48 protein-coding genes, 1 tRNA gene and 1 pseudogene (1 of these 50 cut by a window edge) are annotated in these 57,671 nt (G+C 41.3%); 27 read left to right on the top strand and 23 right to left on the bottom strand.

The genetic code is table 11. The features are described 5' to 3' along the window. Nucleotides 1-150: the 3' portion of a restriction endonuclease subunit R gene (locus tag IQ244_RS09310; RefSeq protein WP_193892547.1), read on the top strand. 486 nt of this gene lie to the left of the window's left edge; 150 of the gene's 636 nt are visible here — the last part of the coding sequence; its start codon lies off the left edge, out of view; its stop codon occupies nucleotides 148-150. A gap of 2 nt (nucleotides 151-152) precedes the next feature. Here IQ244_RS09310 and IQ244_RS09305 read toward each other — a convergent pair whose 3' ends face one another. Then, nucleotides 153-1,706 (bottom strand): phytoene desaturase family protein, encoded by a 1,554-nt coding sequence (locus IQ244_RS09305; protein WP_193892545.1) that lies wholly within the window; start codon nucleotides 1,704-1,706, stop codon nucleotides 153-155. Nucleotides 1,707-1,745: 39 nt separating this feature from the next. Between IQ244_RS09305 and IQ244_RS09300 the strand changes: the two genes are divergently transcribed. From IQ244_RS09300 to IQ244_RS09290, 3 genes are all read left to right on the top strand, one after another. Continuing rightward, on the top strand, nucleotides 1,746-2,528 hold the full coding sequence (locus IQ244_RS09300) for an ABC transporter ATP-binding protein (protein ID WP_193892542.1): 783 nt from the start codon (nucleotides 1,746-1,748) through the stop codon (nucleotides 2,526-2,528). 16 nt (nucleotides 2,529-2,544) lie between these two features. Continuing rightward, entirely contained in the window at nucleotides 2,545-3,981 is a 1,437-nt protein-coding gene (locus IQ244_RS09295) for an MlaD family protein (protein ID WP_193892538.1), read from the top strand. A gap of 252 nt (nucleotides 3,982-4,233) precedes the next feature. After that, on the top strand, nucleotides 4,234-4,641 hold the full coding sequence (locus IQ244_RS09290; protein WP_193892523.1) for a hypothetical protein: 408 nt from the start codon (nucleotides 4,234-4,236) through the stop codon (nucleotides 4,639-4,641). A 155-nt stretch (nucleotides 4,642-4,796) separates the two neighbouring features. Here IQ244_RS09290 and IQ244_RS09285 read toward each other — a convergent pair whose 3' ends face one another. Beyond that, a complete protein-coding gene (locus IQ244_RS09285) occupies nucleotides 4,797-5,984 on the bottom strand; it encodes an acyl-CoA dehydrogenase family protein (RefSeq protein ID WP_193892520.1) in 1,188 nt (395 codons plus the stop codon). Between the two features lie 62 nt (nucleotides 5,985-6,046). On the opposite strand from IQ244_RS09285, the pseudogene IQ244_RS09280 reads away from it, so the two are divergent. Continuing rightward, nucleotides 6,047-6,265, top strand: a pseudogene (locus IQ244_RS09280) (addiction module protein). A gap of 13 nt (nucleotides 6,266-6,278) precedes the next feature. Here IQ244_RS09280 and IQ244_RS09275 read toward each other — a convergent pair. Both IQ244_RS09275 and glsA read right to left on the bottom strand, forming a co-directional pair. After that, complete coding sequence (locus IQ244_RS09275; RefSeq protein ID WP_193892517.1) at nucleotides 6,279-7,610, bottom strand: mCpol domain-containing protein; 1,332 nt, start codon at nucleotides 7,608-7,610, stop codon at nucleotides 6,279-6,281. A 335-nt stretch (nucleotides 7,611-7,945) separates the two neighbouring features. Further along, nucleotides 7,946-8,935: a glutaminase A gene (gene glsA / locus IQ244_RS09270; protein ID WP_193892514.1), complete on the bottom strand. Its 990-nt coding sequence runs from the start codon at nucleotides 8,933-8,935 to the stop codon at nucleotides 7,946-7,948. 823 nt (nucleotides 8,936-9,758) lie between these two features. Here glsA and IQ244_RS09265 point away from each other — a divergent pair. The 7 genes from IQ244_RS09265 to IQ244_RS09235 all read left to right on the top strand — a co-directional run bounded on the left by IQ244_RS09265 (nucleotide 9,759) and on the right by IQ244_RS09235 (nucleotide 20,215). Then, the gene (locus IQ244_RS09265; RefSeq protein ID WP_193892511.1) at nucleotides 9,759-10,841 is read left to right on the top strand and encodes a septal ring lytic transglycosylase RlpA family protein; all 1,083 of its coding nucleotides are present in this window, start codon (nucleotides 9,759-9,761) and stop codon (nucleotides 10,839-10,841) included. A 307-nt stretch (nucleotides 10,842-11,148) separates the two neighbouring features. Further along, nucleotides 11,149-12,753, top strand: a complete 1,605-nt coding sequence (locus tag IQ244_RS09260) for a bifunctional pantoate--beta-alanine ligase/(d)CMP kinase (RefSeq protein ID WP_193892508.1) — start codon at nucleotides 11,149-11,151, stop codon at nucleotides 12,751-12,753. A 728-nt stretch (nucleotides 12,754-13,481) separates the two neighbouring features. Then, nucleotides 13,482-14,084 (top strand): superoxide dismutase, encoded by a 603-nt coding sequence (locus IQ244_RS09255; RefSeq protein ID WP_193892505.1) that lies wholly within the window; start codon nucleotides 13,482-13,484, stop codon nucleotides 14,082-14,084. 240 nt (nucleotides 14,085-14,324) lie between these two features. Next, nucleotides 14,325-14,531 (top strand): hypothetical protein, encoded by a 207-nt coding sequence (locus tag IQ244_RS09250; protein WP_193892502.1) that lies wholly within the window; start codon nucleotides 14,325-14,327, stop codon nucleotides 14,529-14,531. Between the two features lie 122 nt (nucleotides 14,532-14,653). After that, entirely contained in the window at nucleotides 14,654-15,682 is a 1,029-nt protein-coding gene (purM, locus tag IQ244_RS09245; protein WP_193892500.1) for a phosphoribosylformylglycinamidine cyclo-ligase, read from the top strand. A gap of 524 nt (nucleotides 15,683-16,206) precedes the next feature. Beyond that, the gene (locus IQ244_RS09240; protein WP_193892498.1) at nucleotides 16,207-16,893 is read left to right on the top strand and encodes a PHP domain-containing protein; all 687 of its coding nucleotides are present in this window, start codon (nucleotides 16,207-16,209) and stop codon (nucleotides 16,891-16,893) included. A 526-nt stretch (nucleotides 16,894-17,419) separates the two neighbouring features. After that, nucleotides 17,420-20,215 (top strand): zinc-dependent metalloprotease, encoded by a 2,796-nt coding sequence (locus tag IQ244_RS09235; protein ID WP_193892496.1) that lies wholly within the window; start codon nucleotides 17,420-17,422, stop codon nucleotides 20,213-20,215. A 64-nt stretch (nucleotides 20,216-20,279) separates the two neighbouring features. On the opposite strand, the gene pgmB is transcribed toward IQ244_RS09235, so the two are convergent. Both pgmB and IQ244_RS09225 read right to left on the bottom strand, forming a co-directional pair. Continuing rightward, nucleotides 20,280-23,192: a beta-phosphoglucomutase gene (gene pgmB / locus IQ244_RS09230; protein ID WP_193892494.1), complete on the bottom strand. Its 2,913-nt coding sequence runs from the start codon at nucleotides 23,190-23,192 to the stop codon at nucleotides 20,280-20,282. Between the two features lie 92 nt (nucleotides 23,193-23,284). Next, complete coding sequence (locus IQ244_RS09225) at nucleotides 23,285-25,702, bottom strand: sucrose synthase (protein ID WP_193892492.1); 2,418 nt, start codon at nucleotides 25,700-25,702, stop codon at nucleotides 23,285-23,287. 544 nt (nucleotides 25,703-26,246) lie between these two features. On the opposite strand from IQ244_RS09225, the gene IQ244_RS09220 reads away from it, so the two are divergent. After that, nucleotides 26,247-26,645, top strand: a complete 399-nt coding sequence (locus tag IQ244_RS09220; protein WP_416209766.1) for a HetP family heterocyst commitment protein — start codon at nucleotides 26,247-26,249, stop codon at nucleotides 26,643-26,645. Nucleotides 26,646-26,744: 99 nt separating this feature from the next. Here IQ244_RS09220 and IQ244_RS09215 read toward each other — a convergent pair whose 3' ends face one another. After that, entirely contained in the window at nucleotides 26,745-27,653 is a 909-nt protein-coding gene (locus IQ244_RS09215) for a metallophosphoesterase family protein (protein ID WP_193892488.1), read from the bottom strand. A gap of 113 nt (nucleotides 27,654-27,766) precedes the next feature. On the opposite strand from IQ244_RS09215, the gene IQ244_RS09210 reads away from it, so the two are divergent. Together IQ244_RS09210 and IQ244_RS09205 are read left to right on the top strand one after the other, a co-directional pair. Then, nucleotides 27,767-28,657, top strand: a complete 891-nt coding sequence (locus tag IQ244_RS09210; RefSeq protein ID WP_193892485.1) for a hypothetical protein — start codon at nucleotides 27,767-27,769, stop codon at nucleotides 28,655-28,657. 173 nt (nucleotides 28,658-28,830) lie between these two features. Beyond that, nucleotides 28,831-29,121, top strand: a complete 291-nt coding sequence (locus IQ244_RS09205; protein WP_193892482.1) for a helix-turn-helix domain-containing protein — start codon at nucleotides 28,831-28,833, stop codon at nucleotides 29,119-29,121. Nucleotides 29,122-29,196: 75 nt separating this feature from the next. Here IQ244_RS09205 and IQ244_RS09200 read toward each other — a convergent pair whose 3' ends face one another. Next, nucleotides 29,197-29,811, bottom strand: coding sequence for a hypothetical protein (locus tag IQ244_RS09200; protein WP_193892480.1), 615 nt, complete (start codon nucleotides 29,809-29,811; stop codon nucleotides 29,197-29,199). Between the two features lie 325 nt (nucleotides 29,812-30,136). Between IQ244_RS09200 and IQ244_RS09195 the strand changes: the two genes are divergently transcribed. From IQ244_RS09195 to IQ244_RS09175, 5 genes are all read left to right on the top strand, one after another. After that, a complete protein-coding gene (locus IQ244_RS09195; protein ID WP_193892478.1) occupies nucleotides 30,137-31,120 on the top strand; it encodes an alpha-ketoacid dehydrogenase subunit beta in 984 nt (327 codons plus the stop codon). 173 nt (nucleotides 31,121-31,293) lie between these two features. Then, complete coding sequence (gene secD, locus IQ244_RS09190) at nucleotides 31,294-32,706, top strand: protein translocase subunit SecD (protein ID WP_193892614.1); 1,413 nt, start codon at nucleotides 31,294-31,296, stop codon at nucleotides 32,704-32,706. After that, nucleotides 32,703-33,671, top strand: a complete 969-nt coding sequence (secF, locus tag IQ244_RS09185) for a protein translocase subunit SecF (protein ID WP_193892476.1) — start codon at nucleotides 32,703-32,705, stop codon at nucleotides 33,669-33,671. Before secD ends, secF begins: the two co-directional genes overlap by 4 nt. 117 nt (nucleotides 33,672-33,788) lie before the next feature. Beyond that, on the top strand, nucleotides 33,789-34,181 hold the full coding sequence (locus IQ244_RS09180; RefSeq protein ID WP_193892473.1) for a hypothetical protein: 393 nt from the start codon (nucleotides 33,789-33,791) through the stop codon (nucleotides 34,179-34,181). Nucleotides 34,182-34,304: 123 nt separating this feature from the next. Further along, on the top strand, nucleotides 34,305-34,766 hold the full coding sequence (locus IQ244_RS09175; RefSeq protein WP_193892470.1) for a GNAT family N-acetyltransferase: 462 nt from the start codon (nucleotides 34,305-34,307) through the stop codon (nucleotides 34,764-34,766). 283 nt (nucleotides 34,767-35,049) lie between these two features. Here the strand turns inward: IQ244_RS09175 and IQ244_RS09170 are convergent, their stop codons facing one another. The 6 genes from IQ244_RS09170 to IQ244_RS09145 form a co-directional block, all read right to left on the bottom strand. Beyond that, nucleotides 35,050-35,949, bottom strand: coding sequence for a sensor histidine kinase (locus IQ244_RS09170; RefSeq protein WP_193892467.1), 900 nt, complete (start codon nucleotides 35,947-35,949; stop codon nucleotides 35,050-35,052). A 65-nt stretch (nucleotides 35,950-36,014) separates the two neighbouring features. Next, on the bottom strand, nucleotides 36,015-36,602 hold the full coding sequence (locus IQ244_RS09165; protein ID WP_193892464.1) for an L-threonylcarbamoyladenylate synthase: 588 nt from the start codon (nucleotides 36,600-36,602) through the stop codon (nucleotides 36,015-36,017). Nucleotides 36,603-36,682: 80 nt separating this feature from the next. Next, entirely contained in the window at nucleotides 36,683-37,639 is a 957-nt protein-coding gene (gene prmC, locus IQ244_RS09160; RefSeq protein WP_193892461.1) for a peptide chain release factor N(5)-glutamine methyltransferase, read from the bottom strand. A 3-nt stretch (nucleotides 37,640-37,642) separates the two neighbouring features. Beyond that, entirely contained in the window at nucleotides 37,643-38,452 is an 810-nt protein-coding gene (locus tag IQ244_RS09155) for a Tic22 family protein (RefSeq protein ID WP_193892458.1), read from the bottom strand. A gap of 665 nt (nucleotides 38,453-39,117) precedes the next feature. Continuing rightward, nucleotides 39,118-39,191, bottom strand: a tRNA-Pro gene (locus tag IQ244_RS09150). A gap of 212 nt (nucleotides 39,192-39,403) precedes the next feature. Then, entirely contained in the window at nucleotides 39,404-39,949 is a 546-nt protein-coding gene (locus IQ244_RS09145) for a GNAT family N-acetyltransferase (protein WP_193892455.1), read from the bottom strand. A 435-nt stretch (nucleotides 39,950-40,384) separates the two neighbouring features. Between IQ244_RS09145 and IQ244_RS09140 the strand changes: the two genes are divergently transcribed. After that, nucleotides 40,385-41,104 (top strand): hypothetical protein, encoded by a 720-nt coding sequence (locus IQ244_RS09140; protein ID WP_015112399.1) that lies wholly within the window; start codon nucleotides 40,385-40,387, stop codon nucleotides 41,102-41,104. Between the two features lie 102 nt (nucleotides 41,105-41,206). Then, nucleotides 41,207-42,118, top strand: a complete 912-nt coding sequence (locus IQ244_RS09135) for an alpha/beta fold hydrolase (RefSeq protein WP_193892452.1) — start codon at nucleotides 41,207-41,209, stop codon at nucleotides 42,116-42,118. A 47-nt stretch (nucleotides 42,119-42,165) separates the two neighbouring features. On the opposite strand, the gene tsaD is transcribed toward IQ244_RS09135, so the two are convergent. Next, nucleotides 42,166-43,209: a tRNA (adenosine(37)-N6)-threonylcarbamoyltransferase complex transferase subunit TsaD gene (gene tsaD / locus IQ244_RS09130; RefSeq protein WP_193892450.1), complete on the bottom strand. Its 1,044-nt coding sequence runs from the start codon at nucleotides 43,207-43,209 to the stop codon at nucleotides 42,166-42,168. A 176-nt stretch (nucleotides 43,210-43,385) separates the two neighbouring features. Between tsaD and IQ244_RS09125 the strand changes: the two genes are divergently transcribed. Genes IQ244_RS09125 through IQ244_RS09115 form a run of 3 tightly spaced genes read left to right on the top strand, consistent with a single transcriptional unit; the run spans nucleotide 43,386 to nucleotide 44,645 of the window. After that, nucleotides 43,386-43,880 (top strand): Photosystem I reaction center subunit III, encoded by a 495-nt coding sequence (locus IQ244_RS09125; protein WP_193892447.1) that lies wholly within the window; start codon nucleotides 43,386-43,388, stop codon nucleotides 43,878-43,880. A gap of 39 nt (nucleotides 43,881-43,919) precedes the next feature. Further along, nucleotides 43,920-44,069 (top strand): photosystem I reaction center subunit IX, encoded by a 150-nt coding sequence (psaJ, locus tag IQ244_RS09120; protein WP_015112405.1) that lies wholly within the window; start codon nucleotides 43,920-43,922, stop codon nucleotides 44,067-44,069. Between the two features lie 57 nt (nucleotides 44,070-44,126). After that, nucleotides 44,127-44,645 (top strand): photosystem I reaction center protein subunit XI, encoded by a 519-nt coding sequence (locus tag IQ244_RS09115; RefSeq protein ID WP_193892445.1) that lies wholly within the window; start codon nucleotides 44,127-44,129, stop codon nucleotides 44,643-44,645. Between the two features lie 232 nt (nucleotides 44,646-44,877). Here the strand turns inward: IQ244_RS09115 and gmk are convergent, their stop codons facing one another. The 5 genes from gmk to hetZ all read right to left on the bottom strand — a co-directional run bounded on the left by gmk (nucleotide 44,878) and on the right by hetZ (nucleotide 51,212). Further along, nucleotides 44,878-45,477 carry a guanylate kinase gene (gene gmk, locus IQ244_RS09110; protein ID WP_193892443.1) on the bottom strand — a complete coding sequence of 200 codons (600 nt, stop codon included), beginning with the start codon at nucleotides 45,475-45,477 and terminating at the stop codon, nucleotides 44,878-44,880. 167 nt (nucleotides 45,478-45,644) lie between these two features. Beyond that, the gene (remA, locus tag IQ244_RS09105; RefSeq protein WP_193883334.1) at nucleotides 45,645-45,911 is read right to left on the bottom strand and encodes an extracellular matrix/biofilm regulator RemA; all 267 of its coding nucleotides are present in this window, start codon (nucleotides 45,909-45,911) and stop codon (nucleotides 45,645-45,647) included. A gap of 446 nt (nucleotides 45,912-46,357) precedes the next feature. After that, nucleotides 46,358-48,673: a transglutaminase TgpA family protein gene (locus IQ244_RS09100; protein ID WP_193892441.1), complete on the bottom strand. Its 2,316-nt coding sequence runs from the start codon at nucleotides 48,671-48,673 to the stop codon at nucleotides 46,358-46,360. A 360-nt stretch (nucleotides 48,674-49,033) separates the two neighbouring features. Beyond that, nucleotides 49,034-50,014, bottom strand: a complete 981-nt coding sequence (locus IQ244_RS09095; protein ID WP_193892439.1) for a PatU — start codon at nucleotides 50,012-50,014, stop codon at nucleotides 49,034-49,036. Next, complete coding sequence (hetZ, locus tag IQ244_RS09090) at nucleotides 50,007-51,212, bottom strand: heterocyst differentiation protein HetZ (protein WP_193892437.1); 1,206 nt, start codon at nucleotides 51,210-51,212, stop codon at nucleotides 50,007-50,009. The genes IQ244_RS09095 and hetZ overlap by 8 nt, the downstream gene beginning before the upstream one ends. A gap of 206 nt (nucleotides 51,213-51,418) precedes the next feature. Between hetZ and IQ244_RS09085 the strand changes: the two genes are divergently transcribed. Next, nucleotides 51,419-51,901: a hypothetical protein gene (locus tag IQ244_RS09085; protein WP_193892419.1), complete on the top strand. Its 483-nt coding sequence runs from the start codon at nucleotides 51,419-51,421 to the stop codon at nucleotides 51,899-51,901. A gap of 86 nt (nucleotides 51,902-51,987) precedes the next feature. Here the strand turns inward: IQ244_RS09085 and sds are convergent, their stop codons facing one another. Next, nucleotides 51,988-52,959, bottom strand: a complete 972-nt coding sequence (sds, locus tag IQ244_RS09080) for a solanesyl diphosphate synthase (RefSeq protein ID WP_193892384.1) — start codon at nucleotides 52,957-52,959, stop codon at nucleotides 51,988-51,990. A gap of 1,331 nt (nucleotides 52,960-54,290) precedes the next feature. Between sds and IQ244_RS09075 the strand changes: the two genes are divergently transcribed. Continuing rightward, nucleotides 54,291-54,509, top strand: a complete 219-nt coding sequence (locus IQ244_RS09075) for a hypothetical protein (protein WP_193892382.1) — start codon at nucleotides 54,291-54,293, stop codon at nucleotides 54,507-54,509. Nucleotides 54,510-54,637: 128 nt separating this feature from the next. Here the strand turns inward: IQ244_RS09075 and murI are convergent, their stop codons facing one another. Next, a complete protein-coding gene (gene murI, locus IQ244_RS09070; protein ID WP_193892380.1) occupies nucleotides 54,638-55,504 on the bottom strand; it encodes a glutamate racemase in 867 nt (288 codons plus the stop codon). Nucleotides 55,505-55,700: 196 nt separating this feature from the next. Further along, complete coding sequence (locus IQ244_RS09065) at nucleotides 55,701-57,575, bottom strand: N-acetylmuramoyl-L-alanine amidase (protein WP_193892378.1); 1,875 nt, start codon at nucleotides 57,573-57,575, stop codon at nucleotides 55,701-55,703. Nucleotides 57,576-57,671 lie beyond the last annotated feature (96 nt).

Genomic DNA, 57,671 nt, shown 5'->3' with positions numbered 1-57,671 from the left:
GGTTTAACTACTAATGGTAGAAGTTATCAATTTGTCTATATAGAACAAGGAAACCCGCCAGTATATCAACTACTGCCGTTGTTAAATTTTATGGAATCTATGCGAGCAATTGAATTATTGCAGGTTCTCAAAGCAATTTGTCAGTTATAAAGTTAAATCTGTAAATTTTTTAATAACTCTGCTGTTTGCGATCGCTCCACTAAACTATTTGCACATAAAATACCAGAAGCGGCGACTGCTGGTACACCAATTCCCGGCATAGTACTATCACCGACACGATATAAACCGGAAATTGGCGTGTGTGTACTCGGAAACATCCCCTTACCCGCAGCAATAGACGGGCCATAGGTTCCTTGATATCTTCGTAAATAATGGGCGTGAGTTAACGGTGTCCCGATAAGTTCTAACACTACACGTTCTCGAATATTTGGGATAATTCGCCCTAAGGCGCGATATAAAGTTTGGGCTTTCTCTATTTTCTTGGCTTCATAACTATCATTTCGTTCCCAGCCAGCAAACGGTTCCAGGGTGTAAGCATGAACTACATGATGTCCCTCTGGTGCGAGAGTTGTATCCCATACGCTAGGAATGGAAATCATGCACGTATTACCGGGTGTGGTGATATCTTGATCAGAGTCGTGAACTACAACATGATGTCCTGTTAAATTTTCTAAGCCATTGCCACGAATACCCAAATGTAAATGGATGAAACTATCAACTGTGGGTGTATGTAGTGCAGTTTGGCGGTAAGTTGCTGGTAAATCTTCAGGACGCAATAGTTGATTGTAAGTATCCCAAATTGTGGCGTTGGAAATAACAATCGGTGCTGACAGAATTTCCCCGTTTTTTAACCGCACACCTACAGCTTTGCCAGATTCCACCAAAATTTGTTCAACGTGACAGCCTAAGCGTAACTTACCACCCCAGCGTTCTAAACCACGCACTAAAGCATTGACAATTGCGGCGCTTCCCCCAACTGGGTACTCTACACCACGCCCCCGTTCACCCAACATAAAAGCGACTTCTGGGGCAATTGTGCCATGTGCCTTTAAGCCAGACAGCAAAAAGCATTCTACATCGATGAGTCTGCGTATCCAAGTGTCTTTCACTGTGGCATCCATAACAGCGCCAGCCGAAGACTGCACCAAAGGCAAATACGGTAACATTTTAGCCAGCGATCGCACATAATTCAGTAACACAAAAATTACCTGCCAATCAGCCCGTAAAGCCAAGGTGGGTATATCTTTCATCCCCTCATACAAGCCTAACAAGCGGGTGACAAAATTCTGAAACTCTGTTGCACCTTGGGGTGTAATTCTTTGTAACTCCTGATGCAATCTTTGAAAATTGCTGTAAATTGCAATACTCGCTTCAGGAAAATGGTAGTGTCCTAAAGGATCATAGGGTATAACTTGAAGGGATTCCCCTAGAACATCAAGAACTTGTTTTACCGGGTTCAAACTATGGGTTCCTGTGAGTCCACAATAAAAAGAGGGGCCAGAATCAAATTCAAATCCTCGTCGTTTAAAGCTATGGGCTGCACCACCGGCAATTGTATGGCTTTCACAGACAATTACCCGCTTGCCATAACGTGCGAGTAACGCCGCAGCACATAACCCACCAATACCGCTACCGATAACTATGACATCATTTTTGCAGTGCTGAGTGCTGAGTGCTGAGTGCTGAGTTGAGAGTGATGAGTTCATGATTCTATTGACCATTCATTGACCCTTGACTTTTGACTAATGACTGAACCACTAATTGAACTGAAAGGCGTTTCTAAGTCCTTTGGTAACAATAAGGTTTTAGATAATGTGGACTTGACAATTTACCGAGGCGAAGCACTGGGAATTATCGGCCCCTCCGGGACTGGGAAATCAACAATTTTGCGAGTGATAGCCGGACTAACTAACCCGGATGAGGGTGAAATATATGTCCAAGGAGTCCGGCGCGAAGGGTTGATAGAAGATGGTGCTGACCCCATTGGTATTGGGATGGTATTTCAGCAAGCAGCGTTATTTGATTCTTTGAATGTGGACGAGAACGTGGGATTTTTACTGTATCAAAATTCCAAGTTACAGCGATCGCAGATTCAAGCACTAGTCAAAGAAAAATTAGAAATGGTTGGTTTACCCGGAATCAGTCATCTCTACCCCTCGGAACTTTCTGGTGGAATGCGAAAACGGGTGAGTTTTGCCCGTGCGATTATGTCCAACCCCGAAAATCCCAAAGAAGGGCCAGAAGTTTTACTCTATGATGAACCCACAGCCGGACTAGACCCCATTGCTTCGACAGTTATTGAAGACTTGATTCGTGATTTACAAAGTATGCACGGAGTTTGTAGTACTTATGCCATTGTTACCCACCAAGATAGTACGATTCGCCGGACAGCTGATAGACTAGTGTTTCTCTACCAAGGTAGAGTGCAGTGGCAAGGTACAGTTAATGACATGGATAGCACCGACCACCCATTAATTAGACAATTTGTGAGTGGGAGCGTGCAAGGGCCGATTCAGGTTGTTGGTTAGGTGGTTGGAGGAACAAATGCGAGAATTTATCACAAACCGCTTCACATCTAGACGAACGCTCAGAGAAGGTTCAGTGGGATTATTAATCTTGCTCGGACTGGGTTCCTTTGGGGTGATTATTCTGTGGTTGAATGGAGTTAGCGCCGCACGTAGTTCGTATAAATTTGTTGTCGAATTTGCCAACGCCGGGGGAATGCAAAGAGGTGCATCAGTCCGTTATCGTGGCGTGAAAGTCGGCAAAATTTCAGAAATCCGCCCAAGGTCAAATGCTATTGATGTAGAAGTAGAAATTGCTCCAGCTGATCTAATAATTCCTAGTGATGTCAGGATTGATGCTAACCAAAGTGGGTTAATTAGTGAAAGTATTATCGACATTACACCAAGAAAATCACTTGCTACTGAAGTGAAGGCAAAACCTTTAGAAAAAGGCTGCAATCCAAACTTAATTGTGTGCAATGGTTCTCGCTTAAAAGGTCAAATTGGTATTAGTGTTGATGACCTGATTCGCAGTAGCACTGAGTTAGCTACTTTGTACAACGATCCAAAATTTTATCAAAGAGTTAACCGACTTTTAGAAAGTTCCGCCGCCGCCGCTACTAGCGTTGCTGCCCTTAGTCAAGATGCTAGAGGGTTAACCAAAGGCTTCCAAGGACAGCTAAGTACATTTGGTGCAACAGCTAATTCTGTACAACGCGCCACAAATGAACTAACTGCATCTACGACTAAAACAGCTAATCAATTAAGTGTAACTGCTAATCAATTTGGTGCCACAGCTAAGGAATTTGGCTTAACAGCTAATAAGGCCAATCGTTTACTGACCAATTTGGATGATTTAGTCACGACTAATCGTTCCTCTTTAGTTGGCGCTCTCAATAATATTACCGAAACCAGTAATCAATTACGCGCTACAGTCACCAGTTTATCCCCATCACTTAATCGCTTAACGCAAGGGGAAGTGATTAAAAATTTAGAAGCACTTTCAGCTAATGCAGCCCAAGCTTCTGCTAACTTACGCGATGCGACAAAAACTTTAAATGACCCTAAAAATGCTTTACTACTACAACAAACTTTAGACTCAGCCAGAGTCACTTTTGAAAATACCCAAAAAATCACCTCTGATTTAGATGAGTTGACAGGTGATCCCAATTTTAGAAAAAATCTTCTGCAATTAGTTAACGGTTTAAGTGGCTTAGTTTCTTCTACACAACAAATGCAGCAGCAAGTTCAGTTTGCTGCAACTTTAGATGCTATGAAAGTAGCAGCTATCAAACAAAATGTAGTATTTCCCACACCAGTTGCGATTGAACAAACACCCGTAATTAATCCTGCAACTACCGTTGTGAAAGGTATAGAAAAACAGACTCAAACCTCCGATTTTTCAACTTTGAATTCGTCCCAAGAAAAGTTATTGCAGCAGTTACGACAGCATGGTAAACAACGAGCAACAGAATAGTAAATAAGTATCGATTTACCCAGATAACATTGATCATTGCATCCATTACTGTCTACAAGTATCTACTTGCGGCTATATCTGTTGCTTGATTTTAGACGATTGGGATGAAATACATCCCCAGACATAGAGATAATTTAGTTTTTTTACTTTAAATCTCCTCTCAAGATAGTAGATATACTTTCTTCAACAACCTAATCTAGTTCTCGAAGCTATAGAACAAAATACTTTTCTTTAAATTCGAGGACATAATTTATGGCTAATGAAAAATTTAAAAAAGCAGTAGATTCATCTGAAAGAGCAAAGGTAGATATGTATGACAGAGGGATTGTTCCCGCTGAAACTGCTGCTCGTAAAGAAAGAGAGGGAGAATTATATAAAACAGTACCCACAGAGCAAAGAGAAGCAGATGCTCCCACTGATGATCAAACCGATTCAGAAAGTCTACACACCACAGACGGTTACACTGTAGATAAAGAAGGTTTATTGAATAACTACGCAGTGGAACCAGAAATGTATTACGAAGTTCCAGGTGATGCGCGTCAAGAAGTAGCAGAAGATAGCGCACAACGGATGGAGGAACTTGAAGAAGTCAAGGAAGATAAAGAAGGCGAATTAACAGAAGAAGGTGACAAACGCGGTAGAGGCCCAGGAATAGTTTAGTCATTGAAGAATGCAGAAGCCAGAATCAATATTCTGACTCTTAAATTCTATTTAGATCACTCTCACTCGCCGATTCTTTCATAAAACTCCACCAATAACCTCTCTTAAAAAGTTTAAGAGAGGTTTTATTTCACAGCAGTTTATACTCAGCACTTTTACAGATTGAGTGCGGCTTTCCCCAATGATTGACAAATTACATCGTTTTGTGGTGTGTGAATGCGGCTGCACAAAACGTCACGGTAATGTCTTTCTAAAGGATTTTTTCTGGTTAATCCCGGATTACCAATCAGTTCCAAACCAATTTCTACAGCACGAATTGAGTTGGTTGTGCTGAGAAATTTCACAGCTTGTGCTTGTAAGTCTACATTGGTTCCAGACTCGTCTTTATCAACTGCTTGCGCCAAGTTATAAATTAGTGTGCGGTTAGCAAACAGCAGTGCTTCGATTTCGCCCACTGCTGTTTGGAAACGTGACAGACTAGCGAGTGGTGTTCCTAAATTTGACGGAGTGCGATCGCCAAGATATTCTATTAACCAGTCTCGCCCAGCTGTGGCAACTCCCAAATACAATGCACTCAATGTCAAACTGTTCCACACCACTGTTATGGGATCTGGTGATGATTTAACTGAGACAGGGCGAATATCTAAAGCATATTCATGGGGAATTAAGACATTTTCTAAAATTAAATCATGGCTACCTGTGGCTCTCATTCCCAGATGATCCCAAGTTTCGACAATTTTCACCCCAGGTAAGTCACGCGGAACTAAAAAATTCCCCACTTGGGGTTCATCTTCATCTGTTTTCGCCCAAACCACAAAGTAGCTGAGAATTGGACTACCTGTTGTGTATTGCTTATGCCCTGTTAAGCGCCAACCTTGCGTTGTTTTTTGGGCTGTTGTTGCTGGTAAACCGCCTCTCGCTGGTGTACCTAACTCTGGTTCTACGCGGGCGGCGTTGATCAGGGCGGGGTTGGCGATCGCTTCCCGACAAACTTTCTTGTATACTTCAGGATGCCAGCAACGGCTACGATTAGCTTTAGCGTGTTGTAAATAGTGCATAGTCAACACTAAAGCCGTAGAAGCATCTCCACTAGCTATGCCCTCAATAACTTGACAAATACTGGCCAGCCCTAAATCCTGTCCACCCAAATCAAGGGGAACCGTTAAACCCAACAGTCCCGCTTCATGCAGCGCCGTAAAATTCTCAAAAGGAAATGAACCATCTTTATCATGCACTGCGGCGCGAGTCGCAAAATCTTGCGCCAGTATTTTAACTTGATCAGAAAGTGACAAAGAAGTTCCTAAGCCTTGATGTACAAAGGTTTCTAGTAATAGTTGCTTCATTTTAATGCCAGCTAAAAATTGACTTAAAAGTACAGATAATAGTCAATAAATCGCAAATAACTATGCACCCCATCTTAAAAGTTGATATTTCTGAACTCAGCATATCTGAGCCAATACAGCTTGCAGAAGATTTATAGGACAGCATTTTGACTGATAGTAATGCAGTGACTCTGAGCGAGGAGCAAAAACAAGAACTGGATAGACCCTTAGAACTACATCGACAAAACCCAAAGCGGGGTTCAAGTTGGGAGCAGGTTAAGCCGCGACTGGGTTTTTCTTAATGATTCTAAAAATTTATTTAATATTTAAATCTCTTTTAATTTTTTTAGCTTTCCATATTTTGAAACGATTGTATAAAAAATCAGGATTGACAGACAGTTCTTTTTTCCAAAAAATTCTCATTATTAGAGATAAAACATATAATGCGGGGCCTAAACCTACAAAAGTCCAAGGCTCTAGCCATGACCAACCGTCATAAATCACAATTACTATACATATAGCTAAAACTGTTACAGCTACTAAGAAAATTATCATTAGCCAAAACCTAGCAAATTCATCTGCATAAGATTCAACTAATTTATTGATTGTATCAACATATCCTAAGCTCAAATTTTGATTGGTTGAATTTATAATCATAGATTTTGACACATAGGTACTTTGCATCAAAGATTTATATTCATATTCATTATGATCAAGAGATAGATTATGTATTAGATCCCTTTCATCATAATATCTACCTTTTCTTGTAATTTCAAATGTATAAATATCATCCATATTATTAAGCCTCAGAACTGTGTATACATCTAGAATGAAAGATTTGACTATTCCTGAAAAATCAAAAATACATAATTCATTCCGATTTTTATAATTTTGAATCGTATTTTCTAAATCTTTGTATAAAATTACACTGAAATTAAACACACAAGAATTTGCCTGAGCATATCTTAGTTTTTGATAATTTTGAATATCTATATCTCGCTCATCCCAATTCTTTGTTTTAAGGTCTTGATGTAAGTACTTGCCATTTTGAAGCAGTTCTAACTGCTTTAGCACTCTATCTTTAATAGTCTGAAGTTGAGTTTCAAGCTCTGCTCTTTTTCCCTTATCTCTAGTAATGCTTAAAAAACACACTTCTTTCAATACATAATTTTCATTTTCTATACAATAAATAATAGAATTGACATATACATCAGGGATGTCAGAGGTTACAAACAAATAGAGTGTTGTAGATTTTGCCATTTTATTAGTTAAAATTGACTGTAATGAATTTTCAATTTGATTCCTACCTTTTTTTTTTGCAGTGTCAAGATTAATAATTGACTGCTCAATACTTAATCCAACGCCACAACTCATTGACAATCCTGTATGCGATTTAAAAATCGCTATAATTTCCTCTAAAATCCCTACACCATATTTGCTATAGTTGTATTTTATTAAAACATCATCTCCTCCCGCAATTATTATCTTTATATCCTTTTTGGAATTAATATATTTTTCAATTTCAAATATAGCTATCTTAATATTTTCAGATAAAAATTCTGCTTCAAATGTCAGGTTTTGGTTTAAAAGTTCCGATAATCTTTCACCAATATTATCTCCATCAAGAAAAGCATAAACATTATACATACACAGTTCAACGTCATAAGTAGTAGATGACCGACCTTTTAATTTACAAAATACTTCACTAAATATTCCTGGCAACCCATGAGAATATAGCTATGCCTGATTGGTGAGTATACAAAGAAAGAATTAACAGCTAATGAAAAGTATGAATGCAAATGATGGCAGATAAATTTGTACCTCAACGCACTGGGAAATGCTATATAAGTGCAATGTAATGCCAGCTTTGCAAGCTGTACTTAATAATATTGATGATGAGACTGTGTATGGGTTGTGTATTGAGCATATCCAAGTTTCTCTCAACTCAATATTGAGTAAAACGGATATCAATCTTTCGTGATTTACTCCTCACTCTTTATTTTTGAGCTACCGCCACATTCAAATAGATGTAGACATAACTGCTGGGAAAGTGCTTGACACACTTCAACTCCGCGCACGCTGTTACCGCGCACATCTAAGGGTGGCGAAAATACTCCTATACCTATTTGATTGGGGACAACTGCGAAAATTCCGCCACAAACGCCACTTTTAGCCGGAATACCAACGGTATACGCCCATTCGCCAGCAAAGTTGTACATTCCACAGGTGTACATAACGCTGAGAATATCCTTTATATATTGATGGTCTACAGCTCGTTCGCCTGTGATGGGGTTAATTCCTTTGTTCGCCAATGTCGCCGCCATCACGGCTAAGTCGTGACAATTCACTATCACGGCACATTGCTTGAAATAAAGGTCTAATGCTTCTTCAATATTTTGGTCGATCATGCCAAAGTTCAGCATCAGGTGAGCCATTGCGCGGTTGCGGTGTCCGGTGCTGCGTTCGGAAGTAAATACAGACATATCGACGAATACATCATGACCAGTGTAGCGGCGAAACATTTCTAAAACGCGGTTGAGGCGTTCTGTTGCACCATCTCCCTTAATTAAGCTGGTGGTGGCGATCGCTCCGGCGTTTACCATTGGGTTATATGGTCGCTTCGATCGCTCATCTAAAATAATGGAGTTGAATGCTTCTCCTGTTGGTTCTACTCCCACTCTTGTCAACACATAATCTCGCCCGTGATCTTCTAGCGCTAGTCCGTAAGCAAATACTTTCGACATGGACTGGATAGTAAATAGTTGTTGGTAATCTCCAACTTCGTAAACTTGGCCATCCACAGTCACGATACAAATACTAAATAAATCCGGGTTTACCTTGGCTAATTCTGGAATATAGTTGGCGACTGCACCTTCTTGCAGAGACTTGTACTTAGAGTGCAAGTCTTGGAGAACAGATAACAATGGTGATGAAACTATTTCTAAATCTCCTAAATTTGCTTGTTTTGCCATGAAGCTGATAGTTTATTTGCGAAAATCATACATGATTAATTATTTTGAGTAGTCGAATCTCATTGTAATTTTTGCTACATTGCTAAATTCATGAATATACGTCCACTGGTGTTTTTTAATTTTCTCATTCTTATTTTTCTTTTAATTGTAAAAAATATTAGTTACAAAAGCACCTAATTTTTTTGCCCATGACCGTTAATGTCACTAGTTGTATAAATAACTTTTATTTTAGCAAAATTCAGTATATTTCCATATAACAATATACTATACAAGTTTTTTTAAACATCAATCATTACCGCCAATTTAAAAAAAAATTTGCTTGTAACTCTTGCTCTGAGTGCTATTCAGTCCATTATGATAATTATATAAATCTAGCCTAATTCAGTATTAACAACCATTTTTTTCCTTTAATATATTTAAAACTTATAACCATGATTTACAAAAATTATATGTTCTACAACATACAAATTTTTTGAGGAAACTAACAGGTAAATCGAGTCGATTTCACAAAAATCCAATCTGAGAACAATGTAAAGTTTTAATAAGAAAAATGTTCGTAGTCGAAAAAAACGCTACACACCTAAAATCCGCATTTGAACAAGGTTTCACTCTTTTGATCGGGATTTAAATTTGCGAAATTGAGGTTTGGTTACGCTAAAACCCTGATCCCCAAGTCCAAAAGTTCGTGTTAGTCTGTTGCAGTTATGAAAAACAAAGTGAAAGCGGAACGAGTTCGATTTTAAGGAAAACTTTTGCTTTTTATGGCATTAAATTCCGTTAATCAAAAAAACTACTGTTCTACAGTCGCTTGAAAATTGGACGCATGAACCAAAGACATTTGTGGACTACTGTCGCCTTGTTTGTGACTCTTACCGGGATACCCTCAATGGGTCGCACTCAAACTACCACTCAAACCACCAAGGAAGCTCATCCAGTTTCCCAAAAATCACCAAGTGGTGATGTGGTCAAGGTAGGTGAGTACCAATCCCGTACAGAGAAACAGAATTCTGATGCTGTGATTACAAGCATTCATTCTCACAGTATTGGAGGTCATCAAGCGGCAACCCTGTACATCCGGAATATACCAGTACTCACTTTTGTGAGTTCTAAGCAAGCTGCGAGTGTGGAAGCAAAACAAGGTGTTGTGGGAGAAGTAGGGGGCGTGCAGTCGTACGCCCTTATTGCTAACAACTCAACTAAAGTGGCAAGTACTGGCAATGTAGTAAGTTCTGGAAACCAAGTCGGCTCACTAGAAAATGACCCTGTTCAAAAAGCTAGTGTAATCGCAGCTAAAATCAACCAGCTGATTCAAGACAACGTTGATGCCAAGCAGATTACGGTCAGTTGGAAAGATAAAAGCTCTGCTGCACAGCAACAGCCTAGCGATCGCTATACAATCAAAATCAAAGACCAAGAATTGGTGGAAATCAACGAAAATACCCGCCTAGCAGACACCACCAATAATTTGGCACAAGACGCATTACAAGCAACTAACCGCCTACGCAGACTCATTGGTAACGCATCTCCTATTGATAATATTGCCAACTTACCAGTGAGATCCCCACTGTCATTACCAAGACTGCCACAACAAATTGCCGTTGGTAATGTCAGACTTACCTTCAGAGGTATGGCATCCTTTTATGGCTATGATGGCTCAGGCAGCATGACTGCTAGTGGCCAGAGATTTAACCCTGAAGATATGACTGCTGCACATCGCAGTTTGCCCTTTGGGACAAAAGTTCGTGTCACCAACACCCGTAATGGCCGTTCTGTAGTGGTACGAATTAATGACCGCGGCCCGTATATCCGGGGTCGAGTTATTGATTTATCTACTGCTGCTGCACGCACTATCGGCATGATTGGTAGTGGTGTTGCGCCAGTACATATCGAAGTGTTGGGACGATAAGTTTTAGGTAATTTGCAGGATGTTCGGCGTAGCCGTTCTCAAAGGATAAGTGAATCAATTTTGGATTTTGCGACTTGAGCAAACTTGTCAAGTTCCCAATCTAAAATTTCCTAGGCTGTTCGGCGTAGTGTTTTCCCTAGACTAGACGCGCTTGGCGCGAATTAATGACCAAGGCTAAATCTCAATCTCAAACCTATCCTTCATCCTGCAAATTTACCTAATTTCTATATTCCCCTAGTTCTCGCATCTTTTCCCCAATTTCAGATATAAACTAACGGGGGATGGTTAGAAGAACTAGGGGAATTTTGTGCGCCTGCTGACAACAGTCGCAGCTTTACGCTGCTATTTAAATAAACTTCGCTCGGAAAGCCAGCTGAAAGCTACAGAAGATCTGATCGCAGATGAAATGAGCAGTTGGGATCGGACAGCAGTCGGTTTGGTGCCGACAATGGGGGGGTTGCATCAAGGTCATTTAAACTTACTGAAACGAGCAAGGCAAGAAAACTCGACGGTGATTGTCAGTATTTTCGTCAATCCCCTGCAATTTGGCCCCAATGAAGATTTTGGACGTTATCCGCGAACTTTAGAGCAAGACCGAAAATTATGTGAAGATGCGGGAGTTGACGCGATTTTTGCTCCTACTCCGGAAGTGATGGGAGTACCTGCGAAAAATATACAAGAATCTTTGATTACCCAAGTCATACCACCATCTGCTATGATATCAGGTTTGTGTGGCCGTTCTCGGCTAGGTCATTTTCAAGGTGTAGCGACGATTGTGACCAAGCTTTTGAACTTGGTACAGCCTGACCGAGCATACTTTGGTCAAAAAGATGGTCAGCAACTGGCGATTATTAAACGACTAGTGGCTGATTTAAATTTGCCAGTAGAAATTGTTGCTTGTCCGACAGTCCGAGAAGAGTCAGGTTTAGCTTTTAGTTCTCGCAATCAATATTTGAGTGCGACAGAAAAAGAGCAAGCGGCAGTTTTATATCGGGGTTTAAAACAAGCTGAAGCTGCTTTTAAATCTGGTGTGCGTCACAGCAACCAGTTGATAGCAGTTGTAAAACAAGAAGTGGCTAGGGTGAGTACTGTTTTAGTGGAATATATTGAATTGGTTGAACCGACTACGTTAATGTCATTAGAAATAATTGAGGAGGAAGGGATGCTGGCGATCGCAGCTCGTCTTGGTTCTACACGTTTGATTGATAATATCATCTTGCGCGATCGCCAACCCATCATCGCTATTGATGGGCCTGCTGGAGCCGGAAAGTCTACGGTAGCACGCCAAGTAGCTGCGGAACTAGGGCTAGTTTATTTAGATACGGGTGCTATGTACCGAGCGATGACTTGGCTAGTAGTGCAAAAAGGCATTGCGTTAGATGATGAATGTGCGATCGCCGAATTAGCTCACACCTGTAAAATTGAACTAACTCCCAGCCCAGATTTAAAATCTCCCGTGCGGGTGTGGATTGATGATGTCGATATTACCCAAGAAATTCGCACTGTTGAGGTAACATCTAAAGTATCAGCGATCGCCGCCCAAAGTGCTGTGCGTCAAGCCTTAGTTAAACAGCAACAAATTTGGGGCAAAAAAGGTGGTTTAGTCGCCGAAGGACGAGACATTGGTAGCCATGTCTTCCCCGATGCTGAAGTAAAAATCTTTTTAACCGCCTCTGTCACTGAACGCGCCCGTCGTCGTCAGCAAGACTTTCAAAAACAAGGTCAACCCGAAGTTAGTTTAGAACAACTAGAACGGGACATCGCCGAACGCGACTGGAAAGATAGCAATCGGAAAGTTTCCCCCTTACAAAAAGCTGCGGATGCAGTGGAACTTCAAACGGATGGGATGAATATCTCTGAAGTGGCTGCACAAATCATTAATTACTACCATCAACGCTTATCTCAATGGTAATCATAGAGATTAGCTTTTAGTTTTTATTTTCAACACAGTGGTGAGTAACTCCATACTTACCCACCACTTGCAAATAAGACTTTTAATTAATTAAATTAGCTTAGTAGATAATATTGTATAGGCTGGGAAAATTTATTCATCTAGCTTAAGACTGAATAGTAAAATTTATTATCACTACTCCTTAAGGTAGAAGTATCCAAGGTTAAGAATTCGCTAAATAGATGTGTGGATAATTAATTACCATAATTAAGTTGATTATCAACTCTGGTTGTCAAAACCAAAGTTTATTGCCAAAGCATACCTCTTTTCATTCCCCCCTAACTCAGGGGGGTATATCTGTCTGAGCTATCAAGCGGGATAGAAGATTTAAGGGGTAATAATCTGCTAGTATAACCTGGGGAAATAAACCATCTATTAAAAATGACTGGAACCCTTGCAAAAAGGTAATGAAAAATTATAAATTCAGCCCAAGGCTACTAGTTGCTAATCGCTAAAATACTTTAGCAATCAAATATTAGTTGTTTTTATTTATAATTCTTCTGCCATCGGCATTTGACTTATAAAAAAAGTCTTTTGTTTTCATCATCACTTTGGTAGTAGAATGGCGATGTTAAGTTTTATGTTTCCTGAATTCAAGGACATCAAAACTACTAAACACAAAACCTGTAATTTTCTAAGCTTCAGTAATAGCTTTCGGCCGGGAAACAGTAAAGAGAGGATTTCATAAAATGGCATTTACACAGCTCCCCTTACCCTTTGACTTTAATGCTTTAGAGCCGTATGGTATGAAAGCTGAGACTTTCGAGTATCACTATGGCAAGCATCACAAAGCTTATGTTGATAACCTCAACAAGCTTACTGACGGTACAGAACTTGCTGATAAATCTCTAGAAGAAGTCATCCAAATCTCCTTTAAAGATTCCTCCAAAGCAGGTATCTTCAATAATGCGGCTCAAGTTTGGAACCACACCTTCTTTTGGAATAGCTTGAAGCCATCCGGTGGCGGCGCACCCAGTGGTGAAGTTGCAGCTAGAATTGAAAAAGACTTTGGTAGCTTCGACAAATTTAAAGAAGAGTTCTCAAATGCAGCTGCTACTCAGTTTGGTAGTGGTTGGGCTTGGTTAATTGATGACGGTGGTACTCTCAAAGTAATTAAAACACCTAACGCGGAAAACCCTTTAGCCCACGGCAAAAAAGCACTGCTTACCCTTGACGTTTGGGAACACGCGTATTACATTGATTTCCGCAATGCTCGCCCAGCATTCATCAAGAATTTCTTAGATCAGTTAGTCAACTGGGACTTTGTTGCAGAAAATCTAGCTAAAGCATAATATCTATCAGGTGTAAGGGTATAGGGGTGTAAGGTTTTTCACACCTACACCCTGCAATTTGATATCCAAAATATTACCAACAGTCACGACTCAACATTCGTGGCTGTTTTTGCTTCAGTTAAAGATTCTGCCAACACGGTAGTAGCGATCGCCCCTCTGAACTATCTTGAACATAGGGAGTCTGCTGTGAAGCCAGTCAATATTCTTTTTGCCTAAAAAAACATAAAAATCAAAACATATATGGATAGCAAACAACTAGCACAATACCTCGAAGCCACAGATAGCATCACCAAACCGTGGCTATTAGTACAACTACGCCTGAAAAAATTACAAGAACGCCGAGACAAAATTTCTGGAGATACCTACGCTAATGAGTTAGCAGACATTCACCAAGATTTAATGAATTTAGGTGAATGGTGGCGAAGTATAGAAGATGAGGTCTTTTAATGCGGTAATATCAATAGTCTATTGACCAGAAACAGATGAAGGCTGAAGGATGTAGCCCCTTTGGGAAGCATAAAATTTCATACTTCAGACTTCACACTTCATACTTCAGTTGACTAACTTTTATGGATTATCGGGATGCAGGGGTTGATGTTGAGGCTGGTAGAGCCTTTGTCGATCAAATTCGTAATTTGGTTCATAGCACCTTTCGGCCAGAAGTACTCGGCGGATTAGGTGGTTTTGGCGGTTGCTTTCAACTACCAACGGGTTACAAGGAACCTGTACTGGTTTCGGGAACAGATGGTGTAGGTACAAAGCTAAAAATTGCCCAAATTCTCAATCGTCACGACACTGTAGGGATTGATTTAGTCGCCATGTGCGTCAATGACGTGCTGACATCTGGTGCAGAACCCCTGTTTTTTTTAGATTATGTCGCCACGGGTAAGTTAGATAAAGAGCAGTTAACACAGGTAGTGGCAGGGATAGCTACTGGTTGTAAATTAGCTGGTTGTGCTTTATTAGGCGGAGAAACTGCGGAAATGCCTGGTTTTTACCAAGTTGGGGAATATGACTTGGCTGGGTTTTGCGTGGGAATTGTCGAAAAAAGCCAGATGTTGGATAGTTCTCAGATACAAGTGGGAGATATAGCGATCGCTCTAGCTAGTGCTGGGGTACACAGTAATGGTTTAAGCTTAGTACGTAAGATTGTCGCTGATGGCGGTTTTTCTTGGGACGACACTCCAGATTTGTTAAGTGGCGAAACTATCGGTGAAGCGTTCCTCAAACCAACGCGCATTTATGTCAAACCAGTTCTCGCCGCCCGTCAAGCTGGTATAGAAATTAATGGGATGGCGCATATTACAGGTGGCGGTTTACCAGAAAATTTACCCAGATGTTTAGGTAAAAATCAAACTATTAGAATTAATCCTAAAAGTTGGCAAATTCCCGCAACATTTCAATGGTTAGCGGAAGTCGGTGCAGTGAGCGATGAAGCAATGTTTAATACATTTAATATGGGGATTGGATTTGTGCTGTTAATACCGCCTCAGCAAGTAGAACAAACAATTTCCTTTTTTACATCACAAAATATTCCTGCTGTTGCAATTGGTGAGGTAATTTCTGGTGCAGGTACACTAGAGGGATTGTTTAGTTAAACGTAGAAAGTAGGGAACTTTCGAGAAAACCGGGTGTAAGGGATAAAAAGTAAGAACGTGTTTATTTCATTTGTTGCGGGTGGTGTGATGTCAGTTCCCCTGCTCTTAAAAAAGCACAAGATGTTCCCTACACCCCTATTTCCCCGTGTTTATTATGGAAAGGGAAGAGAGGTTTTTTTACTTGTGGTATAGTGAAATCTTCTGAGTGAGTAACTGCAAAAAATTTCTGATTGTTGAATTAACAATACTATTACCTATTCCCTAGAAGCTCATTCCAAAAATTTGTATCAGTATTTACTTGAATATTTGAGAAAAATTTTTGACTTGCGCTTATTAAAGCAATCGAAAATACTCATGGCCATTATCATTGAGATTTGCTAACGTAGTCTTAACATATTGAAAAATTTAGCTGAGTAAGCTAATTAAATACCTACTAGCACTGATAATAGGTGCTGGTTCTTTCTTATCTATAGGTGTGGCGTTTTGGTGTGTGAATAACTGCGTATATTTGTGCAGAGGGTATTATGGTTATGAATTGTACGCGGACATCGACTTCTTGCGAACTTTTAAAACAAGTATTCCAGAAGATTGATGCCCAAAGCTGTCCGAAAGTATTTAATTTTCACATGCACACCGTTCATTCAGACGGAAGGTTACAGCCTAGTGCATTAATGGAACAAGCGATCGCTATTGGCTTAGAAGGATTAGCCATTACTGACCATCATAATATTGGTGGCTATTTAGCAGCGCAAGCTTGGTTAGAAGACTGGAAGTGGAAAAATCCTCACAGTAACATTCCTTATTTATGGAGTGGTACAGAAATCAATGCTAACCTCTTGGATAATGAGGTTCACATTTTAGCTTACGCCTTTGAGGCAAATCACTCTAGTATTAAACCTTACTTGCAAAAAAGCGCTGTTACAGGTACAGAATATCAAGCAGTCAACGTGATTGGGGCGATTCATGAAGCTGGTGGACTAGCAGTTTTGGCGCATCCCGCGCGTTACAGGCGATCGCATTTTGATTTAATAGCGGCTGCGGCTGAACAGGGTATTGATGGTGTAGAAACTTTCTACGCTTATAATAACCCCAACCCCTGGAAACCAAGTCCGACAGAATCACAACAAGTGCAACAGTTGGCTACTGAATATGGCTTGTTTAATACCTGTGGTACTGATACTCATGGTTTAAATTTACTCCAGCGATTGTAAATGTATATTCAATTGCGTTAACTACTCCTGGTTTCATCAGCCAGGGGGTTATCTTACAACTAAATTTTTCCAAGCTACCGCCTCTACCTGTGCGGTTAATTTTATTTAATACAATACAATAAATTAATTTAGTCACGCCACTACAGATAATTAAAACTCTTAAATCCCCGATTTTGTTTAAAAGTCGGGGATCTTGTTGTTTATGGACTGTAGCAACACATACATTCTTCTAACTGAATAACAATATATAGTTCAAAAAACATATATCCCCAGATGTAAAAAACATCTACCTTAAGATACAATTAATTTCATTTGAACAATAAAAATTCTTGGCAAGGCTTAACTGCCAATCACAAGACTTCTCTTCTCATCTTTTTAGGTAAAACAATCCTTTTTCTAACCACAGTGAATTTACACAATCAGTCAACCTTAAGTATTGAAGAAGTCTTAGAAATGCTGACTCACTAAGTATTAATCCACGGTTTTTCCTCAACACAATCACCACTTCAAAATCAGAAGCTAAAGGATGAGACACTGGATCGCAAAATTAGCAATCTGTACAATATTGCTATATAGTTTTTGTCTAAATAATGGTTGGGCAAGTGCAAATCAACTGATAAAAACTGATGTTCAGCAATTAAACTCAATTCCAGTAGTTGAAAACTTAGCTATTACTAATAATTTTGGGGAAACGCAACAAGAAGGACTGCGCCGATACCGAGAAATAGTTAAAGGGGTAATTAAACAAGCCGGACTATTCACTATTTATAGTCATGAAGAATCCGGCAAAGTTTATTTAGAAATCAAACCAGAACAGTTAAATAAAAGTTACCTCGCCACAGTCACTTTAGAATCTGGACTTGGAGAAAGTGGGATTTATAGTGGGCTACCTTTAGCTGATTTTCTCTTCTATTTTCGCCGCATGAATAACAATTTGCATTTTGTGATTCAAAATGTCAAATTTCGGATAAAATCGGGGGAAGCAGAAGCGCGATCGCTGGCTCGTTCATTTAGCGATTCAGTGCTTTATGCTGTAGGGATAGATAGTATTGATCCACGTAGTAAAAATATTTTAATTAACCTGGAAGACTTACTTATGCAAGACTTTCCGGGGTTAACTTCTTTATTAAAATACTCGTTACAGGCAGATTACCGCTTAGAAAGCAGTAAATCTTATTTTGGTGAGGTTAATAGTTTTCCGCAAAATGTAGAGATTGATTCAACTTATGGTTTCTCTTCTCCAGAAGGAGCAAATCTCATCACCTTACCTGATAGTCGCGCCCTTAGCCTGAAGGTGCATTATAGTTTTTCACAATTGCAAGAAAGCAACGGTTATGTTCCGAGAACTGCTGATGATAGAGTAGGATATTTTATTACTGCTTTTCAAGATTTCTCTAAAGATAATATACAAGAGCCATTTGTCCGCTACATTAATCGCTGGCATTTAGAACCATTGGAACCTAACGCACCTTTATCGCCACCGAAACAGCCGATTGTATTTTGGATTGAAAATGCTGTGCCACCTATATACAGAAATGCCATTCAGGAAGGCGTTTTGATGTGGAATCAAGCATTTGCCAAAGCTGGATTTCAAAATGCCATTGAAGTGCGACAAATGCCCGATGATGCTGATTGGCATCCCGCAGATGTGCGCTACAACACTATTCGCTGGTTCAATTCTTTAGATGCTGGTTTTGCTAGAGCGCCAATGCGGGTTAACCCACTCACTGGGGAAATCTTAGACGCAGATATTATTGTTGATGCCAATATGGTGCGCTCAATTCAGCAAGAATATCATGCACTGATAGAGGCTTCGTCGATGTGTCAGCAAGGAAGAGCAGAGGAGCAGAGGAGCAGAGGGGCAGAGGGGCAGGGGGCAGAGGGCAGGAGGCAGGGGGCAGGAGGAATAGAATTTTCTACTAAGCACTCAGCAAGGGCTAAACGGCCCGCTAACAGCATTCAGCACTTTCAAGACACTGAAATTTGCTACGGTGCAGAATCTACAGAACAAGTTGCTATGGGGGCTTTAGCATTATCACTGCTGCAAAATACTAAACCCAATAGCGAAACGATGAAGGAGTATGTACATCAATATTTGCGTTCTGTAATTGCCCATGAGGTTGGACATACTCTCGGTTTACGACACAATTTTCATGGCAGCACGATGTTAACGCCGCAAGAATTAAATAACCCAGAAATCACCCATACCAAAGGTTTGGCAGGTTCGGTGATGGATTATTTACCTGTGAATATTGCCCCCCAAGGAGTGCAGCAAGGCGAGTATTTTCCTAGTGTTATTGGCCCTTATGATGAATGGGCAATTGAATACGGTTACAAAAAAAATCCTGATGTAGCGGGTGAGGTAGTCACGCCGGAAGCGGAAAAAAACTTTTTAGAAGAAATTGCTTTAGCATCGCCGCAACCAGAATTATCTTACGCAACTGATGAAGATACCCACGACATCAACCCGTTAGCAAATCTCTGGGATATGAGTAGCGATGTGCTGGTTTATTCCCAATGGCAAATGGATAACGCCCGCGTGATGTGGCAACGTCTGGATGAGGATTATTTACCAAAGGGAGAAAGCTATAGTAGCTTACGCAGTTTATTTAATAGAGTGCTGAGATACTATTTTCGCAATGCCAGCTTACTTTCTCAGTATATTGGTGGGCAATCATTTCAGCGGCTTCATGTTGGTAATGATAATTCTTGGGCTTTTGTACCTGTTTCGCTATTACAACAACGTCAAGCATTAACGAAACTCCAAGAGTATGTGTTTGCGGAAGATGCTTTTAGTTTCTCACCCCAATTGCTAAATCAACTTGCACCGTCGCGCTGGCAACATTGGGGTAGTCCGATACATCACAGCCGGCTTGATTATCCCATTCACGATCGCATTCTCTATTTCCAAAGTGCCATATTACGATCGCTCTTAGATAGCGATCGCTTAAATCGTCTGCGAGATGTAGAATTAAAATCTCAACCTGGGCAAGCGCTTTCCATGCCAGAATTATTTGACACGCTGCAAACAGGCATTTGGACAGAAGTTTTCACCCCAGCACAACCGACAGCAATTTCTAGTATTCGCCGTTCCTTGCAACGAGAACATCTGAATATTTTGCTAGAGATGGTGTTGAATACAAATGATCAATTAGAAGATGGGCGAACACTGGCTTGGTATGAATTGCGGCAGTTGCAAACAGCAATTAACACCAAGCTGCAACAATTCGGCACAGCATTAGATATTTACACAGTAGCCCATTTAGAATTTGCCAGCGATCGCATTATGAAGGCGTTAAACGCGCAGTTGGTTTCTAAATGAAGGCAGGGGGCAGGAGGCAGGAGGCAGGGGTGCATGGGAAAAATATATTCTCAGAACTCAGAACTCAGCACTTAGAACTCAGCACTTTTTCACTCAACTTTGCTTGAATATCCGCCCATTTCACCCCTCCGAGGCTGGGTAATACAACATCGGCTGCGCCGACGCGTTCAACTGGCCCTAGTCCTACAGTCCACATATCCCCGGCTAAAGCGGCTTCAACCCCAGCGGCGGCATCTTCGACGACTACACATTGTTGTGGTTGCAGTCCGAGTTCTTTGGCGGCGTATAAAAATAAATCCGGTGCGGGTTTGGGTTTTTGCACACTGTAACCATCTGCGATCGCATCTACTTTATCAGCAATCCCCAATAACTCAACTACAGTACGGGCATTTTTACTGGCTGAACCAATGGCGGTTTTAATTCCAGCTTGGCGTAACTCGTCCAAAAGTGCGATCGCACCTGGCAATAAATCTTTCGGTGTTACATGATGAATCAGTTCTACATAGTAACCATTTTTACGCTCCATCATTTCTTGGATTTGCGCTTCAGAATACTTGCGATCGCCAATAATCAACATTAAGGATTCCCGCCGAGATACACCCCGCAAGGCTTCATTGGCTGCACGGTTAAAAGGAATACCTTCTTCATCCGCTAACCTTTGCCAAGCTTGATAATGATATTCGGCTGTATCTGTTAGTACACCATCAAGGTCAAAAATCACTCCACGAATGTCGGAGATTGGGGATTGGGTAAATTTTTCCATTGTTTTTTGTTGCGGTTGCGGTTGCAAATCAAATTCATGCCACTCCCCGCGCCAGTGGAGTTTAAATTTCAGTCGCTTCCAGTGAGAAGGTAAATGCGGGTTGGCTACGGGGCCATTTTCTGTTAACTGAATTCCCCCAAAGCCAAAAACTACTGCTTGCCATACACCGCCAGCACTAGCGCCGTGAATTCCGTCGTTGGTGTTGCCGCGACTGTCTTCTAAATCAACCATTGCTGCTTGCATAAACCGTTTATAGGCTCTGGCCGATTCACCTACATCGGAGGCTAGGATAGAGTGAATTGCTGGGCCGAGGGATGAACCGTAGGTAATATCGGTGCGTGGTGCGTAGTAGTCCCAATTTGCTTGTAAGGATTTTGGGTTGTAGGGAAAATCCGCCGATTCCCGCATTAAATACAGCAGCATCAATACATCTGGCTGCTTCAAAACTTGCCGCTTGTTGCCTTCTTCAATGCCTAAAATTGCTTGGATGGAACGCTGACGCGGTTCGTATTCGTCTAAGTTAATATCTTGGAGTTGAAAAAATCCCTCAAACTGCTCAATGAGTCCGGTTTCGGGGTTGTAGGGAATCCAGATTTTATCTATGATATCTTGCCAATGCGATCGCACTTCGGCTGTAATTTGCAGTTGCTTGGCTAATTCTGCTGCGCGTTCGGGGAAGTTTTGTCGCAGCCAATCATCAATAAATATTGCTTTTTCTAAATGCCATTGCACCATCCGGTTGGTGAAGGTGTTATTGTGAACCAATTCGTGATATTCATCGGCTCCAATCACTGCGCGAATTTCGTAATAATCTTGTTCTGAATTATACTCAATTCTGCTTCCCCAAAAGATAGCGGTATCTAAAACAATTTCTGCACCGCAATCACGCAGCCAATCATCATCACCTGTAGCTAACCAGTAATACCAAACAGCGTAGGTAATATCTGCACTAATATGAATTTCGCGATCGCGGCACCAAATTCGCACATCTTCGCCATAAAAATCATTAGGAAGCGACCATCTTGGTGTGACTTCATCGCCAGTATCAGCACTTTCCCAAGCGTACATTGCGCCTTTATAGCCAGAATGCAAGGCTTTGCGTCTAGCTCCTGGTAAAGTGTGGTAGCGGTAAGTTAATAAGTTACGGGCGATCGCAGGTTGGGTAAATGTAAAAAATGGCAGGATGAAAATTTCTGTATCCCAAAAAACATGACCACGATAGCCAAACCCCGAAAGAGTTTTGGCGGGAATACTTACCTTATCGTCATACCGAGGCGCAGCAATTAACAGTTGAAAAATATTGTAGCGAATCGCAAAAGCCGCTGTATTATCACCTTCTAGCAAAATATCACTCTGCTGCCAAACTGCATCCCAAGCTTGAGTATGCGCGTTGCGGAGGGTTTCGTAGTCGGAAATTTGAGCAAGTTTATCTTGCGCTGCTTTGACTGGTGTCTCAATTTCCCGTGAGGTAAACACTGTGACGATTTTTTCCACTGTCACAGTTTGCTGCGATTTAGCGAAAAAGGTTGCATTTAAGGAAGGATAACCAGGCGCAGTATTAACTTGGATAGATGCTTCTGTTCCTGATACGGTCATCTTAGCTGCCATACCAATCGTAATTCGAGAACCACGAGTCCGGCTATGCAACCAAATACCATGTTCAGTTTTACCTTGGTCTAAATCTACCCAATGGTTGAATCCTTGATTTTCAGGATAACCGTTGATACTACCTTGCACTTCAATCAATCCGTCAAAATCTAGCGGCGTTAACTGACAGCGTTGGCACAAAATATGCGGATCTGCCAGACTAGCGAAACGTTGAAAGTCAAAATCTATAGTTTTTCCAGTGGGAGTACGCCAACGTAAAGAACGGCTGAGGAGTCCGTGACGCACATCCAGCACTCGTTCATAATGAGTAATTTCTCCTTCGTTGAGGCGGAAGCGATCGCCATCAATAGTTACTACCATTGGTAGCCAATCGGGACAGTTGGCAAGTTCTGTATATACTACAGGCACATCATCATAAACACCGTGGATAAAAGTAGCCGGTAATTCACGCGGATAGTCTCTTTCAAAACTGCCGCGTGTGCCTAAATAGCCGTTGCCAATTGTGAAAATAGTTTCTCTAGAATGTATTTGTTCGGGGTCAAACTGGGTTTCAGTTAACGTCCAGTCTGTGTAGATAAAATTATCAGTAATAGTTTTCGTATCCATTGTTTAGATTCAATTCCAAATGCGAGGTTAGAGGCTAGAAGCTAGACACTAGAGGCTAGGAAGTGTATACCTCGTGTGATTGGGAATTACTATTATTTTTGCTGGTGTCTATGTTGTTCTAATATTTTTTCTGCTCTTGGTTTAAAGATGAGATGGAATAAGCTTTCCATATAGCGATCGCGTGCTTCATTGTTTTCTGGCGCGACAAAGTTCCAGAAGCTAAACATTTTTGCCAGTAATAATAATTGACTGGTGTGTGATGACCAATTATATTTATTAATAATTCGCTGGCTCATCCACTCAGAAACTTCTTGCCAATGGTGCGGATGATGTTCACATTCATCGAGGAAGCTAATAATTTTCTGTGCTGTACCTCCTAAATCAGTCGGGTTAATAATAAATCCATCTTCTCGATTTTCAATAATTTCTAAAGCACCACCAAATTGAGTTGCAAAAGTTGGTAAACCAGAAATCATCGCTTCTAAAATGCTTCTACCAAAAGACTCAAACCGCGCAAAATGAACATAAATTCCTTGGCGATCGGCTATTACACGATAGGCTTCGCCTATATCAACACCAGTCAGACGCATTCCCAACCAGCGAAGATGATTGTGAAGATGATGCTGATTAATAATGTCATGTAGCCGTTGAATTTCTGCTGCTTCTTCTGGATTGGCCGCTTCTGTTGGATGCAATTTACTGGTTAAGATAATTAAATTACACCGCTTTTGTAATTCTTCACTTTGGGCAAAACATTCGACTAATCCAGTCAGATTTTTAATTGATGATAGGGTGGCTACAGCAAAGATAGGTAGCTTGTTTGGCTCTGTTAAACTACCTAAAATTTGCGAATCTTGACGGTTAAATATTAAGTCTTCAACCTGTTGACTTTGATGAAAATCTCTATCTTCTTTTTGGGTGTAGGGAAAGAAGATTTTTTGATTGACTCCTGGCGGAACTAAGTTAAATTTATGGCTGAATAAATCAATGCCATTGACTACATGATAAAGCTCCGGCATCGTAAAACATTTATAAGACTCATACTGCCCCATACCGTCGGGTGTACCGACAATTTCTTGGTAAGAAGAAGTAAGAATAAAATCGGCAGCATTCATACTAATTAAATCAGCCGTAAATTGTGCCGAAAAATGGTATTGGTCTTCTAGGTTATGCCAATATAAGTTACTAAAAAGATATTTCGGCTTTTCTAAGGAATGAGCAATATTACATTGGGTAACTTTGAGACGGTGAGATAAAAGTGAGGCGACTAAATTACCATCACTGTAATTACCAATGATTAAATTAGGACGACCTTTAAATACAGCGAGCAGTTCTTTTTCTGCATCATTGGTAAAACTTTCTAAATAAGGCCAAATCTCAAATTTAGAAATCCAATTATTCGTAATCTCTGGATTAAATTCCTCAAAAGGAACTCTTAAAATCCAAGCATTTTCTGTATCTTCGACTTTCTCTAGCTTGAGTCCGCAAGATGTCCCTTCACAGTTGGGAATCAGTCGAGTCAGAATGATTACATGGGGTTGAATACCAAATACATCAAGTCCAGCAAGTGCGATTTCTTGGCGGAGTTTGTTTTCTAAGCTACGTGCTTGTTCCAGAACATAGATCACTTGACCTAATGTTTCATCGCGTCCCATGACATCTTGTTGTCCTACCCAACCGTGAATAGATATCAAGACGACGCGAAAAACCACAGGAACACGCGCCACAAATGCTTCTAAAATGGCAGGTTGGGGGGTATCAATCAGCCGATCAAGTAATGATAGAGTTTCACTGACTCGCGCTGCTGTGTTTCCCCATCCTGGTTCTAAACCCAGGTTTTGGAGGTGAAAGTGAAATTTCTCGTAGGGTTCATCAGCTGGTCTTTCGCTGAGAAACTTGATTGCTTCCTTGATTTGTTTGGCGAATTCCCTACCTGAAGAAATGCGATCGCCAATTAACAAGCGTCTCCCATCATATTGCACTCGCCGCAATGCTTGAAACAATACCTCTAACCAATGTTGCGGATCATTTACCAATTGATCACACAGGTAATGGTTGAGAAAGGCTAGACCTTGACCAATATTTCTAGGGTCATCGACGGAAGGGGAATCTTCGTAAAATGGGCCGAGGTCGATTTCCAGGATATGGGGTTGGTAGCGATTAACTAAGCGATCGCTCACATCTAAATAAGCCTGGGGTGACATTAACTCGCACTCACTCAAGTCAGCATTCAACCGCCAAACTTCTTGACTAGCAATCTTGGGACGGATCACAACCCATGTATTTTCCTCTGACAAAATTATTTCATGGGTATAGTGAATCAGTTTCCCAATCGAAGAAGAGTAGTAAAAATAAGCAGGCTTTTGGGAGTTATGGCAATAATCTGCAAACACTTGCAGAATTTCATTTCTCAGGAAGTATTGTTTACCTGAACCAGTTAATGAAAATATCAATTCTTGTAAAACAGATTTTTCATCACTATTCAGCACAGCTTGTAGCAGTTCATTCATAACGAATTCCACCACTCTATTAGGTCACAACCTCATTTTTGCTCCTCAACAATGGCAATTTTTTTGTAGGGTGTTAGAGGTATATTTCCCTTTTTACATTTTTTATGATAGATGAGCATTTCAGCCTTTGTCTTCTAACTCTGGTATGAATCATCTAACCTAAATTCAAGTCTCAAGTAATAAAACTTGTTTGTTAACTAAATTAGGCAGAAAAACCAAGACAAAATACTGCGATCGCTCAAACTTTAGCGAAAATATTATTTATTTCATTAGATAGGGGGGAAAAATTACCCGTTCGCAATCTGTTGACTTTTCACACTCAGATATTTTAGTTTGTCTCTAAGAAATGCCAATTTGGCTAAAATTACAATAAATTAAAGAGTATTCTGTGTATTAGGTAACTATTCATTAGGCAAAATTCTGATATGAGTTCTGGCTTTTCAATCTGAATTTCCAGTAACTCAGAAAAATTCAAACATCCAGACAGAATCTCCTGATTAACTTTTAGTTAAGTACCATTACAGGGTTAGCCATGAACTACCAGATGCCTTCCTCTCAAAAAAACTTTCATAGCATAATTACTCATGAACAGTTAGATCAAGTAATCGAAGCTATTAGTGATGGTAGATATTCTTGGGCTTGTGTTTTAATTTTGCGTTTTGTTGGTTACAATCCACTCCACTTTATTCCGCAAAGAACTTACAGCCGTTTAATGAAAGAGCAGAGCCAATTTATGGCTGCAAAATTAGACTCAGAAAATCCCGTGAATTCTTCAATCAATATTACTGATAACCAAGAAATAACTCAGGATTTGAATAATTCAAAATATTTAGATACATCTGCCACAAAACAAGTAAATATTCAAGGTGCCAATGTACCATTTTATTTAAAATCTAATATGGCTGCACTCTATCCTCCAAAAGGAAAAGAGCTACAAAACTAAGAAATAACTTAATTGATTTGGTGGGTATTACCCACCTTTAACTTTGCGACTTTGTGCCTAACACCTGGCTACGAATGCGCGAAACTTTTACCAAATTAATTAAACACTTTTAACCTGAATTATACCCTGATCAAAAACGCGCTTATCAGTACCAATAGCCTTAACTTCTATTCTATCTGGATACACTTCATAAGCCGCAAAACTCAAATTAGAAGCCGAATATGCTGTCCATTCAGAACGACCTACAGGACGAGTCCCAGCACCACCGCCAGTAACTAAATAAGTTGTGCCATTAATAGATTTGGTGCGTTCATAGTGGTGTTCATGACCATTTATATAAAGTTGCACACCGTATTTTTCAAACAAAGGCGTAAAAGCTTGAATAAAAGCTGGGTTACTACCATAAACACCAGAGGCGTAAATTGGATGATGACCAAATACAACTTTCCAGGGTGCATCACTGCGGCTTAATTCTAGCTCTAACCAAGGTAGTTGTTTTTTCCAATCAGCATTACTGTTAGTATCTAAAGCAAAAAACTGCACTTGATTACTGCGAAATGTATAGTACCGTTTTCCCTGCATATTAAAGCCAGGATATTTAAGTTGGGGTTCACCGTTAACTGTCCGAATATCGTGATTACCTAAACAAGCTTGAAACTTGACACCTTTTTTGAGTAAAGGTTGATAAGGTTGTTCAAAAACTGCACCGATTTTTTCAATTTCGCCGTTGTTGTAAATATTATCGCCAGCTAAAACAACTAAATTATATGGATTTTGCTTGTGATAAAAATTCATGGCTTCAGCTACAGCATACTGTCCTTTGGCACCAGTCCCCGTATCTGCCACAGAAACAAAACGCAATATTAAGTCTTTTTTTGCTGGTTTACCGGCTATGGCGATGGAATCATCAGTGTCGCTATTTTGCCGCACGAAAGTCCAGCCAAGAATTCCTGTACCAATAGCTCCCAGGCTACCTAAGAATAAAAATTGACGGCGTTTCCAGTTCATAACTCACCCAATTCAATAAATAGTCAGTTTAGCCGAAGCCAGGAGCAATGAAGTGATACATTAGGGCAGAAGAGACAGCAGTAGTCTCATGTACTGCTTTTGGTGAAAGTTTCATGTCACAAGACAATCAGAATTCCCAACCCCCTTCTCCTCAAGAACCCTACCAGAGAGAGCCACCTATATGGAAGGCGGCTATTATCCGAATTCTGCGGGAGACAATTGGGGTTTTAGAAACAGCCGTGGTAAAACTGGAGGCTGAGTCATCTGTAACAGGCGGAACTTCTGGTGTTTGGCAGCAGTTACAGCTAATCTGGCGTAGACTATTGGCGGGAATTCGCTCTTTCTTACCAGCAAATTTCTCTAGGAAGTTGTCAGATACAGCTTTGACAGGAATTATTGCTGGAATTACGGTTGCTCTAGTTTGGACAACTTCTAGTGTCTTTACAAGTAAACCGACGGAGATAGCCACAATTCCCCCAGTTGAGGAAGTTCCTGTACCTACGCCAACGGTTATTCCACCAGAGTCAACTGTAACCGAACCTCAACCACCAGCAGAAATTACATCAGAACCGGAAGTAACTCCCACACCCACACCGGAACCGGAAGTAACACCGACACCAGAACCGGAAGTAACACCGACACCAGAACCAAAGCCAACACCCGCAGTAGAATTAACACCAGAACAAATTTTGATTGCGGCTATCGAGAATCAAGTAGCCGAAATTAGCGATCGCGTCGCTTCTGGTCTGATACAGTCAATTCAAGCTAATTTTCGCACTAGCAATCTCATTATTAAAATTAATAACGATTGGTATACTCTTAAAGAATCTCAACAAGACAAACTGGCATCAGAAATATTACAACGTTCTCAAGAACTAAATTTTAGTCATTTAGAAATTGTTGATTCTCAAGATAAATTAATCGCCCGAAATCCAATTGTCGGTGATCAGGTTATTATTTTTAAACGAAGCGATGCAAATTTGTCTATCTCCACTTCAGGCTGAGATTCCTTGTATATTTAAACTCTATATTATGAATGTTATACCTCGTTTGCTAGAGGCTTAAGCGATCGCTTATAAAATAAGATAGTTAATAAATTCAATTCTTTGCAATTGGCTTAAACGCCAATCGATTTAATAAATAGATTCAAAATTATTTTTAAGAGGAGCATGAAACAATGGATATGCAAGTCCTGAGAGAGCGTGCTGGACTTAGCCGTGCAGAGGTAGCCTTCAGGCTTGCAATCAGTGAAACCAGTGTGCGTAACTGGGAAGCTGGGCGTACTGAACCAACAATGACACCCAAAAAATATCTAGAGGCTTTACGTTTGTTCCAATGTACCCCAGAAGAATTGGCAGCCGCCAGCGAGAAATCTATCAATCAACGCCATAAACGTAAACCCGGAAGACCAAAACGCTTTCCTGAAAATCAGGTAGCTCAGGTGACGGATTCGCCAGTTTGCAGCTAATAAAGAAGTATGAAGTATGAAATGAAGAAACCCTGATAGTAAGGCTGAACGCCCCGCTACATTAATCAGCACTTGTCACTCTAACGGTGGTAGTTGTCGCGTTACCACAGCTTGACGAGCAGGAATATTGATCTCGGTAACGAAATGTTCTGCGCCTGATGTGTAAAAAAATAGTAAAGTGGAGTCATTAAGTTGATGCGTTCCCAAAACTTTGTCTACTTGCGCGATAATTTCAGTGTAATTTTTGCCTGAAATATCAGAAAATGCTATGGTTTTGCGATCGCTTTCTGTCAAGCGTTTGTCACCATCGCTGTCAGCCTTCACTACTTCATACCACAACCCACCCACGTTTTTAGGGACATCTCCCGGAGGTGTTGAGAGACTCAGTTTTTCATGGCGTAAAAACAAAAAGTTATTATTGGGAATTAACTTCCAAGATGACTTATCGTTAACATGAAAAAATAAAAAATTTCGGGTGCTGGAAGCTTCTTTTTCGTAGTAAGACTGACGATAAATTTGTTGGGAACTAACAGCCGCCATCAAATAAGGTGTACCTTTGATTGGTTCAAAGGAACCTAAGTTTATTTTGACTTGAATATCTGTATTAGTTTCTGTATTAACTATGTCCGAAGCATTACGCTGTCTTAATGTTTCTTGATAAATGCGATAGGCTATATATCCAGATATCATCAAAGAAATCAGCGCACACAAAGAGAGGATTATTACTCTAACAGTTCTTAGTCTATTCATCATAACTATCGCAGATAATCGTTATAGTATTAGGACTCATATTTGATTTTTGACATACCACTACACATACTGAGATTTTTTCAAGAATTAAATCAGACGGCTATGGGGATAAGTTATGTATATACTAAATAAACATTATTGGGTGTTAGATTCAGTAGATTTACTAATATTTCCAAAACTCATCTCCAAGTAGTGCGATCGCTCACCGTATTTGCCCCGGCAGCGCGATAAGATTCTAAAACAACAGTCGTAACTAAAGGTTTAAATGGCAGAAACATTATTTTTCAACGCTCTGCGGGAAGCCATTGACGAAGAAATGGCGCGTGATTCCAGTGTATTTGTGCTTGGTGAAGACGTAGGACACTATGGCGGTTCCTATAAAGTCACCAAAGACTTATACAAAAAGTATGGTGACTTGAGGGTTTTAGACACTCCCATCGCCGAAAACAGCTTTACTGGTATAGCAGTAGGGGCGGCCATGACTGGGTTGCGACCGATAATTGAAGGTATGAACATGGGCTTTTTGCTCTTAGCCTTCAACCAAATCTCCAACAACGCCGGGATGCTGCGCTATACTTCTGGCGGTAACTTTAAAATTCCAATGGTGATTCGTGGCCCTGGTGGTGTAGGTAGACAATTAGGTGCAGAACATTCCCAACGTCTCGAAGCTTACTTCCAAGCTGTACCAGGGTTAAAAATTGTTGCCTGTTCCACACCCTACAATGCCAAAGGCCTACTAAAAGCAGCCATCCGCGATGATAATCCAGTCCTGTTCTTTGAACACGTACTGCTGTATAACTTAAAAGAAAATTTACCAGAAGAAGAATACCTCCTGCCCTTGGATAAAGCAGAAGTGGTGCGTCAAGGTAAAGATGTCACAATTTTGACTTACTCTCGGATGCGTCATCATGTGATGCAAGCCGTGAAACCTTTAGAAAAACAAGGTTACGACCCCGAAGTAATTGATTTAATATCTCTCAAACCCCTAGATTTTGATACCATCGGTGCATCTATCCGCAAAACCCATCGCGTGATTGTGGTGGAAGAGTGTATGCGGACTGGGGGTATTGGTGCAGAATTAACCGCCTCAATTAATGATCGCTTATTTGATGAATTAGATGCACCCGTGTTGCGTCTATCTTCTCAAGATATTCCCACGCCTTACAACGGTACTTTAGAGCGTCTCACCATTGTTCAGCCAGAGCAAATCGTCGAAGCTGTGCAGAAAATGGTGGCTTTGCGAGTCTAACAAAGTATGAAGTGTGAAGTATGAAGTGTGAAATTCATTCTTCATACTTTCCTTATCCCTAGGGACTTTCAACCCTGTTCCCTGTTACCTCTTCCCTATTTCCTATTCCCTGTTACCTGCCGTAACTCAATCAAAGAACGCTATTATAGCGTTTGTCAGTTGCGAGTTATGGTATGCAAAGACAGCGATCGCTATTAGCTTTAATTTTTGTCCTGATCATCGCCGCTGTTGTGGCGATTGTGAAAATTCCTGTGCCTTTGGGATTGGATTTGCGCGGAGGTTCCCAGCTGACAATTCAGGTGAAGCCAACAGCAGAAATCCCCAAAATTACTGAACGTGAATTAGAAGCCGTCAAAAAAGTTGTTGAAGGGAGAATTAACGGCCTTGGTGTTTCGGAACCAATCATTCAAACAGTCGGTACAGATAAAGTTCTTGTCCAGCTACCAGGGGTAAATGATCCCGAACAAGCAGAACGAGTCCTAGGTGGTACGGCTCAGTTAGAATTTCGTCAACAAAAGCCAGGTACAGAGACTCAAGTGTTTGCGTTCCAGTCCTCCAGAGCCGAACTAAAAGCCAAGCAAGAAGAATTACGCAGCAGCAAAGATCAAGCTGCAATTACCAAAAATCAAGAAGAATTACAAAAAAATAATCAAGCAATCCTAGAGTTGTTCGATAGCACCAAGCCGCCACTTGATGGTAAATACCTCAAAGATGCCTACGGTGAACCAACTCAAGGTAATAATTGGAATGTAGCCATTCGCTTTGATCAAAAAGGTGGTGAACTCTTCGCCGAAATTACCAAAAATCTCGCGGGTACAGGTCGCAGTATTGGAATTTTTCTCGATAATGAACTCATTAGTGCGCCAGTAGTCGGGCCAGAGTTTGCTGCTGCTGGGATTACTGGTGGTGCAGCAATAATTACAGGCAGATTTACCGCCCAACAAGCCAATGATTTAGGTGTACAACTGAGGGGTGGTGCATTACCTGTACCCGTAGAAATAGCAGAGAGACGCACTGTCGGCGCAACTTTAGGTAAAGATAGCATTCAAAGCAGTATCTACGCCGGGATTGGTGGTTTGGCTTTGGTGTTAGTTTTTATGGTGGTGTATTATCGCCTACCAGGGCTAATTGCTGACTTATCCTTGGTAATTTACTCACTGCTGACTTGGGCTTGTTTTGCACTGTTGGGTGTTACCCTAACTCTGCCAGGAATTGCTGGTTTTATCCTCAGTATTGGTATGGCTGTAGATGCCAACGTGTTAATTTTTGAACGCACAAGGGAAGAATTAAAAGCGGGTAAATCTTTATACCGTTCTGTAGAATCAGGTTTTTACCGAGCTTTTTCCAGCATCTTAGACAGTAATGTGACTACTTGGATAGCTTGTGCTGCCTTATTTTGGTTGGGGTCTGGTTTAGTCAAAGGTTTTGCCTTAACCTTAGCTTTGGGGGTAGCAGTAAGTATGTTTACGGCAATTACCTGTAGTCGGACATTCTTATTTTTGGCAATTTCCCTGCCTAGTTTGCGGAAACCTGAACTTTACTGTCCTAACGTACCGGTGTCAAATAAGGCTGAGGTGGCTAAATGAAACTGAGTGTTAATAAATCGCGATCGCTGTGGTGGATTATTTCTCTGATTATTATCCTCAGTGGCATCATTTCGATGGCAATTTCGTGGAATAATCCAGCAATTCGCGCCCCTCTACGTCCAAGTTTAGATTTTGTTGGTGGTACACGGTTACAATTTGAACGCGATTGTACAAAACCAGGGAACTGCGACAAACCAATTGATATCACAAGCGTCCGGGAAGTTGCTAAAAGCCAAGGTATCGGTGATAGCAGCATTCAAATTGTGGGCGAAAATGGCATCTTAATTCGCTCAAAAGATTTAAGTGTAGACCAACGCACTCAATTACAAAAAACTTTAAGCGAAAAAATTGGTGCTTTCGACCCCCAAAAAAATCAAATTGATTCTGTCGGCCCAACTTTAGGTGCAGAATTATTTCGCTCAGGGATTTTAGCCCTAGTAATTTCTTTCGTGGGTATTACGCTCTACATGAGTGTGCGTTTTCAACTGGACTATGCGATTTTTGCGATCGTCGCCCTGTTTCACGATATCTTGATTACGGTAGGTGCTTTCTCAATTTTGGGTTTAGTTGCTGGTATTGAAGCTGATAGCCTCTTCATTGTCGCCTTACTGACCATTACAGGTTTCTCTGTCAACGATACTGTAGTTATTTACGATCGCATCCGGGAAACCATCAAAATCCATCCCGACCGCCCAATTGCAGAAATTGTCGATGATGCAGTCAATCAAACTTTAGCTAGGTCAATCAATACAACTTTAACTGTATTGTTAACCTTATCCGCTATCTTTTTCTTTGGTGGAGAAACACTGAGAAATTTTTCTCTAGCCTTAATTATTGGTTTCACAATGGGAGCATATTCCAGCATTTTTATTGCCAGTACTCTCCTTGCTTGGTGGCGAGAACGTACAGGTCAATCTACCCTAGTCACCAGCACCGAAGCAATGGATACATCAGCGGATAATTAATCAAGAGTCAATCATCCTTACGACCAAAAAAAGAATACAAGCCCCAGACTGCTTATGGGGATTGTAATTTTGAATTTTGCATTTTGAATTCCCCCAAGGGGTTGACCCTTTCCTGCTATGGATCAATCGGAACAACCGTCAATCACTGACCCATCTTTTGCTCAACAAGTTCAAAAACTACATCAGCTGACAGTATACGGCAGATGGTTGTTTGTCACCTTTTTATGGGTGCTAATTGCACCTATTTGTTTTTGGAATTTACGCTCAGAAATTGTTTTGTGGCAACAATACTTTACCTGGGTAGCAGTACGATATGGACTCATCTCTCATCCCCTGTCTACCCTAGGGTTAAGTTTTTGTATCGCTATGACTGTTTCCGTTTTAGTTTGGCAAAGCCGCAATATTTTAATGGGACTACCACAGTCAGAAAAGGAACGCTTAGAAAAACAAGTTTCTCGCATCCGCCAACAAGGGCCAACTCATCCCCTATGGAAAATAATTTGTCGGTAAATATTAGGGTTAGATAACTAAATTTGTATATAGTTGCATTTAAGTATACGTATGGAAAAATTTTTAGCACAATATGACTAAATAAAAGCAAAGATACTTATTGGTGCAATTGAGTTCCTACACATGAACTATCCTCAGATTAAATTTAGCGATCGCCATTCTGATATAGACCTTTACCAACTCCAAGATTTATTTAATATTTCCGCTTTTTGGGCCAAAGGACGTAGTATCGAGGATTTAAGCATAGCTATCACCAACAGTGACCCAGTAATTTCTCTGTGGGATGACACAAAACTTATTGGCTTTGCGAGAGCAACTTCTGATGGAATTTACCGCGCGACAATCTGGGATGTCGTCATTCACCCAGACTACCAAGGCACTGGATTAGGCAGCAAGCTAGTCGAAACTGTTTTAATTCATCCCCGGATGAAGTGGGTTGAGCGCGTGTATTTGATGACCACTCACCAACAAGGATTCTACAAAAAAATCGGTTTTATCCCCAATACCACCACAACTATGGTGCTGCATAACCAATCTAAACAACTGGATTCTTTATCTGTAACAGAACTACAGTTTCAGGAATGAGGAGATTTGGGGCTGGGTATGGGAAAAATTCTGCCAAAATCTGAATTTTTAGGCTTCAGTCCCCAGTTTTAGCAATTGGCTTTCACTGGAAGCGTCATCACAAACTAACTACCCTTACCTAAAGTTGAATTAACAGCGATCGCTCCATGATGTTTTTCGACTACAATCTGATGGGCGATCGCTTATCCTCATCCTGTTCCCTTACCAACAGCTTTAAGATCATCTCTCATACCAATGCCGTTGTCTTGAATACAGCGGTGGACAAATTGATATTCTTGGAGATTCATGCTGTTGGGAGAGAAATTTGTATCCTAGTTAATGCTTCAGTAGATGCCGATGCTGTTGAATTAGGCAGGATTTCTAGTTTTGCTCCCATCACTTCTAACAGTGTTTGATTTAGTAATAATTTCATTCCCGGTGAAAGAATTGCCTTCTCATCTTGAGTTTGAGGAGGCTGATAATTATGTTTAATGAAATCAATTGGCTCACTTTCAGGTAGAGCATTAGCAGGAACATCTAAATAAATATGCGCCGTATTAGTATTAGGTGCAACAGTCGCGGAAACACAAATACTACCCTCTTGCATTTGCGTAATTGCAGTATCTACTAAATTAACTAATACTTGGCGTAGCCAGCGGTGATCTGCTAAGACATAAATTTCTGGATCTACAGGTGACATCTGCAACGGAAAATTCCGATTCGCCGCCAGCATATAAGTTAAGTCTTTAACTTCTTGAAAAACTGTGTCTAAGCAGCGGGGCTGAATATCTAATTTGTTTGTACCGTATTCAATTCGGGAAATGCTGAGAATTTCATCCATTAATTGGAGCAATTTCAAAGCTTTTTCATGAGCTTGGGCAACAAATTCTCGTTCTTCTTCAAGATTTTCACATAAGTCTGACAAAATTAATTGATGCAAGCTAATCACACTATTGAGTGGCGATCGCAATTCATGGGTAGTCCGCGCTAAAAAACCCGCTTTAAACTGGCTCATTTCTTGTGCCATTTGGTACGCCAGCTGCGTTTGCTTCACCTCTTGCCGCAGTTTCGGCACACTTTCTTGCTCTTCTGTTACCACTGGCGATAAGTTGGCATTCGTGTTTGCCGACTTAGAAAATAACCAACGAAAACTGATTCCTAAGATGATTCCAGCTCCGAGATATGCCCAGTTGCTCCAATTCATAATTTGGCAATTATTAACTTTTTAATTGACCACAATGGTATAAAACTAATTTCCTGATTTCCTGACTAATTCAGTGTAATTCTACCTTGGCGCAAAATTTGCCAGTTTGCCCCTGTCCACTTGGCAACAGTAGAAGGTACACCACCCCCGGAAATTTCCTCAAGCAGTCCTGTAGTCGCCAAGGTTAAAGCATCAGGAAATTGCATTGTAATTTCTGCCATTGTTTCTAAAGGCGGCTGACCAGAAAAATTGGCACTTGTTGTCGCTAAAGGGCCTGTTTCCGCCAAAATAGAACGAGCGATCGCATTGTCCGGTACTCGAATACCAATAGTCGTCGGGTCAGTCGGGTTCATCTCTTTCGGTAGGCGCTGGCTGGCTGGTAAAACTAAGGTTAGCGCTCCCGGCCAATATTGATTAACTACTTGTTGCCAAAGTTCATACTCATCCTCGCTACCCTTGACATAAGGCCATAAATCCTCAGCACTAGCACCCATCAAAATCAAAGGTTTATCCTGACTACGCTGCTTGGCGGCAAAAATTAAGCCAGCTTTTTCTGGTAAAGTCGCCAGTGCTGGCACAGTATCAGTCGGAAAACTCACTAAACGTCCAGCCTGTGCGCCTGCAATCAAATCTTCTAGAGCAACTTGAGCCATATTTACCAATGTCAGAAGTTATGAATGAAAACATCTAATTTTTGTATTTTCACTCATAACTCCTGTAAGGGTGTAGGGATTTATCTATCCAAAACCCTTTCACCTGTTCCCTGTTCCCTGTTCCCTTTCACATAAGCTAAAGCAAAACGTTCAATTCCCTCTAAATCCGTGTGAATTTGAATATTGCAATAGCTACCTTGATTTTGCAAAATTTCTCTGACTGCACCCGCTTGTCCCGCCATCATTTCTATCAGCCACACGCCGCCAGGTTGCAAATAGCTGGGGGAGACTTCAACTAAATAACGGATATCATCTAAGCCATCAGCACCACCATCTAATGCCAAATGTGGTTCATGCTGCATCACTTCTGGCTCTAGGGTAGCCACAGTTTCAGTCGGAATATATGGCGGGTTGGAAACCATACCACTGAATTGGCCTTTCATGGTTATTAATGGTTCCCACCAAGAACCTTGATGAAAATGAATCCGGTCGGCAAATCCCAGATTTTTGGCGTTGGTTTGGGCAATCTCTAAGGCTGCGGCACTGTAATCAACAGCATGAATTGTAGTTTCTGGCAACGCGTCGGCTAGTCCAATGGCGATCGCACCACTCCCAGTTCCCAAGTCTACCCAATGTCCTTGGTCTAATGGTTTTTTCGTCGGACTTTGAGCGATCGCCGCTACTGCTAAATCAATGATGCACTCTGTCTCTGGCCGCGGAATTAACACCGCACTCGACACCGCCAGCTTAAATTTGCGCCAAGGTGTAACTCCAGCAATGTACTGCACTGGTAAGCGATCATGTAATCGTCTTTGCCAAAGCTGTTCTAAATCTACCAAAGACATCGCGATCGCTATTGCATCCCAATCTTTGAAAGATTCTAAACGTAAAGCCAGGCGGTCTAAACCAGCAATTTCTTGCAGCAGCCAATCAACTTCTAATGGTGGTACAGCAGTAGCGATCGCAGCTTGGATGGCTTGGTTACGCCACTGCCAAAGTTGTAACCCAGAAACTACTTGTGGCTGTTGTTCTGCCATGCTTTAACGTTTTGGCTTTGCCGCAGGCTGGCGATTATTACCAGTAGCAGAATCTTTTGGTAGAGTCCTGATATACTCTCTGGATTCTTGAGATGGCACTAAAACGACTTGTTTGAGCCAATCTTCATTTTTATCTTGCAAAGTTTTGATCACGCCATCTATGTCAATTACTTGAATATCGGCTTTCGGATATTTTGGTTTCACTTGGTTTAACAAACCAAGTGCATCTTGTTTACTCACAAACAACGGTACGACTTGTTCTTTGTCGTTTGTCAGTTTAATGGGTACATAGCCTTGATCCGGTGCAAATCTAACTGCAAAAATCGGCACACTCCGAAACTGATCTATTTTTTGACCGCTTTGGTTCAGCAATTCCAGCGCTCCTTTGACATCCTGCTCCACTGGTTTAAAAGCAAATACCAAACGGTTGGGCTGGTTTTTTGTTTGTTGCAACTGCTGATAAATGATTCCCAAAGGTACAGCTGTAACCTGGAGACTCTTGACAATATCTGCCATTTTGGGGTCTTTGTTCGTACTTTGCAGTTGCTTAATAAAGGCTTGAGCTTCTTGACGGCTCAGATATACACCTGTCACTGAACCACCCAGTTTTTGACCGTTTTGACCTTCTGGCAAAGGACGACTCAAAGGCAATCCTTTATCATTGGTAATTAGATACACAGGTACTGAGTCTAGTTTTTCTTTTATTTGTTGTTCTGATAATGCCAGCACTGGGAGGTTTCCGACAAAAACTGTGCCTAACAGAGTACTCCCGATTAAACCCAATGTTGCGCCCCAGCGAACTAATGCTTTCATGACTACTCCTCGCGTCAATGGTTTTTAATTAAATCAGACTAATTGGTTGGATTTGCACAGCACTAACTTGTTTTAGTTATATAGCAATCCATTTGAGATGTAAAAAAGCCATTATGGCTGCTAAATGGTCACAATCAACTCGCAAAATGGGAGATTTTCTAAATTCTTGAGAATTCCTACAGTACTTTTGTCACATTAAATTGTGCTGCAACCTGATTTTTTTATTTAGCTTTGCCTGATTCCTGCACAAGAATTATAGATGCCTATTATAGACCGCTCTCAAAGAATGAAAAATTTTGCCGACCGTTGAGACGATTAATGCCATTTTATTGTCTTTCTCAAAAACTGGTGACGCGATCGCAAAATAATTCGTTCCATTTATTTATTGGCTTCATCACCGCTTAAATCAATATCTAGACTTATTCCCGGCTAATTACAATAATTTAGATATATAGTTCCTCAACTTTTGACAAAGCAAAATCAATGAAATTATTTTTTCCTGTAATATCTACAATTTAATTGTCAAACTTACTACACAAGTTATATTCCAGACAGCTTTTCCAGTTCAAAGATAGGAAATTCTCATTACAACTTAAAAATATAAAAAAATATCCTATCTATTAAGTGATTAATAGATAGGATATTTCGTAAAACATAAATTTTAATCGGGATGACAGGATTTGAACCTGCGGCATCCTGCTCCCAAAGCAGGCGCGCTACCAAGCTGCGCTACATCCCGGATATTTTCATTAAGGTTTGCTGATTCCGCATTTTAGCAATTATTTATGTTAACGCATCAGCTTTTTCATTATAGCAAGCCTGACATATATTTGCCAACCATTTCTATAGTTTATGCTCAATAGCAGGTGTTAAAACATTGTGAAAGAGTTATCAGTTGCAAGTGTTAAGTAAAAATACTACCCCTAGCCCCTAGTCTCCAGGCACAATATTTTAGTGAGGATACCAAAACATCCCTTTAATACCTTCAGGATCTGACATAAAACCCATACCCCGATAAAAATCAACAACATGAGGATCAGCAAAGAGCGTTACATTGCTGATTTCTTCGCTTCTGAGCTTTTTGAGGATGTATTTCATTAAGGCTTTACCTAGCCCTTTACCTTGAAATTCTGGATGAACTACTACATCCCAAATCGTGGCATTAAACGCATGATCTGAGGTAGCACGGGCAAAACCAATAAGCCGTCTTTGGTTTCCTCGTACTTGCCACATGGAGGCAACGAGAAAACTATGCTCTATGGCTTTTTTCACTTTTCTCAAGGGACGACGCGACCAACCAACTGCATCACACAGTTCTTCTAATTCATACAGGTCAATATCTCTCTCGGTACTGAAAACAATGCGTTCCGCATTTCGCGCCGCAGCATCGCTATTAGTACTAGAACTGCCAATTTCCCCTGTCTTGTCTTCAAATGAGGTTGTTTTATTTGTCGCTACAGATTCAGGAGTGCTAAACCAAGTTTTCCAAAAACCCATGCCAACGTGGTTCGGGTAGTATAACTGAATTGGCTACCACTTTATTTAAAGTGATGATACACGTTTTATCAAGCCAACACCATCTTACACCCCACACCCTGAATTTTTTCGGATGTTGTCGGGATCAGCAATGGCAACAGCTTTTTATAGCGTGTTTCATACCAATCATCTTCAACTTTAGCATTTTGTTGTCAAGGCTAGGAGAAATTCCCCAAAAGGCAAAGTTTTGAGAGTCAATTGTAGATAGCGGTTCCCAATTGTATGAGGTATGCCCTTACTAATCTCTAATCTCTAGCCCCTAAACCTCACTAAAACGAGAAACGCTATATATGAAGATTGGGTATTAAGTACTGGGTATTGGGAATAATGTTTACTAGCACCTAGTCCCCAGTCACAGCCCCCAGGTGACAACAGCAAGCGAGTCTTATCCCAACAATGGCTTCTGGTTTAAAATCTTCGACACTGGAACTCCTAAAACGCTTTAACCGAGCGTTTCCCCAGTTTTATGAGCAATTTGTCAGTAGTGAGATTCAACTGCAAAATCTCCGGTTAGCTTATCGTCTTTATAAAACCAGACGTGCCGTTATCGAGTTGAAGCCGGAAGGTAGCAAAAGCGCATTGCACTTTGCCTACCGTAACCAGTCCTTTCTCCTCAGTGATATTTTTGGTGTCCTGGCAGCTTACGGCTTGACCATTCACGGTTTGAGCCTTTATGGGCAAATCCGTCCGCCAATGTTAGTTTTCATCAAACTTTTAGTATCTCGTGGTAGCAAAGCTTTAACAGATAAAACCGCAGAAAATGTCTGTCGGGCTATTCGAGAGGCTTTAGGAGGGCGCTTTGAAGTTGAAGAGATGCTGGCGGTAGAATTTAATTTAGATGCTGGCTTAGAACAAGTACAAACTGAGTTTTATGTTGATCCAGTATTTCATCTGCCGGCTCTGGTGATTGAAGCTGATAACCAACCAGGGTTGTTTTACAAAGTGATGTACGCCATCTGGCAGGAAGATTTACTAGTAGTTAATGCTAATTTGCTAGTTTGGCGGGGACGCACGCGGCTGATTCTCTATTTGTTGGGGCCTAATGAAAGTCTGATTCCTGAATATCTAGGACACAAAATTGCTGAAGGAGTCCGACAGCGTTTGTTAGGGAAGTGATCCCAAGTCTGAAGTATGAAGTGTGGAATTGCTTCTGCCTTAATTTTTAATCTTTTGTACTCTGTATTTAGTCGTACCCATCCTTGAGGGTACGATATAAGTATGGCAACCATAGAAATCTTAGGCGTTCCACACTCATACGAGTTAACGGCTCCCACTTCCTACCCCCATGCTTTGGTGTTTATCCACGGTTGGCTAAATAGTCGTGGGTACTGGCAACCTGTGATTTCCCGTCTGTCAGTAGATTTACAGTGTCTATCTTATGATTTGCGCGGTTTTGGTGAGTCACAGTCCCAGGCAGAAACTGATGTCAATCGGGTACAAACTACTAGCGCTTTGACATCTCACTTGCTGGATACAGCTAGTTCACAATTTGATTCTCTGTATACACCAACTGCTTATGCTCAAGATTTAGCTACTTTATTACAAGAGCTAAATATTACTAGCGCATGGCTGATTGGACACTCCTTGGGCGGTACGATCGCACTTTGGGCAGCGGCTTTAATGCCTGAACGGGTTCAAGGGGTGATTTGTATCAACGCTGGTGGTGGGATTTATCTGAAGGAAGCTTTTGAACAATTTCGTTCAGCCGGTCAGCGATTTTTACAAGTTCGTCCGCGCTGGCTATCCCAGCTACCTTTGATTGATTTGCTCTTTACTAGAGCTAGTGTCGCCCGCCCCTTAGACCGTTATTGGGCGCGTCAACGGGTGATAGATTTTGTGGTTGCTGACCCAGAAGCCGCAGTGGGAGCTTTATTAGACTCTACAACCGAAGAAGAAGTTAATCGCTTACCCCAATTAGTTTCGCAATTAAAGCAGCCTGTTTACTTTTTGGCTGGTGTCGATGACAAGGTAATGGAACCTAAGTATGTTCGCCATTTAGCCAGCTTTCATCGGCTTTTTCAATACTGTGCTGATAATGTGATTGAAATTCCTGATTGTGGTCATTTAGCTATGTTAGAACAACCAGATGCTGTAGCCAGCCACATTCGCGCAATAGTCAATGGTCAATAGTTTTGGGTAAAGAACAAATAACCATCAACCCTGTCACCTGTCACCTATCACCTTTCATATAACTTCATAACCTGACTCAGCGATAACCGGGACTCAACACCCAATGTCAACTGTGAGACATGACCGCGAGATAAATGGTCAGATGCAGCACAGGCTATCATGGCGGCGTTATCGGTACAAAATTTCAAGGGTGGGAATAAAACACGTAGATTATGCTTACTGGCTGCTGCTTGCAAATGCTTTCTCAACCCACTATTTGCTGCTACCCCGCCACCAACGGCAATGGTATTGAGACCGTGATCTAGGGCGCAGGCGATCGCTCTTTTGGTCAAGGCCTTGGCTACAGTTGCCTGAAAACTCGCGGCTACGTCTGCTACAGGAACTTGCTTGCCCTCTTTTTCTAATTGCTGTACTAGTCTTAGCACGGCTGTTTTTAAGCCACTAAAACTGCCATCATAACGATGAAATCCTCCACCAGGTAGAGAAACCCTCCCTTCCGGCAAGGCAAAGGCGTGGGGATCGCCCTCCTGTGCTAACTTGTCAATGACTGGGCCGCCTGGATAACCTAGATTTAACAGCCGTGCCACCTTATCAAAGGCTTCCCCCGCAGCATCATCACGGGTTTCACCCAGGGTTTCGTACATACCACAGTCTTTAACATAAATCAAGCTTGTATGTCCGCCTGAAACCAGTAAGCTAAGAAAAGGGGGATCTAAAGTTGGCTCACTCAAGTAAGTCGCACAAATGTGGCCTTCGAGGTGATGAACTCCCAAAAATGGTTTATTGTAAACAATTGCTAAAGTTTTGGCAGCAGTTAATCCCACCAACAAGGCTCCTACAAGACCAGGGGCGCAGGTGGCGGCGATGCCATCAATTTTTGACCAGTCTAATTCAGCTTGTTCTAGCGCTTGGGCGATCGCCTCGTTGATCGTTTCCAAATGCTGGCGGGATGCCACCTCTGGCACAACTCCACCGTATTGCTGATGGACTGAAATTTGGGAAGCGATAATGCTACTGCGAACTTGACGATTGTTAACAATTGCGACGGCAGTTTCATCACAACTGGTTTCGATTGCTAAAACGTTTGCCATCTCAGGGTTCTACAAAATAACGATTTGTTTGAGAAGCTTTAACTTTTATTTACTTAAACTTTACTCGGTTCCCAGGCAAGAGTATGATGACTTGCTAGTTAGCCAAATAAAGAATGTACAAGCCGCTTCGTTTTGTACAAAAAACTTTTTCTTTTGTAATAAAAGGAAACGACTCCATGCGACGATTGTTTGCTTTGATTTTAGCGATTTGTCTTTGGTTCAATTTTGCTCCGCCAGCGAAAGCTCTAGGGGCTAATCTTACACCCTGCCGAGACAACCCCGCATTTCAAGCACTAGCCAAAAATGCTCGAAATACAACTGCTGATCCCCAATCAGGTCAAAAGAGATTTGAACGTTACTCTCAAGCCCTGTGTGGCCCTGAAGGCTATCCTCACTTGATTGCTGATGGTCGTCTAGACCGTGCTGGAGACTTTTTGATCCCTAGCATTCTGTTTCTCTATATTGCTGGTTGGATTGGTTGGGTAGGTCGTGCTTACCTAATCGCAGTTAGAAAAGAATCTGACACCGAACAAAAAGAAATCCAAATTGATTTGGGTCTAGCGCTACCTATCATAGCGACAGGTTTTGCTTGGCCAGCAGCAGCTTTGAAAGAATTTCTTTCTGGCGAATTAACTGCTAAGGATTCAGAGATCACCGTTTCTCCCCGTTAGGTTCCGCTTAACTGATTCATTGTTTTGGAGACTAAATACATGGCTGAAAAAAGCGATCAATCATCCTATTTGATTAAATTTATTTCCACAGCACCAGTGGCAGCTACCATCTGGCTGACAATTACAGCAGGTATTTTGATTGAGTTTAACCGCTTTTTCCCTGACCTCCTGTTCCACCCACTGCCATAAACAAAGCATTGGGATTTCAAACTGTTGCATGTGTAATTGAGAGGCGAACATAAAATTATGGCGCAAGCAGTAGACGCATCTAAGAATCTGCCCAGCGATGTGAGAAACAGAGAAGTAGTGTTTCCCGCAGAACGCGATCCTCAACTGGGTAATCTTGAAACCCCAGTTAATTCTTCTCCTGCGGTCAAGTGGTTCATCAATAACTTGCCTGCTTATCGTCTAGGTCTAACTCCGTTTAGACGTGGGCTAGAAGTTGGTATGGCACATGGCTACTGGATATTTGGCCCCTTTGCTAAATATGGCCCCCTGCGTAATGCAGAAAACGCTAACTTAGCAGGCTTACTAGCAGCGATCGCTCTAGTAATTCTCCTGACAGGTGGTATATCTTTATATGCCAATAGCAATCCGCCAAAAGCCCTTGCTAGTGTGACTGTATCTAACCCTCCAGATGCTTTTCAATCTAAAGAAGGCTGGAATAACTTTGCCAGTGCTTTCTTAATCGGTGGCATTGGTGGTGCTGTAGTTGCTTACTTCTTAACTAGCAATATCGCAGTTATTCAAGGCTTAATCGGTTAATTGGTGTTTGGTAAATGGTAATTAGTGATTAGTTAAAGTTTCTCATCATCAAGTTATGCATGGAATAACATAACTTGAGATAATAGCTTTCTAATTACTGATTACCACTTGCCAATCTGTATAGCCAAGCACTGAGTTGAAAAAAAGAAAAATGTATTCCCATAACAACATTTAAAGGACACATATTTCTATGTGTCCTTTATTATTTGGTGGTGAAAATGCTTGGGTTTGATTATTCAAATAACGCTGCTTCGATCGCTCCGAGTGCTGTGTCCAAATCGTCATTGACAATTTGAATATCAAATTCATCAGCAGCTGCAATTTCTGCTTTGGCACGGACTAGACGACGGGCGATCGCTTCTTCAGAGTCTTGTCCTCGACCACGTATCCGTTTTTCTAATTCATCAAAGGAAGGCGGCAAAATGAAAATACTCAGGGCATTAGGAAAGGAAACGCGAATTTGCCTTGCCCCTTCTAACTCAATTTCCAGCACTACTAACTTACCAGACTGAATTTTGTTGACCACAGCTTCACGCGGAGTGCCGTAATAATTCCCCGCAAATTCCGCCCACTCTAAAAATTCACCTTGAGCAACCAGTTGTTCAAACTTACCACGGTCAATAAAGTAATAATTTTTACCGTTGATTTCTCCCGCACGCGGAGAACGAGTTGTCACGGATACAGAATAATAAAGTTGCGGATGACGCTGCAACAGCGATCGCATTAAGGTGCCTTTGCCAACTCCACTAGGGCCAGTTAAGACAATTAACTTACCTGTAGTTGGGCATTCTTTGGTAGTAGCACTAATCTGGATGGGTAAAACTTGCATCATCCGTTGAACCTGTGAATTAATCAATAATCATGATTTGTGAGTTTGTGTTCGTTGCCAGGGCGACCTCGACTAACGAATTTGTAGCACTGGTGACAGAAAACCAGTCTAATTCACATGGTACTGCCGATATGGTGCAAATAAAATAGCTGTTTGTCAACTATCCCTAGTTAATTATCTACAGCATGATGATCGCGAGAAATCACGAATCGATTGGCTACTGTTTCTGGCTGAATTGCCGAAAGGATGACGTGGCTGGAATCGGTGATAATTACAGCCCTTGTCCGCCGACCATAAGTTGCATCAATCAGCTGACCTCTGTCCCGCGCATCGGTGATGATTCGCTTAATTGGGGCAGATTCTGGACTAACGATCGCAACTACTCGGTTAGCTGACACAATATTGCCGAAACCGATATTGATTAATTGAATTTCCATAAATTAACTGACATTAAATGTGACACGAGAATCCAGTAAGGATTTTATTCCCATGTTATCCCTAAAAAATCGGAGTTACAACGCATTACATCTAGCTTGCTTTAGTTTTTATAGAGCAAATGCTTTTTTTGGCTATTTATTTGCCAAATATACTGAAAATCATCCCAAAGAGGTATGCGAAACTCGAAAAATGTCATCTAGTTTTTGCAGTTAGCTGGAAGTTAGGTAAGACAAGGGAGAACGAATAACTTGAGGTCACTCAATTTGTCCTGGATTTATGAAATGCTCTACTCAGGACAAATATTCGGCTTTGTTTAGTCCAAGTGACCATTGACTATTGCCAATTTTAAATTTTGGATTATTCTTGCGCTAAAAGCCCCACCCCTTTCCCAAAGACGCTTGAAGACTCGTTAACGCTTTGCTATCGTCAATCTAAAATTGTTTGACTATTTACCATTAGCTTTTTGCAATTCCAGCCATTTTTGGCGTAATTGTTGCCAGTTGGGCGTTTGACCACCATAGCGCCAGCTAACATAAGCCTGACTAATTTCATCTATGACTTGGGCTGTGGTTGGAGGATGATGTTGATATGCAACTTTGGCGTATTCTAGGGGTGTTTGTGCTGGATGCTTACCTAAACCTTTTGTCGCAGTCCATTGCAGCATTTGTTGATAAAGTTTTTCCATTGGCGGTAATTTACTCAACCAGCGACGTTTTAACCACTCCCGCCACTGTACCCAACCTAGCCAACCAAAGAAAGCGATTGTAGTTCCCAGAGTTAAGCCAGTTAAGACACCTAGCCAACCTTGAGCGAATAAAGCCAAAAACCAAGCGATCGCTCTGAATATCCAACTAAAAATTGTCCCAAATACATTATTAAATAACCCAGTCACAGGGGAAGGGAGCCAGCCAGCCACCCAATGCCAAAATTGGCGCAAAACACTAAAAGTTTGCGAGTCTTCAATTGATGGTGGAATTAACGGATGATTGGGAATGGGGTCAAAGGCAAACCAGCCATATTTGGGGAAGTAAACTTCTGTCATCGCGTAAGCATCAGTGTTACGGACAACATACATCCCCGTAAAGGGATTAAACTCTCCTGGACTAAACCCCGCTACCAACCGCGCTGGAATGCCAATAGAACGTAGCATCACTGTCAGCACGGTAGAAAAATGGTCAGGGTAGCCGCCTTGATGTTTAAACAAGAAAGCTTCTACTAAGTCTTCTTCTTCGCCCAAATAAGGAAAATCAAAGGGATTTTCAGGAATTGAGTAGCGTTGCTTGAGGTATTGAGTTAGGTAAAGGACTTTTTCATAGGTAGAATCTGGACTAGATTTGGAGAACTTAGAAACATTGTTTTGACGGTATTTAGCCAGAATTTCTTCCGTTAATTTTTGGACTTTGGGAGCAATTTCTGGCGGAATTTGCAGATAGTATTTTTGAATGTGCTGGGGATATTTAGTAGTAACTTTGCCTAACGTAGTCCGATCACGGTAAGGTACTTCTGAGATGACTGTGTATGTTAGGTCTTCAGATAAACTTACAGGCGCTCGCAGCCCATTTTCTCTATCAACAGCAATAATCGGTGTCGGAAAGTAAATTTCTTTGGGATAGGACATCGCCGGAATCAAATTCGGCAAATCCGCCACCACTGTATAGGTTTGGACTACTTCTCTCGTTGGCAAAGAAGTAGGAGGTGGAGACAAATAAATTTGATAAGACCAAGGCGATCGCTTGAGGGTCGTAACATCATCATTGCGGGAAATTTCCCAGCCTTTACCTGTGTAGCGATCAAATGCTAATACACGCCAAAATCCTTCCACCTGCGATCGCACCCGCATCACCACCTTGGGTGTCATGCTTCCCCGCAGGTTTTGGTTCATCTGGCTATTAAAACCGTAATAAAAGCTATCATTTAGCTTTCCTGGTTGCCCATTTTGGCTTTCTCCAGTACCGTTACCTTGATTTTCGGCATTACCTTGGCGGACATAACCAGGATTAATAATACTCTTGCCTGTAAAGCCACCTTTGACTTCAATGGGTGAACTAACCGGAAATGTCCGTAATTGATAACCAGGGAAGCGGGGTAAAATTGCAAAAATTCCTAATCCCAGTCCCAGAATTAAAGTAAATAATAAAAAATAAAAAGATAATTTTGAGCCAAGTTGTGTAGATTTTGTCTTTTCCCTTTTAACTGTTGACTGAGTTAAACCCAGTTGGGAACGATAATTTAAGACTAAAGTTGGTAAGGCGATCGCTAAAAATAATAGTAATACAGGTGCAAACGCCAAAGTTTGGCTCAACGTTGCTGCCACACCCAATAAAATTAGACCAATCACAATTGAATAGCCCAAGTCCTTGCGTCTGGGCATATCAAAACTGTGGAGTATTTGCAGTTGAATTAATAACTCTGCTAAAGCCAGCCGCGTATCATTTAATTCTCCCAACACCTGCCCAAAGAATGCGCCTAAAGCAACTAACATTCCAATGGCGATGCAGAATTTAACTGGAATATTTGGATTGCGGCGATAGCGGTAACTCCAAATCGCACCAAGAATATTTAAGGGAACTGCCCAAAAACTAAATGTTGTATCAGCAGCAATATCTACTGCTACAGTTCCCATGATTACCAATGCCAGCACTAACACCCGCAAGGACAGAGAATCTTCCACTGCCATCAAAGGCGATTGCTGGATATTTTGTCGCCAATTATGAACTCTGGGTAGACGTGAAAACCAATTAATCCTGGATAAGTTAAACATTTCAAGGGTTAGCAATGGTGTAGATGCAGTTAACAAAATGCTTGGTTAGTCAAACCATCTACTTAGTTGTAACTCATACCCTAGAGAAATTCTGGTTCAGATAAAAGTAACTCCCCGAAGCAGTCTTTGGGAGTCTCATATCGTTGGCAATGTTAAACTATCTACCTAGTTGTAGCTCATACATTGCCGAAATTCTGATTCAGATAGCATTAACTCCCCGAAGCAGCCCTTGGGAGTCTCAAATCTTTAGCCCTAATGATCGTTGCAAAAAACGTAGAAGCCCTAATGATCGCTTATTAAAAAAGATAAGCTCCAAAACCACAAGAATTTTCTTAATTTCTCAGCGTTCTTTAACCTGAGCTAGATTGTCGGATTAATCACAAACAACAAAGGCTGTTCGTCTATTTCTGGAAACTCAACTTCTAATGTATAAGTTGGGTTAAATTCATGACAAGATAACTCAACATTCAAGCAGCCCGCACTAGAAGACTGAGCCATTGCCAAAGTCCCATCTGCTCGCAATGTCACAATTCCTTTGGTTGGTAAATCAGCCTGAACTTGTAACTGAGTTTGTTTACCGCGAGATTGGTATTCTACCCGTAAAGTCAGGAGACCCTCACTCGTAGACCATTGTCTTTCTACTACGGGACTATTTGGTGTAACTGGTAGACTTAAATTTTCTAGCAGTTGTTTGGCAGCCATTAAAGACAGTGCCATTTGTTGACGTGGTTGTAAATCTGGGTAATCGTTCTCGATATTGAGTTTTTGATCAAGAACATCCGCAGACCGATAAGTACTTCTGAGTACTAAACCAGCTATATCATTGAGCGCATGAGACTCTTGCGGGAAGAAGCTTTCTACTACCTGAACTAATTTAGCTCCCAATGGTAGTGAAGCAGTTAGCAGGGTTTGGCACTTTTCTAGCAATTCTCGGAAAACTGTTTCTGGTAGAGTGATCGGCAGATTCAGCTTAGATTGTTGTGCCTTCCAGCCCCACGCAGGAACTAAACTGAGCGATCGCTCTTCCAAACGCTCAGGATATTCCATTAAGTGTGTTTCCCAAGGAAACAAAGGTGGCTGATTTTCGATTTCGGTTTGTAACCGACGCTTGAGTACGGCTTGGAAACGGTCTTGCACAGTAGGAATGTCTCCCAGTTTAAAGGTTTGGGGTATCCCTCCCAACTCTGGATCGCCACTGGCGAAAGTGGCTGATTGTTTGAGAGAGTTGTCCACCCCGTCAATTTCCTTAAACTCGACCAAGTTAGTTTCACTGGTGTTGACATCATCTGCCAACAACCAAGTGAGTAATTGGTTTTTTAAGGATTCTGAGTCACTATTCATGAGTAGATGCACCTGATCCGGACACTAATGAGTTACGAATTTCCCAAGCCTGTTCCAGAATTTTAAACCAGCGTTTTTGCAGTTGTGCCATTGATAACCCTAGAGTTTTGGCAATTTTCTCGTCAGGTTGTCCTTGTTGTTTTAAGTCTAGTAAAGACCGCTGTTTCTCGTCTAGTTGGGAGGTATAGGCTTCCCATTGTTGTGGAGTTAGTCCCAAATTTGTGTGTAAAGAAGCTTCCAACCATTCGTGGACTAGTTCCCAACGATGTAATAAAGCGAACCTAATTAAATGATACTTGAAGCGCTGTTGTAAGTAATCTCTCTGACGCGGAGTGAGATTTAAAATTGTTTCAATTTCTTGTGTTGATAGATCTTTAAGCCGTAGGGAGAAGTAATCAGCACAATCAGATTGTTGTTTTTGCTCCAAATAACTCATCAATTCGGTAATCACAACAGAACGCAAAGTGTCTTCTTCGGGTTCTGGTTCTGGTTGTGTCGCCATTGTGGAGCGTAACTTGTGTACTGCTGGCTCTTCCCAAGAACCATCACCATCACCAGAACTACCTTCAGAAGCTTGTTCTATATCTACACTGGTTTCTGGAGGTTGTTGTTGTGAGAAGGTCTGCGCCCGCAGAATGATTAGCTGTTGCTGACGACCGGGTAAAGGAATGCGGCGCTTACCGTAGCGTTCGGTAAAGGCCATATACTCTGCTAATTCCAGAAGAGATTGGGGACGATAGGTAGTACCTAGTTGATTCTCCCGTCGGAAAGCATTCAATGCTTCTAAATAAAAACTTTGTAGAAAATCTTCTATGATAGTCAGCCGCCCTTGATAGCTCAATTGTCGCTGGGGAGGATTAATGTAACGATAAATAATGGCACTCAGCGTACTGTGTAATTCAACTCTGCCTCTATTGGAACCTAACTGATAGTACCTCTGACATTGTTGCAGCCGATGTCTAGCTAGGGTCATTGCGGAGCTTTCGACAGCACCGGAAGCTTGGATGCGTTTACTTTCGCTGCAAATTCGGTATACTTCGGTGGTAATGCGTGTTGCCACATCATGGCAATTTTGTTCTGAGGCTTTGGTTGATTGCCGGAACTCCTTGTACAGGAGTTGAAATATCACCTCCACGCCGATAGTATGTTCTCCCAGAAAAGTTGCGGTTGGAATAGTTGCGGTTGCGGCTGAATTCATAGTCTCGGTGTTTAAAAGACCCTAACATACATAGAAACAACCTGTACGACGGTAGGTATTGGCTTTGTGTGTTTTGCGTATAAGCTAAACGCAGGTCTATCCTGTAATGAGGATATGGCTGATTTTATTATTCCCAATTTGCTGGGGATTGTTCACACCTTGACCTGCTGTGATTGCCATTACTTAAAAGTCGTTGACAAGTCATTATGGATTTAGAAACACAAATTCAATTGCTGATCGACAATGCACCCCGCGATGGTATTTCACCACATCTTATTGCAGCAATTGTTCCTGCTTTTCGCGCGATCGCTCAACAATTACGCCACTCCCAGTACTACATTCTCCAAAAGGAGGGAAGCTGGGTCTTAACTACATTGAGCCACCGTGCAGATCCAAGTTTGGAGAAGCAGGTGATTTACGCTTTTTCTACCATACAGGATGTTTCCCTAATTTCATCTGCTGGGCGAGACCCTCAAGTGGTGGCCACACCCATTGCTGTCACCCATATTTTGTTCCAATTAATCGCCCTAGCACCCGTAGACAGCATAGTTTTTTTAGAAACACCGGGTACACTAGACCATACTTTTGAAGTGCAGCGTTCTCAGTTAGAAAAAACCATTCAAAAGCAGCTAAAACAAAGGCTCAAGCCCCAACAGAAGTCGAGACAGATACCGCCAGATATTGCTTAAAAAAAATTGGGAGTTAGGATTCTTCGGATACACTCCAAATTTTCCTACTCCCAACTCCAACATCAAAAATTTACAATCAAAAATTTTTAATAAAGTCGACTCAGCACATATTCCGTGATGTCAATTAAGGCTTGACGTGATTCTGACGGGGGCAAAATTGCCATATCTTCAGCTGCTAACTTGGCATGATGGGCAGCTAATTCTCGCGCCTGCTGTATCCCTCGACTATCTTGAATTAATGCTAGTGCTTGCTCTAAATCTTCTGCTTGGGCAAACTGGCGTTCAATTAGCACTTCTAAATATGGTTTCTCTTCTAGGGCAAATAAAACAGGTGCGGTCAAATTCCCACTTCTGAGGTCAGAACCTGCTGGTTTACCTAAAGTATCTGTAGTACTGGTGAAATCTAATATGTCATCTACAATCTGAAACGCTAAACCGAGATTTCGCCCGTAGTTATACAACTGTTGGGCTGTTTCTGGGGAAACTTCACTCAGTAACCCAGCAGCTTTGGCACTATTGGCAATGAGTGAGGCAGTCTTGTAATAGCTTTTTTGCAGGTAAGTTTCAATTGCCAGGCTACTATCAAAGCGGTTCATGCCTTGCTGAATTTCTCCAGTAGCCAAATCCATAATTACTTCTGAGAGGAGTTTGACTACCTCTAAATTATCTAAGTTGGCCAGATACCAAGATGATTGAGCAAAGAGAAAGTCACCTGCTAGTACAGCAATGCGATTGCCAAACAAGCTATGAACAGTGGGTACGCCACGGCGCATTTGCGATTCATCTACCACATCGTCATGCACTAGGCTGGCCGTGTGAATCATTTCTGTGATTTCGGCTAGGCGGCGGTGACGCTGGGTGATATCTTCTTCTAACATTGTCGCCCGCGATATCAGCAGGACGATCGCGGGTCTGATGCGCTTTCCCCCAGCTCCGAATAAATGTTCGGCGGCTGCAAAAAGAATGGGGTGGCGATTGCCAACTAGCTGCTTGAGGTTATCGGCTAGTAGGTGCAAGTCTGCTTCCACAGGGGTAAACAGGGAGGTAGCTGGGGTCATGGATGGCCGGACTCTGGCTTAGGTTACGAAAGTTTACATATCCTACACTCATTTTAAGATAACCCTGTGCCAGCGCAAAGTTTTGCTGAGAGAATACTTGCTTTTTGGCTGTGATTCTGACTAGTGGAAATAACTGCTATCTCGTTGCTGTTAAGGCAAACAGGCGGTTTGGCTGGTCTGAGTTGGTAAGAAAAAAATTTTTGTAGTTCAGCCAGAAATCTGAGAATTAACACCAATTTTCTTAGGACTGACGCATAAAAACGAAAAATCAAGGGTTTTGGGAAGGGTGTATGGATCTAAAACCCTTACACCCCCACATCCAGTCTCCACAGACAATCTTTGTAGTCCTGTTTATAAATGACTGTCACCGAATCTTGAACACAGACTCAACAGCATTGGTGATCGCCCCAAGAAATGTAATAACTCACTTTCCGATTCATCATCATTTTTCCCAATGGTTGATCGAGAGATTATTTCGTATTGGTGATTTGTGTTTGCTGAACTAGAAAATTTCTAGTTTCTTCAGTAGCCTAAGTATATATACAAGTATAAGAAAATTAAATTCGTTGTTCAACTCATTCAGTAAGCATTATTTTGTCAAGATATCTTTTATTTTTACGATAAATTTATATTTAACATCACCTCTTGTAAGTAATAATAACTACATTGGTGGGATCTTAAGTTTTTGTTCTTTATGATCAAATAAAACACAAACAATATTTTTAATCAAAGAAAAATTCATTTCATCCATGAATTTAACCTGCTAAAAATTCCAAATTTAGCCCCAACGTTGGCTTAAAAGTCAGGTTCGTTGTGTTACGCTAAAATGTAGGGATTTTAAATTTTTCAGGTATTGACAACGTAAGGGTAAAGCACTTTTGGGTGATGTTACCTATATGTTGTTTTGAATCCAGAATAGCTAATTGCCAACAAAATAAAACCAAGAGAATTATTTCTTGTAATTTTGTAGTGGCAGATAAACTTCTTGGGATGGAGTTAGGCGGTATCCTTACAGGGGTTCGCTTTCGGCTTACAGCTTGCGCTGAAAGTCGTGGTATATCCTACCAGAGAGGTATGAAAAACAATAATGCAGACTAAGTAAACTGCTGAGGAGCGCAGTTAATTATGCTATTTGGCAAATTAACTGTTGTGGTATGTATTGTCTGCAAATAACTGTAATTAAATAGTTCTGTTTGTTGACCTAAGAGTGTCATAACTCTAGGGAAAATTTAGCATAGCAAACTCAGACCATCAAGGATTTTCTTGCATGGTTGAAGTTATACGTGTTGTATGAAATTTGATATTGTTCAAGAAAAAAAGTTGGTAGCACAATGATTTACGCTAACATGCCTATGATGATTTTTATTTTAGCTGCTGGGTATTTATTCACAGTTTATCTATTATTAGCACTAGCAAAGCGCAGTGGTCAAAAATCTATCTATCATGATTCTCTATCGAGAAATCATGAGAAACATCAACATGAAGTGTCTATAACATCACAGGTAACTGAGGTGGTTAATAGTCAAGAGTCAATAGTTATTAGTCAATAGTCAATGCTTATTAATTATCAGTCAATAGTCAATAGTCAATAGTCAATAGTCAATGGTCGTTAGTGATTAAATTTGGATATTTAAGCAAACTTTGACCTTTGAGGTTTGACTATTGACTAAATAAAAACTTATGAAAATTGAGAAACAACTGTGTTATTTAAATCTACGACTTCGACCATTGGGGTATGACCTAGCCACTGAACTGCGGACTGAGCAAATTGTTGTGGACAACCGCTAACGACAAAGCGAGTTGGTAATGGCGGGTGGGTATTAGTTAAGCCTAGTAACGCTAAATCTTGGTCACAAGCGGCTGTGACATGAACAGCGGGGTCAATTAATTTGACATGAGATGGAAGAAGCGATCGCAATACTGGCGCTAAATGCGGATAATGAGTACAGCCGTAGACTAAAGTATCAATTTCTTGTTGAAGTAAAGGCTCTAAATAAGAGCGTGCTACCTCAGTAGTGTAAGGGTCATGAATGCGATTCTGTTCAATTAACGGGACAAACTCTGGACAGCCAACTTGCCAGACTTGTACCTCTGGGTCAATTTCCAAAATCGCCTGTTTATAAGCATTACTTTTAGCAGTGGCGGGGGTAGCAATCACACCAATGCGCTTACCTTGCTGCACCGCCGCCTTAGCGCCTGGGAGAATTACACCCAAAATCGGGATATTAAATTCTTGGCGGACAATTTCTAAAGCGAGGGCGGAACTGGTATTACAAGCCATCACTACCATTTTTACTTGCTGCTGCTGCATCCAGCCGAGAATTTCGCGCACAAATTGCAGAATTTCTGCTTGGGAACGAATACCGTAAGGCAGTCTGGCTGTATCACCAAAGTAAATAATCGATTCATTTGGTAGTTGGCGGTAAATTTGTCGCAGTACCGTCAGCCCACCCACACCACTGTCAAAAACCCCGATAGGGGCGCGTTGAGGTTCTTTATCAGAAAAATCGTAAAGATTACCTTCAAAAATGGAAGATGAATACACAGGCAGATATTGATTTAGGATTTGGCATTTAAAATACAGAATTTAGCAGACAATTTGTCAAGTGACTACTAAATTCTTTGTGGTTCAGTAGTTCAGCAAATCGAATTCAGGAGTCAGAATCAGCGTCTGTAGAATTAAAGCGACTTCCCACACAGTAATTAAAAACTTGTACTATATTTTAAGCTTGGCTGTATTCTTACCTGTGACGTAAGTACTGGAGAATTCCCCGCGCGATCGCTTCTGCCATGCGATTTTGATATTCTGGTGAACCCAATCGGGGATTATCTTCCCGACCGGTCATATATCCTGTTTCGACTAAAATCGAAGGCATAGAGCTTTTTCTCAAAACATAGAATCGCGCTTTGCGTGTTCCCCGATCTTTAATGGTGCCAATATCTTGCAGAATAGTTTTGCGAACTACTTCAGCTAAACCATAACCACTATCGTAATAATATACTTCTAACCCATTCACATCAGGGCGACTATCTACAGAATTAGCGTGGATACTCACAAATGCAGTGGCGTTCACTCGTTCAGCAATATCTACTCGTCCTTGAAGTTCAACGAAAAAGTCAGCATCTCTGGTGAGAACTGCTTTTACACCATTACGTTCTAGAATTGCTGCTACCCGTTTACCAATTGGTAAAATCACATCCTTTTCTAATAGTCCACCCAAACCAGGAGCGCCAGAATCTTTCCCACCATGTCCAGGGTCAATCACTACTATCAGTTTGCCGTTGGGGACTGGGGGTGTTCTGGGTACTGAGACATTGGTGTTTGGTAATTGACTTCCACTGGAAGGTAGAGGCGGAAAACCTATTGGTGGTGTAACGGCGCGAGTGCGTTGTAACTGTACAGCCAACAACTGATTACTAACTTGGTTGACTTCCCCAATTTGGACTCCCGCAGCGGGTTGAATCAAAATATTGACGGAATCTTCTTGTGGTTGCAAACGTACCCGCAGAATGGGACTATTAGCATTAAAAGCTGGGCCAATGACTCTAGGGGCTAACTGAGCATTGGCGATCGCAATCCGAAATAAACCAGAAGATCTATCCCAAGCACCCTTGGCCGATACAGGTCTGTTAGAGCGAATTAAAAGTTGAGTGCCATTCTCAGCTAACTCCACAGCTTGAATGATGGCGGGTGAGCCAGTCGCCTCAGAAATAAGATTTTCATCGCTATTACCAGGCAATCTCACAACACGACTAGGTAGAATTACAAAGCCACCAATACTGCTAGTACTTGCCCGCCAGTCAGGACTATTTGGCTCCACATATAATGTTATGCGGGCTGTTGGTTTTCTTGTTTGCAACTGAGAAAATTGAATCCGACTAACACCATAGCGATTTATGGACAAATCTTGTGGCGACAAACTGGAAGATAAGGAGGCACCAGCAATATCGATATGAACTGCGCGTTTGTCTGAACTGCGATTCACCTGAATTTGCGGATTACCACCATTAGTACGGACAAAAAAACCATCACCAGTAACTCGGAAACTTTCCAGTTGAGTTACTGCGGCGAGGGTATTACCAAGTGGTCGGGGATTATTTGATGTTACTGGGTTGGTTTTGACTACCGAGTAAATATTTCTCGCCGGAAATTCAGAATTAGCGGTGGGTTCTAACGGCTGAGGTTCAGACTGAAGTGAAATATCGGCTGATGATGTTATGGGTGTTGCTGTTGGTGTGGGTAATTGTACTAACCAACGACTACCAGTAGTCGGGATAAATTTTATCCCTTGGGGGTCAATAGTATAACCGGGAGCTAGTTCCACAACAATTCTGGCTGTCTGGGGGTCAAATTGCCCTACACGAATCGAGCGAACTGCTCCACCGACTGGTTGTGTTAACTGTGGTCTACCAAAATCTGTATCTGGTAAATCAATTACCAGACGAGTGGGATTAAAAATGAGTTGTGCTTTGGGTTGAACAGCCCCCAAAGTATTAAATTCCAAACGGTTTTGCTTGGCATCAAAGCGCCAAGACTCAAGTTTCGCTGCCAAAGCAGGCGACGATAGCAAGAAGATAGTTCCAATAGTACCGGTTAGTAACCAGTGTAGTTTCACAGTCGTTTCTCCTAATTCACATTCATAGAAGCCGTCAAAATGTCCACGTATCTATTGGTAAATCCTCACACCGTCACCGCCCAACTTAGTTTTAAC

The sequence above is a fragment of the Nostoc sp. LEGE 06077 genome, assembly GCF_015207705.1.
In the GTDB taxonomy this organism is placed as follows: Bacteria; Cyanobacteriota; Cyanobacteriia; order Cyanobacteriales; family Nostocaceae; genus Nostoc_B.
Note: the sequence above shows the minus strand (reverse complement) of the source record. Positions and strands in the feature narration are given on the sequence as shown.

What these genes read in the sequence shown, in the direction of transcription:
- IQ244_RS09305 (WP_193892545.1), bottom strand. Translation starts at nt 1,706, where the DNA reads ATGAACTCATCACTCTCAACTCAGCACTCAGCACTCAGCACTCAGCAC.
- IQ244_RS09300 (WP_193892542.1), top strand. Translation starts at nt 1,746, where the DNA reads ATGACTGAACCACTAATTGAACTGAAAGGCGTTTCTAAGTCCTTTGGT.
- IQ244_RS09295 (WP_193892538.1), top strand. Translation starts at nt 2,545, where the DNA reads ATGCGAGAATTTATCACAAACCGCTTCACATCTAGACGAACGCTCAGA.
- IQ244_RS09290 (WP_193892523.1), top strand. Translation starts at nt 4,234, where the DNA reads ATGGCTAATGAAAAATTTAAAAAAGCAGTAGATTCATCTGAAAGAGCA.
- IQ244_RS09285 (WP_193892520.1), bottom strand. Translation starts at nt 5,984, where the DNA reads ATGAAGCAACTATTACTAGAAACCTTTGTACATCAAGGCTTAGGAACT.
- IQ244_RS09275 (WP_193892517.1), bottom strand. Translation starts at nt 7,610, where the DNA reads ATGTATAATGTTTATGCTTTTCTTGATGGAGATAATATTGGTGAAAGA.
- glsA (WP_193892514.1), bottom strand. Translation starts at nt 8,935, where the DNA reads ATGGCAAAACAAGCAAATTTAGGAGATTTAGAAATAGTTTCATCACCA.
- IQ244_RS09265 (WP_193892511.1), top strand. Translation starts at nt 9,759, where the DNA reads ATGAACCAAAGACATTTGTGGACTACTGTCGCCTTGTTTGTGACTCTT.
- IQ244_RS09255 (WP_193892505.1), top strand. Translation starts at nt 13,482, where the DNA reads ATGGCATTTACACAGCTCCCCTTACCCTTTGACTTTAATGCTTTAGAG.
- IQ244_RS09250 (WP_193892502.1), top strand. Translation starts at nt 14,325, where the DNA reads ATGGATAGCAAACAACTAGCACAATACCTCGAAGCCACAGATAGCATC.
- purM (WP_193892500.1), top strand. Translation starts at nt 14,654, where the DNA reads ATGGATTATCGGGATGCAGGGGTTGATGTTGAGGCTGGTAGAGCCTTT.
- IQ244_RS09240 (WP_193892498.1), top strand. Translation starts at nt 16,207, where the DNA reads ATGGTTATGAATTGTACGCGGACATCGACTTCTTGCGAACTTTTAAAA.
- IQ244_RS09235 (WP_193892496.1), top strand. Translation starts at nt 17,420, where the DNA reads ATGAGACACTGGATCGCAAAATTAGCAATCTGTACAATATTGCTATAT.
- pgmB (WP_193892494.1), bottom strand. Translation starts at nt 23,192, where the DNA reads ATGGATACGAAAACTATTACTGATAATTTTATCTACACAGACTGGACG.
- IQ244_RS09225 (WP_193892492.1), bottom strand. Translation starts at nt 25,702, where the DNA reads ATGAATGAACTGCTACAAGCTGTGCTGAATAGTGATGAAAAATCTGTT.
- IQ244_RS09220 (WP_416209766.1), top strand. Translation starts at nt 26,247, where the DNA reads ATGCCTTCCTCTCAAAAAAACTTTCATAGCATAATTACTCATGAACAG.
- IQ244_RS09215 (WP_193892488.1), bottom strand. Translation starts at nt 27,653, where the DNA reads ATGAACTGGAAACGCCGTCAATTTTTATTCTTAGGTAGCCTGGGAGCT.
- IQ244_RS09210 (WP_193892485.1), top strand. Translation starts at nt 27,767, where the DNA reads ATGTCACAAGACAATCAGAATTCCCAACCCCCTTCTCCTCAAGAACCC.
- IQ244_RS09205 (WP_193892482.1), top strand. Translation starts at nt 28,831, where the DNA reads ATGGATATGCAAGTCCTGAGAGAGCGTGCTGGACTTAGCCGTGCAGAG.
- IQ244_RS09200 (WP_193892480.1), bottom strand. Translation starts at nt 29,811, where the DNA reads ATGATATCTGGATATATAGCCTATCGCATTTATCAAGAAACATTAAGA.
- IQ244_RS09195 (WP_193892478.1), top strand. Translation starts at nt 30,137, where the DNA reads ATGGCAGAAACATTATTTTTCAACGCTCTGCGGGAAGCCATTGACGAA.
- secD (WP_193892614.1), top strand. Translation starts at nt 31,294, where the DNA reads ATGCAAAGACAGCGATCGCTATTAGCTTTAATTTTTGTCCTGATCATC.
- secF (WP_193892476.1), top strand. Translation starts at nt 32,703, where the DNA reads ATGAAACTGAGTGTTAATAAATCGCGATCGCTGTGGTGGATTATTTCT.
- IQ244_RS09180 (WP_193892473.1), top strand. Translation starts at nt 33,789, where the DNA reads ATGGATCAATCGGAACAACCGTCAATCACTGACCCATCTTTTGCTCAA.
- IQ244_RS09175 (WP_193892470.1), top strand. Translation starts at nt 34,305, where the DNA reads ATGAACTATCCTCAGATTAAATTTAGCGATCGCCATTCTGATATAGAC.
- IQ244_RS09170 (WP_193892467.1), bottom strand. Translation starts at nt 35,949, where the DNA reads ATGAATTGGAGCAACTGGGCATATCTCGGAGCTGGAATCATCTTAGGA.
- IQ244_RS09165 (WP_193892464.1), bottom strand. Translation starts at nt 36,602, where the DNA reads ATGGCTCAAGTTGCTCTAGAAGATTTGATTGCAGGCGCACAGGCTGGA.
- prmC (WP_193892461.1), bottom strand. Translation starts at nt 37,639, where the DNA reads ATGGCAGAACAACAGCCACAAGTAGTTTCTGGGTTACAACTTTGGCAG.
- IQ244_RS09155 (WP_193892458.1), bottom strand. Translation starts at nt 38,452, where the DNA reads ATGAAAGCATTAGTTCGCTGGGGCGCAACATTGGGTTTAATCGGGAGT.
- IQ244_RS09145 (WP_193892455.1), bottom strand. Translation starts at nt 39,949, where the DNA reads ATGGGTTTTTGGAAAACTTGGTTTAGCACTCCTGAATCTGTAGCGACA.
- IQ244_RS09140 (WP_015112399.1), top strand. Translation starts at nt 40,385, where the DNA reads ATGGCTTCTGGTTTAAAATCTTCGACACTGGAACTCCTAAAACGCTTT.
- IQ244_RS09135 (WP_193892452.1), top strand. Translation starts at nt 41,207, where the DNA reads ATGGCAACCATAGAAATCTTAGGCGTTCCACACTCATACGAGTTAACG.
- tsaD (WP_193892450.1), bottom strand. Translation starts at nt 43,209, where the DNA reads ATGGCAAACGTTTTAGCAATCGAAACCAGTTGTGATGAAACTGCCGTC.
- IQ244_RS09125 (WP_193892447.1), top strand. Translation starts at nt 43,386, where the DNA reads ATGCGACGATTGTTTGCTTTGATTTTAGCGATTTGTCTTTGGTTCAAT.
- psaJ (WP_015112405.1), top strand. Translation starts at nt 43,920, where the DNA reads ATGGCTGAAAAAAGCGATCAATCATCCTATTTGATTAAATTTATTTCC.
- IQ244_RS09115 (WP_193892445.1), top strand. Translation starts at nt 44,127, where the DNA reads ATGGCGCAAGCAGTAGACGCATCTAAGAATCTGCCCAGCGATGTGAGA.
- gmk (WP_193892443.1), bottom strand. Translation starts at nt 45,477, where the DNA reads ATGATGCAAGTTTTACCCATCCAGATTAGTGCTACTACCAAAGAATGC.
- remA (WP_193883334.1), bottom strand. Translation starts at nt 45,911, where the DNA reads ATGGAAATTCAATTAATCAATATCGGTTTCGGCAATATTGTGTCAGCT.
- IQ244_RS09100 (WP_193892441.1), bottom strand. Translation starts at nt 48,673, where the DNA reads ATGTTTAACTTATCCAGGATTAATTGGTTTTCACGTCTACCCAGAGTT.
- IQ244_RS09095 (WP_193892439.1), bottom strand. Translation starts at nt 50,014, where the DNA reads ATGAATAGTGACTCAGAATCCTTAAAAAACCAATTACTCACTTGGTTG.
- hetZ (WP_193892437.1), bottom strand. Translation starts at nt 51,212, where the DNA reads ATGAATTCAGCCGCAACCGCAACTATTCCAACCGCAACTTTTCTGGGA.
- IQ244_RS09085 (WP_193892419.1), top strand. Translation starts at nt 51,419, where the DNA reads ATGGATTTAGAAACACAAATTCAATTGCTGATCGACAATGCACCCCGC.
- sds (WP_193892384.1), bottom strand. Translation starts at nt 52,959, where the DNA reads ATGACCCCAGCTACCTCCCTGTTTACCCCTGTGGAAGCAGACTTGCAC.
- IQ244_RS09075 (WP_193892382.1), top strand. Translation starts at nt 54,291, where the DNA reads ATGATTTACGCTAACATGCCTATGATGATTTTTATTTTAGCTGCTGGG.